Consider the following 49,018-nt stretch of genomic DNA (forward strand, 5'->3'; position numbering starts at 1 on the left):
TGCCCGAAACACAAAGCCCACCACCTACGCGTCATCACCCTGACCGACCACCGAGGCCGACTGCTCTGGGCCTCCGCAGCGCAACCAGCCCGACTCCACGAGGCCACCCACGCCAAACGCCTGCGCCTACCGCCACGACTACGCCACCACCACCTGACGGTCATCTGCGACCGCTTCCACACCCGCCTCGATGATCAACCCACCACCAACCCGAGCGTCATCGTCGGCCGCCGCGCCTGCCGCAACCACAAACTCACCCCCGCCGAAAAAATCACCAACGCGCTCATCGCCCGCGAACGCGTCGCCAACGAACACGCCCACGCCCACCTGAAAAACTGGCGCATCCTGCACCGACTACGCCGCGACTGGCGACGCGACGCCACCGCCCTGGTGCGGGCCCTACTCGTACTCACCCACACCGAGATCACCCGCTGAACCCGCCCCCGGGCAACGACCCACCCTGAAGATCAACAAGCCTTCAACCAGCCCGAAACCACCTCACACCAACACGTCAAGACCCACTGACCAGCACAAACAGGATGCAACTAGCCCAATGAAGTCGAGTGGATCATGGCGAGGGGTGACCCCGACGCCGGGCGATGCGGCGACGCCGGGCAGTGTTGCCGAGGCGGTGGCCGTACAGGAGGGGTTGCGGCCGCTTGTCGACCTGGTCGGGCCGGGGCCGAGCGCGCCGGAGACGGTGGCCGGCCTGGACGTCGCGTACTCCCAGGGTGGTGACCTGCTGGCGGCGGCGGTGACGGTGCTGGATGCCCGGACCTTGGTCGTGGTGGACTCGGCGGTCTGTGTGGGGCGGCCCGCGTTCGATTATGTGCCGGGGTTGTTCGCCTTCCGTGAGTTGCCCGCGTTGCTCAGCGCCTTGGACCGCCTGGCCACGATCCCGGATCTGCTGGTGTGCGACGGGCACGGGCTGGCGCATCCGCGTCGGTTCGGGCTCGCCTGCCACCTCGGCGTGGTCACCGGGTTGCCCGCGATCGGGGTGGGCAAGACGCCGCTGGTCGGGACGTGGGATCCGCCGGCCGCCGGGCGGGGTGCCTGGTCGCCGCTACGGGACGGCGCTGACGTCGTCGGCCGGGTGCTCCGCACCCAGGACGGCGTGAAGCCGGTCTTCGTCAGCGTCGGACATCGAATGAGCCTGGAGAACGCGACCGCGCAGGTGCTCGCGCTGACCCCGCGGTTCCGGCTGCCGGAGAGCACCCGCACCTCCGACCGACTCTGCCGCGACGCCCTCTCCCGGGCGGAGCACCCGCACTGACCCCGGCGTCCTGCCCGGAGTGAAACCACGCGTGAGCAGGGTCGTCGGGCCGGGTCCCAAACCGTAACGCGGCACACGTCCGGGGCGCTCTGTGACCGGCGGGGTGGGTGGGGCGGTAGTAGCCTGGCCCGCGGACCCCACCCGGGGAGACGGCGAGGTGATCATGACGGTGCGTCGACGCGCGGCACGGCTCGCGGCGGTCTGCGGTCTGGTGGGCGGCCTGGTGATGCTCGGCGCGTCGCCCGCGCTGGCCGACGGCGACTCGGTCCGGGTGGGCGCGGCCAGCAGCTTCACCGCCGGCGGTTCCGCGCAGGGGGTGAACGTGGCGGTGCGCAAGCGCACCGACGGCTGCGTCCTGCTGCGTACCGGAGTGGTTCTCAACCTTTCGGGTCTCCAGCCGGACCAGGTGAAGGTCGAGGTCAACGCGGGCAGGCAGTGGCTCCCGGTGGCGGTCAGCGGCGGTGGCGGCAACGTGGGGACCGTGCAGACGACGCCGTTGAAGCCCACCCTGTGCAAGGGCAAGGGGATCACCGTGCGGTACCGGGTGAGCTTCGGTGCGGCTGTCCCGGGTGGCCGGCTCATCGTGATCGGCGTGGGTTCCAACGCGACCGGTCTGGAACTCGGCCGGGGCAGCGACACGGCGAAGGTGAACGGCGCGCGGGTCACCCCCTCGCCGACGCCGTCGAAGAAGGCGACGCCCACCCCGAGTCCGACCGACGTCGCGATCGTCGACGACGCGGTGACACCGGCGGCACTGGGCGGCACCCCCGGTGCGCCGGACACCTCGGCGGCTGCCGCGGCCTCGTCCGGCACATCACCGGTGATGATCTTCGGCATCGTCATGGTGGCGATCGGATTGCTGCTCATCGTGCTGCTGTTCCGTCGCTCGCGCCAGGATCGCCGGCCGTCCGACGAGCCGACCGGCACGCTGCCGGGCAACCCCGGCGGCACCACCTACCGGGCCGGCGGTGGGTCGCCGGCCGCGTCCGGTCGCCCTGGCCAGGTGTACGGCCAGCAGCCGCCGCCCGCCGGTCCGGGCGCCGCGCCACTCCCGCGCCCGGGCGCCATGGCTTTCCCGCGCCCGCCAGCGGGTCCGGGTGCTGTGCCGTCCCCGCACCCGGCCGCCGGTGGCGTCTACGGTGCCCGGCCCGCAGCCGGTGCGCCCCCGGAGGCGACGCAGCCGATGCCGGGAGCGCCGGAAAACCGCCAACTGCCCGGGGATCCGCCCCCCGACGATGGCGGTCGCACCGTGATCATGCCCCGGCTCCCCGGCTGAGCGGGGCTCGACCCGGACCCTCCGTTACGCTCAGGCTCGGTGTCTACCTGCGGCCAAGGAGTGGAACACGTGTCTGATCTGTCCCAGATTGTGAAGGCGTACGACGTCCGAGGGACGGTGCCGGACCAGTGGGACGAACGGGTCGCCGAGGCGCTGGGAGCCGCGTTCACGCAGCTGCTCAACTCCACCGAGGAGCCGGGTGACGCGGTGGTCGTCGGGTACGACATGCGCGCCACCTCGCCCGGACTGGCCGCCGCGTTCGCCACCGGCGTACGGGCCGAGGGCCGTTCGGTGATCGAGATCGGGCTGGCCTCCACCGATCTGCTCTACTTCGCCTCCGGCTCGCTCGACCTGCCCGGCGCGATGTTCACCGCCAGCCACAACCCCGCCCAGTACAACGGCATCAAGATGTGCCGGTCCGGCGCGCGCCCGATCGGGCAGGAGAGCGGTCTGGCGGAGATCCGGGAGCGGGCCCAGGCGCTGCTCGACTCCGGCGAGGCTCGCCCCGCCGGTACGCCCACCCGGCCGGCCGAGCGGCGCGACCTGTTGCCCGACTACGCCGGCTACCTGCGCAAGCTGGTCGACCTCTCGGGCATCCGGCCGCTGAAGGTCGTCGTCGACGCCGGCAACGGGATGGGTGGCTTCACCGTCCCCACCGTGCTGGGCGACGCCGCTCTGTCGCCGTTGCCGCTGGAGATCGTGCCGCTCTACTTCGAGCTGGACGGCACCTTCCCCAACCACGAGGCCAACCCACTGGATCCGGCGAACCTGGTCGACCTCCAGCGCGCGGTGGTGGAGCACGGGGCCGACATCGGGTTGGCCTTCGACGGCGACGCCGACAGGTGCTTCGTGGTGGACGAGCGTGGCGAGCCGGTCTCGCCGTCGGCGATCACCGCCCTCGTTGCCGCGCGGGAGTTGGCCAAGCACCCCGGCTCCACAGTGATCCACGGCCTGATCACCTCCAGCGCGGTCGCGGAGATCATCCGTGAGCACGGTGGGAAGCCGGTCGTCGCCCGGGTCGGGCACTCCTTCATCAAGGCGGAGATGGCCCGGACCAACGCCGTCTTCGGCGGCGAGCACTCCGCGCACTACTACTTCCGGGACTTCTGGTTCGCCGACACCGGGATGCTCGCGGCGATGCACACCCTGGCCGCGCTGGGCGAGCAGTCGCTGCCGCTGTCCGTACTGGCCGGCGAGTACGAGCGCTACATCGCCTCCGGCGAGATCAACTCGACGGTGGCCGACCAGGCGGCGGCGGTGGCCGAGGTGCGGGCCGCGTACCCCGACGCGGTGACCGACGAGATGGACGGCCTCACCCTGCGGTTCCCCGACGGCGCGTGGTTCAACCTGCGCGCCTCCAACACAGAGCCGCTGCTGCGGCTCAACGTCGAGGCGCCTACCCGCGAGCGGATGGTCTCGCTCCGGGACGACGTGCTCGACCGCGTTCGCCGATAAGATCGCCTGCGCCGGTCGGCACCGCCGCCGGTCAAGCCGCACACCCGGTCGGTACCGCCGCCGGTCAAGCCGCACACGTGGAAGGAGCCGTGCCATGGCCCTGGATCCGCAGTTGCTCGAGATTCTCGCCTGTCCGGACACGCACCACGCCCCGCTCACCTACGATGCCGAGGCGCAGACGCTCACCTGCACGGAGTGTGGCCGGATCTTCGAGGTCCGCGACGACGTGCCGGTGCTGCTGCTCGACGAGGCGCGCGGCGGCCCAGGGCAGTCCTCATGATCGACGGTACGGCCGGGGTCAGCGGTCGTCGCGACGCCGACGAGGCCCTGCTCGACAACCCGGAGGCGCTGGCCGAGCACGATCCGGGCGGCATGCTCCGGCACACGGCGTCGGCCGGTGCGCAGGTTCGCGAGAGCGCGGCTCTGGCCGCCGAGGCGAACCTGGCGGTCCTCGCCGACGACGGGCGTCCCCGAGCCGTCGTCATCGCCGGTATCGGCACCGCGGGGCGTACCGGGGATGTGTTGGCCACTGTCGCCGGTCCGCGCTGCCCGGTCCCGATCATCGGGCACCGCAGCGCGGGCGTACCCGGCTGGGTGGGCGCGGCGGACGTGGTGATCGCGGTGAGCGCGTCCGGTCGTAGCCCGGAGGCGCTCGGCGCGGCCGAGGCGGCGCACCGGCGGGGTGCCCGGCTGGTCGCCGTGGGTGCCCCCGACTCGCAGTTGCAGTCGATCGCCGAGCAGGCCCGAGCGCCGTTCATCCCGGTGCCCCGGCGTGCCCCGGCCCGAGCCAGCCTCTGGGCGCTCACCATTCCGGTCCTGCTCGCGGCTCGTTCGCTCGGGCTCGTGAAGGTCAACGAGGCGGATCTGGCGGAGACCGCGGCCCGGCTCGACGCGGACGCCGACCGCTGCCGTTCCGCCGCGGAGTCCTTCGTCAACCCGGCGAAGTCGCTGGCCCTGGGCCTGGCCGGCTCGATCCCGATCGTCTGGGGTTCGTCCCCGCTGGCCACCGTGGCCGCCCGCCGGTTCGGCGACACCCTGTCGGCCAACGCCCGCTACCCGGTGGTCACCGGGGCGCTCGGCGAGGCCGGCCGGGGCCGGGTCGGGCTGCTCGACGGCGTCTTCGGCGGCCTGGCCGAGGGCGAGCGGGACATCTTCGCCGACCGGGCGGAGGACGACGGCGAGGGCACCCGGCTGCGGCTCGTGCTGCTGCGCGACGGCGGGCTCAACGCCGAGGACGACACCGACGAGCCGCTGGCCGTCGAGGAGCGCCGCGCGGACGCGGTGCAGACCCTCGCCGAGCGCCGTGGCGTGCGGTGCGACGTGGTGACCGCCGAGGGCGGCTCCGCCCTGGAGCGGCTGGCCTCGCTGATCGCGGTCCCGGATTTCGCCTCGATCTACCTTGCTCTGGCACACGGGCTGGACCCGATGGCCGTACCGGCCATCACCGAAATGAAGGAGCTGTCGAACCAGTGAACGAACGTAGGGGGCGGCGCGTCATGCGCGGGCCGGTTGGCTTCGTGCGGCGAAGCGGAGCGGTGGCATGAGCGCGAACGGTGGGACGAAGGCGATTGTCGCCGCCCTGCTGGCCAACATCGGCATCGCCGTCACCAAGTTCATCGCCTTCCTGCTCTCCGGGTCGTCGTCGATGCTGGCCGAGGCGGTCCACTCGGTCGCCGACTCCGGCAACCAGGGTCTCCTGCTGCTCGGCGGCAAGCGGGCGAAGCGGGCTGCCACCCCGGAACACCCGTTCGGGTACGGCCGGGAGCGTTACATCTACGCGTTCATCGTGTCCATCGTGCTGTTCAGCATCGGTGGCCTGTTCGCGCTGTACGAGGCGTACCACAAGTGGGACTACAAAGAGGGCATCAAGGAGTGGCACTGGTTGCCGGTGGTCGTGCTGGTGGCGGCGATCATCATGGAGTCGTTCTCCTTCCGGACGGCCATCAAGGAGTCCAATCACATCCGGGGCAACCAGTCCTGGGTGCGTTTCATCCGCCGCGCCAAGGCGCCGGAGCTGCCGGTGGTGCTCCTGGAGGACTTCGGCGCGCTCGTCGGTCTGGTGTTCGCGCTGTTCGGTGTCGGCATGACGCTGATCACCGGCAACGGCCGGTGGGACGCCGCGGGCACCGCGATGATCGGCGTCCTGCTTGTCGTGATCGCCGTGGTCCTGGCCTTCGAGACGAAGAGCCTGCTGCTCGGTGAGGGCGCCGAGGCGTCCGACCTGGCCACCATCGAGCGGGCCGTCACCGACGGCCCCGAGGTGGAGCGGATCATCCACATGAAGACGCTCTACCTGGGCCCGGAAGAGCTGATGGTGGCCGCCAAGATCGCCGTTCCGGAGTGGGAGAGCGCCCACGACCTGGCGCGGGGCATCAACGCCGTGGAGGCGCGGATCCGCGCCGCGGTGCCGATCGCCCGGGTGATCTACCTGGAGCCGGACGTCTACAGTGCCGCTGCCGCCGAGGCCGGCACCGGCGCGGCGGCCGACACGGCCGTGCCGCAGGACGCGTCGGGCGAAGCGGCCGGGCGGCCCGGGGGCTGAGCTGTGGAGCCACTTTACGGACCGATTCGCGACTACGCCTGGGGTTCCCGCTCGGCCCTCGCACTCCTCCAGGGTCGGGTGGTGCCCAGCGCGGGGCCGGAGGCGGAGCTGTGGCTGGGCGCCCACCCGGGCGCTCCGGCCAGCGTAAACCGCGCCGGCCTGCAGGTGAGCCTCTGCGACCTGGTGCGGGACGAGCCGGGGCAGTGGCTCGGTCAGCGGGTGTCCGAGCGGTTCGGCGGCCGACTGCCGTTCCTGCTCAAGGTGCTCGCCGCCGATGCTCCGCTGAGCCTGCAGGCCCACCCGGACGCCGAACAGGCGCGGGCGGGCTACGCGGCCGAGGCCGGGCTTCCCGAGGGCCAGCGCAACTATTCCGACCCGCATCACAAGCCGGAGTTGCTCGTCGCGCTCACGCCGTTCGAGGCGCTGTGCGGTTTTCGGGATCCGGCGGAGTCGGCCGAGGCGCTCGCCGCGTTCGGCGTACCGGAGTTGGCGCCGGTGGTCGCCGCGTTGCGGGCCGGGCCGGCGGGGTTGCGCACGGCGGTGCGGACGCTGCTCGGCTGGCCGGTCGCCGAGCGTCCCGAGCTGCTGGCCTCGGTGGCGGCGGCGCCGGTCGACGGCCCGGACGCGGAGTTGGCCCACCGGCTCGCCACGGCGTATCCGGCGGATCCGGGCGTACTGGTGGCGTTGCTGCTGCACCACCTGCGGCTGGTGCCGGGGGAGGCGATCTGGATGCCCGCCGGCAACCTGCACGCCTACCTGAGCGGCTGTGGCGTGGAGATCATGGCGGCCAGCGACAACGTGCTGCGGGGTGGACTGACCCCGAAGCGGGTGGACGTCGACGAGTTGCTGCGGGTGCTTCGCTTCGAGGTGCTCGACGAGCCGGTGCGAGCCGCGCTGCCGGTGGGTCCAGGTGTCGACTGTTGGCCGGTGCCGGTGGATGATTTCGCGCTGCACCGGGTGCGGGTGGGCGCGGCGGTGCCCTTGGTCACGCTGCCGTTGCCCGGCCCCCGGGTGGTGCTCTGCGCCGGTGGCGCGGTCACCGTGGACGACGGCGCCGGTGCGGTGACGCTGGCGTCCGGCGAGGCGGCGATCGGCACCGCGGCCGGCGAGCCGCTGCGGATCAGCGGCGACGGCGAGGCGTACGTGGCGACCTCCGGATTGCGCTGACCCGTCCGCGTCCAACGACGACACAAGTCCGACTTTTCCGGAATAGCTTGACGGCGAGTTGCCTGAGTGTGACTCTATGGGTACGCAGCGTTATCGCGACGACGGTCCGAGAACGTGCGGGGAACCAAACCGGGGGGATGCACGGGGCGGGCGGGACGTGGGCGGGAAGGTCCGCTCATCACCGACCGCCCCGTGCGCTGTCCGTGGACCGTGCCGGACAGGGAACGGCGGCGCGCGTAAGGTGGAGGGTCGGCGTAGACATCGTTCGACAGGAGCTTTCATGACCAGCACCCTCCCGGCGTCCCCCAGCGGTACGCCGTCCGAGGCCCGGCCAAGCACCCTCGCCGAAGGCGACTTCAAGGTGGCGGATCTGTCGCTCGCCGAGTTCGGGCGTAAGGAGATCCAGCTCGCCGAGCACGAGATGCCCGGCCTGATGGCGATTCGACGGGAGTTCGCCGAGGCGCAGCCGCTTGCCGGCGCGCGGATCACCGGCTCGCTGCACATGACCATCCAGACCGCCGTCCTGATCGAGACGCTGGTCGCGCTCGGCGCACAGGTGCGCTGGGCTTCCTGCAACATCTTCTCCACCCAGGACCACGCCGCCGCGGCGATCGTCGTCGGCCCGAACGGCACCGCCGACGCCCCCGCCGGCGTCCCGGTGTACGCGTGGAAGGGCGAGACCCTCCCGGAATACTGGTGGTGCACCGAAAGAGCTCTTACGTGGCCGGCGGGCTCGCCTGGCGATACCGGCGAAGCCGGCTTGGGCCCCAACATGATCCTGGACGACGGTGGCGATGCCACCCTGCTCGTGCACAAGGGCACCGAGTTCGAGAAGGCCGGGGCCGTCCCGCCGGTCGAGTCCGCCGACTCCGAGGAGTACGCGGTCATCCTGGAGTTGCTGCACCGCTCGCTCGGCGAGGACGGCCAGCGCTGGACCCGGATCTCCGCCGGCATCAAGGGCGTGACCGAGGAGACCACCACCGGCGTGCACCGGCTCTACGAGATGCACCGCGCGGGCACCCTGCTCTTCCCGGCCATCAACGTCAACGACTCGGTGACCAAGAGCAAGTTCGACAACAAGTACGGTTGCCGGCACTCGTTGATCGACGGCATCAACCGGGCCACCGACGTGCTGATCGGCGGCAAGATGGCCGTGGTGATGGGCTACGGCGACGTGGGCAAGGGATGCGCCGAGTCGCTGCGTGGCCAGGGCGCCCGGGTCGTGGTGACCGAGGTCGACCCGATCTGCGCGTTGCAGGCCGCGATGGACGGCTACCAGGTGGCCACCCTGGACGACGTGGTCGAGCAGGCGGACATCTTCATCACCGCCACCGGTTGCTTCGACGTCATCACCAACGAGCACATGGCCCGGATGAAGCACCAGGCCATCGTCGGCAACATCGGCCACTTCGACAACGAGATCGACATGGCCGGTCTGGCCAAGCGTTCCGACGTGGAGCGGATCAACATCAAGCCGCAGGTCGACCTGTGGCGCTTCGCCGACGGGCACGCCATCATCGTGCTCTCCGAGGGTCGCCTGCTGAACCTGGGCAACGCGACCGGGCACCCGAGCTTCGTGATGTCGAACTCGTTCGCCAACCAGACGATCGCCCAGATCGAGCTGTTCACCAAGACCGAGGAATACCCGATCGGCGTCTACGTGCTGCCCAAGCACCTGGACGAGAAGGTGGCCCGGCTGCACCTGGGCGCGCTCGGCGCCAAGCTGAGCACGCTGACCAAGGAGCAGGCCGCGTACCTGGGTGTCTCGACCGAGGGTCCGTTCAAGCCGGACCACTACCGCTACTGATCGACGCGCTTCCGGACCGGGTCGGCTGTTCGCAGCCGGCCCGGTTCGTCGTCTTCCGCCCGGAGTCGGCGGGGTCAGCCCGAACGGGAGTCGCGGCGGGTGGGGCGGAACCACGTCCAGACGCACCAGGCCAGCCAGGCGAGCGACACGACTGTGGCCAGCGCCCGCAGGCGCAGCGCGCTGAGCAGCAGGACCACGGCCAGCACCGCCAGCCACGGCAGGAATCCCTTCACGGCGGGCATCCTGTCACAGCCGAAGGGTGGTGTCCGTCGCCGACCGGCCTGGCCTGCGGCGCAGGGGTCGAGTGAGCTTGTCGTGTACGACTTGACGAGGCTCCTGAGCAGGGAGCAAGGTATGCCTGCCCTAAGTTGGTTGAGGCGCACCTGATGAACTCGGAGCCCGGATGTTCGCCACCTACCTGATCGGCCTGCGGGAGGGTCTGGAAGCCACTCTGGTGGTCAGCATCCTCGTCGCCTTCCTGGTGAAGTCGCAGCGCCGGGACCGGCTGCCGCAGGTCTGGGCGGGCGTCGGCCTGGCCGTGGCGCTGTCGGTGCTCTTCGGCTGGCTGATCGAGTACACGTCGACCTCGCTGTTCTCGCGCTACGAGGACCGGGAGCTGTTCGAGGCGACCACCTCGGTCGCCGCCGTGGTCTTCGTCACCTGGATGATCTTCTGGATGCGCCGGGCGGCCCGGACCATCGCCGGCGAGCTGCGGGGAAAGCTGACCGAGGCGCTTGCCGTCGGCTCGTTCGCGGTCGCCGGCATGGCCTTCCTCGCGGTGATCCGGGAGGGTATGGAAACCGCGCTGATCTTCTACTCGGCCGCCCAGGGCGCGGCCGGTGACAGCGGGCCGCTGCTCGCGTTGATCGGCGGCATCGTCACCGCCGTGGTGCTCGGCGTGCTGCTCTCCGCCAGCGCCCTGCGGATCAACCTCACCAGGTTCTTCACCTGGACCGGCGCGCTGCTGATCCTGGTGGCCGCCGGCATCCTCAAGTACGGCGTCCACGACTTCCAGGAGGCAGGCGTCCTGCCCGGCCTGAACGACCTGGCCTTCGACATCACCGGGGCGCTCGACCCGACCACCTGGTACGCGGCCCTGCTCGCCGGCATGTTCAACGTGACGCCCGCGCCCACCGTGCTGGAGACGATCGCCTGGATCGGGTACGCCGTGCCGGTCCTTCTGCTCTTCCTGCGACCGGCCCGCCGCAAGCCGGCACCCGCCGCGGCAACCACAGTCACCGAGCGCGGAGCCGACACCGGCACCGAGGCCGAGGCCGAGGCGGCCGCCACGCCGCAGCGTGCCTGACCCCCACGAGGAGAGACAGCTCAGATGCGTACCACCCGATTTTTCGCGCTGGCCGCCGTCGGCGTGCTGGCGACGGCCGGTCTGGCCGCCTGCTCCGACTCCGACGAGGGTGACTCGGCCGCGTCCGGCGGACCGATCGTGGTCAAGGCCAGCGACACCGCCTGTGAGGTCGGCTCGACCGACCTGGGCGCCGGCACCGCCACCTTCAAGATCACCAACTCCGGCGCGAAGGTGACCGAGTTCTACGTGTACGCCGACGGCGACCGCGTCATGGGCGAGGTGGAGAACATCGCCCCGGGGCTGAGCCGTGAGCTGCACGTGGAGTTGCCGGCCGGCACCTACCAGACGGCCTGCAAACCCGGGATGAGCGGCAAGGGCATCCGGGGCGCGCTCAAGGTCAGTGGGTCGGCGCAGCCGCTCACCGCCGACGCCGCGTTGGCCGGCGCGGCCGAGAACTACCAGCGCTACGTCAAGAGCCAGACCGACGCGCTGCTGGACAAGACCGAGGAGTTCGTCACCGCGGTCAAGGCCGGCGACGTGGCGAAGTCCAAGACGCTCTACCCGGTCGCCCGCACCTACTGGGAGCGGATCGAGCCGGTGGCCGAGATCTTCGGCGACCTCGACCCCAAGATCGATGGCCGCGAGGAGGTCATCGAGGAGGGGATGGAGTTCACCGGCTTCCACCGGATCGAGAAGGACCTCTGGCAGTCGGGCGACATCAGCAAGGACGGCCCGATCGCCGACCGCCTGCTGGTGGACGTCAAGGAGATCGTGACCAAGGCCAACGCCGAGAAGCTCTCCCCGCTCCAGCTCGCCAACGGTGCCAAGGAACTGCTCGACGAGGTGGCCAGCGGCAAGATCACCGGCGAGGAGGACCGCTACTCGCACACCGACCTGTGGGACTTCGCCGCCAACCTCGAAGGTTCCAAGGCCGCCGTCTCCGCCCTCCGCCCGGCCCTGCAGCAGCGCTCGCCGGAGCTGGTCACGCAGTTGGACACCGAGTTCGCAAACGTGGAGACGCTGCTCGGCAAGCACCGCGACGGCGACGGGTGGAAGCTGCACACCGCGCTGAGCAAGGCCGAGCTCAAGGATCTCTCCGACGGGATCAACGCGCTCACCGAGCCGATCAGCAAGGTCGCCGCAGCCGTCGCGAAGTGACCTTCCGGCAGAAGGAGTCGAGTCGATGAGTGGGAGCAGGTTGACCCGGCGCCGGGCCATCACCCTGGCCGGCGCCGGGGTGGCCGGGGTCGCCGGAGTGGCGGCCGGCGCGGGGGCGCTGTTGAACGGCTCCCACGGTCCGGCCGCGGCGAGCGACCACCCGGCCGGGGCGGTGCCGTTCCACGGCGAGCACCAGGCCGGCATCGTCACCCCGGCCCAGGACCGGCTGCACTTCGTCGCCTTCGACGTGATCACCAAGGACCGGACCCGGCTGGTCGAGCTGCTCGAGGAGTGGTCCGCCGCCGCCGCCCGGATGACCGCGGGGCGGGACGCCGGAATCCTCGGCGCGGTCGGCGGGATGCCGGAGGCTCCGCCGGACGACACCGGCGAGGCGCTCGGCCTGCCCCCGTCGCAGCTCACCCTGACGATCGGCTTCGGGCCGACGTTGTTCCGCGACGCCGACGGGCGGGACCGCTTCGGCATCGCCGACCGGCGGCCCGTCGCCCTGGCCGAGCTGCCGAAGTTCCCCGGCGACGCCCTGCAGGCGCAGCTCTCCAACGGTGACCTCTGCGTGCAGGCGTGCGCCAACGATCCGCAGGTCGCGGTGCACGCGATCCGTAACCTGGCCCGGCTCGGCATGGGCGTGGTGAGCGTTCGCTGGTCACAGCTCGGCTTCGGGCGTACCTCCTCGACCTCCCGTGACCAGGCCACCGCGCGCAACCTGTTCGGGTTCAAGGACGGTACGGCCAACCTCAAGGCCGAGGACACCGAGTTGCTGCGCGACCAGTTGTGGGTGCAGCCGGGTGACGGGCCGGACTGGATGACGGGCGGCTCGTACCTGGTCACCCGCAAGATCCGGATGCTGGTGGAGACCTGGGACCGGACCTCCCTGGCCGAGCAGGAGGAGATCGTCGGCCGGACCAAGGGCAGTGGTGCCCCCCTCGGCCGGACCGACGAGTTCGACGAGCCGGACTTCGCCGCGCGCGGCGCGGACGGCAAGCCGGTGATCGCCGAGCACGCGCACGTGACGCTGGCCCACCCGAGCCGCAACAACGGCGCCCAACTGCTGCGCCGGGGCTACAACTTCGTCGACGGCTCGGACGGCCTGGGCCGGCTCGACGCGGGCCTCTTCTTCATCGCCTACCAGCGCGACCCGCGCCGCCAGTTCGTGCCGATCCAGACCCAGTTGGCGCGGCACGACGTGATGAACGAATACCTGCGGCACGTCTCCAGCGGCGTGTTCGCCTGCCCGCCCGGGGTACGCGACGGCGGGGACCACTGGGGGCGCGCGCTCTTCGGCTGACCCGGGGTCAGGTTGGTGACAGCCGGCCCCGGCCGCGGCCGCGGTGGCGCCGGGTGCCGTCGAAGGGGGATCATGGTGTCAGCCTGGGCCGGAGCTCTCATCCTGCGCCGGGCACCGCAGCCCGTGGCGCCGCCGCCGCGGGTCGCGAGGAGCGCTTCTGCGGCGGCACCCTGCGTTACCGACGGACGCCGGTCCCACCGAACTGAATGAGGATGCAATATTAATCCCATGAGAGCCCGCGTACTGGTGGTCGACGACGACCCCGCGCTCGCCGAGATGCTCGGCATCGTGTTGCGCAGCGAGGGTTTCCAACCCTCGTTCGTGGCGGACGGCGAGCGGGCGTTGGCCGCCTTTCGTGACAGCCGTCCCGATATCGTGCTGCTCGACCTGATGCTGCCTGGTATGAGCGGTATCGACGTCGCCCGGTCGATTCGGGCGGAGTCCGGCGTGCCGATCGTCATGCTGACCGCCAAGAGCGACACCGTGGACGTCGTGCTCGGCCTGGAGTCCGGTGCCGACGACTACGTGGTGAAGCCGTTCAAGCCCAAGGAACTGGTCGCCCGGATGCGGGCCCGCCTGCGTCGAGGCGAGGACGTGGCCCCCGAGATGCTGACGATCGGGCCACCCGACAACCAGATCACCATCGACGTGCCCGCGCACACCGTCAGCCGCAACGACGAGGAGGTGAAGCTGACTCCGCTGGAGTTCGACCTGCTGGTCGCGCTCGCCCGCAAGCCGCGTCAGGTCTTCACCCGTGAGGTGCTGCTGGAGCAGGTCTGGGGCTACCGGCACGCGGCCGACACCCGCCTGGTCAACGTGCATGTCCAGCGACTGCGCGCCAAGATCGAGCCGGACCCGGAGCGACCGGAAATCATCCTCACCGTGCGGGGCGTGGGATACAAGGCGGGGACCGGATAGCCTGGTCGCACTGTGTCGACCTCGCCGCCCCCACACTCCCCGAGCACGGCTGCCCGCCGGCCCAGCGCCGGTGGGGAGATCTGGCGCGCGGTGAGCGGCCGGGTCGCCCGGGTGGTGGGCCGCGTGCACCAGACCTGGCGGCGCTCCCTGCAGGTCCGGGTCGTGACCATCACGCTTGTCGCGTCCAGCCTGCTGGTCGGCGGTTTCGCGTTCGTGATCGCTGACAAGATCACCACCATCCTCCTCGACAACGCCCGCAGCGACGTCCGACAGCGGGTGATCACCGGTGCCAGCTACGCGGCCAAGCAGGTCTCCCTGTACGGCCAGTCGCAGGAGGCGCAGCTCCAGGAGACCATCGACGGCACGGTCAACTACCTGGCCGGCGGCGACCCCCAGCAGACGAGCGGTGTGGTGGTGGCGATCACGGCCGACGGCTACCAGAACGACATCCAGACCCGCACCTCGCCGTCGGTGAACGTCCAGGCGCTGATCAGCCCGGAGCTGCGGGCCACGATCGCGGACGGCAAGGTGGCCAGCCAGATCCGCACCGGGCGGCTCACCGGCGAGTCCACCAAGTATCTGGTCTACGGCTCGCCGGTGCCCACCCGCTTCGGCCAGATCGAGCTCTACTACCTGGTGCCGTTGACCCGGCAGGACGTCACCGCCGCCGACGCCCGAGCCACCGTCGTCGCCACCGGGGTCGCCCTGGTGATCCTGCTCGGGCTGCTCGCGGCGCTCGTCACCCGGTTGGTCGTCAACCCGGTCCGGGTCGCCGCACGGACCGCCCAGCGACTCTCCGCCGGCCTGCTCGACCAACGCATGGTGGTCAACGGTGAGGACGACCTCGCCCTGCTCGCCGCCTCCTTCAACCAGATGGCCACCAACCTGCAACGGCAGATCCTGCGCCTGGAGGAGATGTCCCGACTACAGCGTCGGTTCACCTCCGACGTCTCGCACGAGCTGCGTACCCCGCTGACCACCGTACGGATGGCCGCTGACCTGATCTTCGCCGAGCGTGACGAGTTCGACCCGGCGGTGGCGCGCAGCGCCGAGCTGCTCCAGGCCGAGTTGGACCGCTTCGAGGAGTTGCTCACCGATCTGTTGGAGATCAGCCGCTTCGACGCGGGTTTCGCCATGCTGGACTCCGAGCCGACCGACCTGGTGCCGGTGGTGCACCGGGTGGTCGACCGGCTGGGCGGCCTGGCCGAGCGGGTGGGCGTACCCATCGAACTCGACCTGCCGGGCACTCCGGTGATCGCCGAGGTCGACCCGCGCCGGGTCGAGCGGGTGCTGCGCAACCTGGTCGGCAACGCCGTCGAGCACGGCGAGGCCCGACCGGTGCTGATCACCCTCGGCGCGGACGAGACCGCCGTGGCGATCACCGTGCGCGACCGTGGCGTGGGGCTCAAGGCGGGCGAGGAGAAGTTGGTGTTCAACCGGTTCTGGCGAGCCGACCCGTCCCGGGCACGGCAGACCGGCGGCACCGGGCTGGGCCTGTCGATCAGCCTGGAGGACGCCCGGCTGCACGGCGGCTGGCTGGAGGCGTGGGGTGCACCCGGGCAGGGCGCCCAGTTCCGGCTCACGCTGCCGGCCCGCGCGGGAGACCGGCTGACCACCTCGCCGCTGCGCCTGGTGCCGGCGGACGCCGCGCTGCCGTTCGGCGGTCCCCGCGACGGCGGCCCGCTGGCCATCGGGCCCGGCACCGGCGGGGCACTGGCGATCGGCCCGGCGCCGACCGGGGACGGACAGCGGGCGGAGGTGCGCTCATGAGACGGCCGACCCTGGTCGCGGCGCTCGGCGTGGTGGTGCTGCTGGGCGGTGGCTGCGGCATCCCGGCGGCGTCCGACGTGCGGGTGGACGGCAAGGGCGGGACCGCGACGGAGGCCGGCGCGGTCAACGGTCCCGGCAACGAGCCGCCGACGCGAACGGCCAGCGGCAGCGTCAACGAGGCGTTCGTCCGCAACTTCCTGTCCGCCGCCGCCGGAGAGCCGGATCGGGCGTACGAGCGGGTCAAGGCGTTCATCGCCCCGGAGCACAAGTCCCGCCTGCAGGAAAAGAAGGGCAGCGAGGTCGCGCTGAACGTGGTGCGGCTGCGTGAGGCGGTCTACACCCTCAACAGCGACTCGACCACCACGGTGAAGATCACCGTGCAGCAGATCGGCGTCCTGCGGGCCAACGGCACCCTGGCGCCGCCGGTGGCGACCGAGACGGAGTACGAGTTCGGGATCCGCAGCGCGGCGTTGAACGGCGCCGTGAACGACGAGCGGGCCGGGTTGTACATTTTCGACCCGCCGAACGTGCTGCTGCTCAGCGACGCCGCCCTTCGTCGCTACTACCAGGACGAGTCGATCTACTTCTGGAGTTCGGACCGCACCCGCCTCGTGCCCGACCAGCGCTACCGGCCGCTCGCGGTGCCGGAAGAGCGCCGGGTCAACGAGGTGGTGAAGTGGCTGGTCGGTGGTCCCTCCGACTGGTTGCGCCCGGGTGTCGTCGGGCTGCCCGATCGCACCGAGCTGATCAACAACGCCACCGGCGGCAACGGCCGGTGGGAGGTCAACCTGGACATGTCCGGCGACGACCAGAACGGGATCGACCAGTTGATCACGCAGATCGCCTGGTCGTTGGGGGACCTGCCGGGTCAGCTGGAGCTGAAGATCCGCAACAACTCGCTGCCCGTACAGGACCTGAGCGAGCGACGGAACTCCGCTCAGCTCTACCCGATCGCCGAGAGCCCGCAGCGGTTCGGCCTGTACGAGGGCGCCATCCACCCGCTCGACTTCGGCAGCGAACTCAGCGGCACCGTGCCGTTGGCACCCGAGGCCAACCGCAACATCGTCTCCGCCGACCTGGCCATGGCCAAGGAGCAGCGGGTCCTCGCCGCGTTGGTGGTCACCGGCAGCAGCGACGGCAGGCGCCGCCTCGCGGTGGGTGCGGGTGCCGCGCCGGTCTCCGTCCCCTTCCGCAGCACGTCCGAATACTCCTCGATGAGCCGCCCGGTCTGGTTGCGTTCGGTCGACGCACGCCCCGGCCGCGGCCTGGTCGTCGCCGACGGGCAGCTCTACCGGTTCGACGAGTCGGCGCGGATGTATCGGGTGCCCCTCAACCTGCCCGCCGACGTCAGTGCGGTTGCTGCCGCGCTGGACGGCCAGCGGGTCGCGCTGATCGCCGGTGGCCGGCTCTACGTCGCCGCGGTGAACCTGGACGGCGGCGGCGTCTCCATCGGCCCACCCCGGCAGCTGGCCACCTCGCTGACCGCCCTCACCGCTGTCGACTGGGGCAGCGAGGACCAACTGGTGGTGGCGGGGTCCGTCGGTCAGCCGGCGATCTACGAGATCAGCGTCGACGGCGCACTGGAGACGCCGCTGCGGACCGACCTCGGTGCCAAGGTCAACCACCTGACGGCGTACCCGACCAACCGCATCGTCCGGGTGCCCAGCGGGGCCTACATGTACGAGGCGAACGGGGTGGCCTACCGCAGCAGCCCCTTCGAACGGATCGAGCCCGGCCGCGTACGCGACATCGCCCCGGTTCCGGCAGGTGTCCGCCCGAGCAACCCGTCGGCACCGTTCTTCCTCTACTGACCGGGTGACGTGGTGACCGGGCTCTGGGCGGATCTCGCCGACCTGGTGTTGCCCACCACCTGCGCGGGTTGCCGGGAGCGTCGGTCCGGGCTGCGGCACGGGGTCTGTCCGGACTGCGTGGCAACCCTGGGCGCGCTGCGCCCACGGTCGGTCCGTCCGACACCCGCGCCACCGGGCCTGCCGTCCTGCGTCGCCCTCGGCCCCTACGCCGGTCCGCTGCGCGAGGCTCTGCTGGCGTACAAGGACCACGGCCGGCACGGTCTGGCCCGGCCGCTCGGCGCACTACTCGCCGAGGTTGTCGCGGCGGCGGTCGGCGTGGCTCGTCCCGTGGCGCTGGTCCCGGTCCCGGACACGGCGGCGGCAGCCCGGTCCCGGTACGGGGACCACCTGGACCGGTTGGCCCGGCACTGCGCGGCCCGACTCAACCAGAGCGGCTGGACGGCGCGGGTGCACCGTCCGCTGCGGGCGCTGCCCCGGCCCGACTCGGTAGGCCTGGACAGCGCGGAGCGCGCGGCGGCGGCCGAGGCCGCCTTCCGGCCGCACGCCACCGCGAGCGGGGGGCGTGCGGCAGACGCGCCGGTCGTGGTGCTGCTGGACGACATCGTCACCACAGGCGTGACCCTGGCCGCCGCAGCCCGGGTGCTGAGCGCGACCGGATGGGTGCCGAGTGTCGCCGCGGTACTCGCGGCGACCCAGAAAAGACACCTCTCGTAACCGTCTGTGTTTCCGTTTCACCCGTTGGTGTATCAGCTGCGAAAATCCTGGGAGTCTCGGCAACTTGGGGTGACTGCCGGGCCAACAGGAGTTAGCGTTTCGCTGTCGGGGGTAGGAGGTCGTTCCACCACCCTCGGCGGTGAGAGGAGGCGTAGCCGTACCAGCCGGTCGACGCCAGCGGGTCCCCCCACGGCGCGCGACCGGGTTGCCGGATCGAAGACCGTCCGAACAAGGGAGGTCACGTGGACATCGTGGTCAAGGGCCGAAACGTCGAAGTGCCGGACCATTACCGGGTACACGTAGCCGAGAAACTCGCAAAGATCGAACGCTACGACCACAAACTGATTCGCGTCGATGTCGAGTTGTTTCACGAGCGCAATCCGCGCCAGGCCGAACACTGCCAGCGGGTGGAGATCACCTGCGTTTCCAAGGGCCCGGTGATGCGGGCCGAGGCCTGCACGAACGACTTCTACAGCGCACTCGACGCGGCCATCGCGAAGCTCGACACCCGACTGCGTCGTGCGGCCGACCGCCGTCGCGTACACCGGGGGCGGCACGCACCGATCTCCGTCGCCGAGGCCACCGCGGGCCTGCCGGTCGCCGACCTGGGGACCAGCACGCTGAGCGCGTCGCTCGACGGTGCCCGCGCCGGCACCGCCGTCGCGGAGCGGGTCGAGGAGGAGCACGACGACCAGCCGTGGCACATCGCCCGGGAGAAGGTGCACCCGGCGGAGCCGATGACGATCGACGACGCGCTGTTCGAGATGGAACTTGTCGGCCACGACTTCTACCTGTTCCAGGACAAGGAGTCCGGCCGCCCGAGCGTCGTCTACCGCCGCCACGCCTACGACTACGGCATCATCTCCCTCGCCACCTGACCACCAGCCGATCCGCGGTCACGGGGTTGTGCCGGGGGAGCCCAGCACAACCCCGTGAACCACGGCGGCGTCAGCGCCGCTCCGCTGGCAGCAGCGCGAAGGTCAGATCGTCCAGGCGGGTGCCCGCCAACCCGGGCAGCCGCCCACGCTGCAGTGCCTCGCGCCGGAATCCGACCCGCTCCAACACGCGGTGCGACGCGGTGTTGTCCGGCACCGTGCCAGCGGTCAGCCGGGCGATACCAGCCGGCCCGAACGCCCAGTCCGCCAGCAGCCGGACCGTCCGGGTCGCGTACCCCCGGCCGCGCCAGGCGGGCAGCAACGCGTAGCCGACCGACGCCTCGCCGGCCGCCACGTCGGTGTACGACAGCCCGCAACTGCCCACCGGCTCCCCGCCGGCCACGTCCGTGATCAACAGTCGGGCGATGTCCCCGGTCAGCCACCCGCTCTCCGCGAGACGACACCGTCGCTCGATCGCCTCCCGTGTCGGCGGCACGGGTGGCGCCTGGTTCGCCACCACCTCGGGTCGGCTGTGCAGCCGGTACATCAGCTCGGCGTCGTCCGGCGCGAGCCGGCGCAGACTCACCACCTGGTCGGTGAGCACCCCGCCAGGCAGGTCGGGCAGCAGCCGGGCGACCGGTCCGGGCGGGTCGTCGGCGAGGCGTACCCAGGCCAGCAGGTCGTGTCGACCTCCGTCGCGGCCCGAACCGGCCGACCGCCGCGAACCCTCGTAGCGGAAACCGGCGGCCAGCGCGGCCCGCTGGCTCGGGCCGTTCTCCGGATCGGTGAGCAGTTCCAGTCGAGCCGTTCCGGTGGCGAACGCGTGCTCGCTGAGCGCGCGGGTGGCCGCGACGGCCAGTCCGCGCCCGCGCGCCGCCGGTCGCAGCCAGTAGCCGATCTCGGCCTGGCCCCGCGCGGGCACCGGGTTGCTCAGCACCACCGCGCCGAGCAGCCGGTCGGTGGCCGGGTCCGCGACGGCGTACGCCGCGCCGCCGCCGGTCCAGACCGCCGGGGCGCCGACGTCGATCCACCACCGGGCATCGGTCCGGCTGTACGGCGTGGGCAGGCTCGAGACGAAGCGTTGGGTCAGCGGGTCCGCGCAGCCGTCGACCACGTCGGCGGCGTCCTCGGCCCGAAAGGGACGCAGCCGCACGCCGTGCGCCTCGACGACCTGCCGCAGGGCCATCAGACCAGGTCCCTGGCGAGCAGCGCGCCCACCCACGCGTCGACCCGTTCGCCCCGGTGCTGCACCCCGCCCCGGGCGGTCCCCTCGATCGTGAAGCCCGCCTTCTCCGCCACTCGGCGGGAGGCGGTGTTGCCCACGTTCGCCTTCCACTCGATGCGGGCCAGGCCCAGCGTGGCGCAGCCCCAGGTGCTGAGCGCGACGAGCGCGGCCGGCATGTACCCCCGGCCGCGGGCCGCCGGGGCGGTCATGAAGCCGACGTCGGCGAGGAGTGCGTCGGTGGGGGAGAGCCGCAGGGCGATCGTGCCCACGTATGTGTCGTCCGGGTCGGCGACCACGAAGCAGGCGGCCTCGCCCCGAGCCCAGGTGTCCTGGCCGTAGACCTGGAACCCCTGCGCGTCGGCCCGCTCGTACGGGTCCGGCACGGTCGTCCAGCGGATGGACTCCGGGTCCCGGCAGGTGTCCACCACGGCATCCAGGTCCTGCTCCTCCATCGGCCGCAGACGCAGCTCACCGGCCCCGGCGGTGGCGAACAGGGTGGGCTGTGGGCGGCCGAAGACCGCGGCCCGCCGGGTGGCGAGGGTACCGGGACCGGCCGGCCCGGTCGCCCCGGGGGCGGGCACCTCGCCGGGCAGCAGCGAGCCGATCCAGCCGTCCGCGTCGGACCGCGTCGGCGGGTTGGCCAGCCGCAGCCGGCCGTCGATCCGGAATCCGGCCCGGAGGGCGACCAGCCGGGAGGCGTGGTTGCCCACCTCGGCGTGCCAGATCAGCCGGCGCAGCCCGAGGGTGTCGAAGGACCAGCGGGCCACCGCCCGGGTGGCCCGGACCATCACGCCCCGGCCGCGTGCCCAGGGGGCGGTCCAGAAACCCACCTCGCCGGTGCCGTCCCGCTCGATGGAGACCAAGCCGCACGAGCCGAGCAGTTCGCCTGTCGCCGGGTCGCAGACCGCGAACGGCGCCTTGGTACCCCCCGCCCAGGCCGTCTCGCTCATGTCGGTGACGAAGCCGAGGGCGTGTTCGGGCCGATATGGGCGTGGCACAGTTGTCCAGTACTGAATGTCCGGATCCTGGCACGCCCGATATACCGCGTCGGCGTCGGTGCCGCGCCAGGGCCGCAGCAACACGCCGTCCTCGATGATCTCCACGGGCTCCACCCGTGCATCGTGCCGCACCGTTCGCCGACGGCGTAACCGGATAACGTTCGAGGGTGCGCAGGACGCGAATTATGTCGGGTTCGGCGGAGTCGAGCACCGCCACCGGTGACCATCGCGCCGATGGAGCGCCTACGATGGTTCGAGACTGTCTAGGGGAGCGTTGATCCGTGTCGATTCTGGAAAAGGTCCTTAACGCGGGCGAGGGCCGCATGGTGCGCCGGCTCAAGGCCATCGCCGCCGCCGTCACCTCGATCGAGGACGACTACGTCAACCTCACCGACGAGGAGCTGGCCGGCATGACCGACCAGTTCCGGGAGCGGCTGGCCGACGGGGAAACCCTCGACGACCTGCTGCCGGAGGCGTTCGCGGTGGCCCGCGAGGCGGCCGCCCGGGTGCTCGGCCAGCGTCCGTACGACGTCCAGGTGATGGGCGGCGCGGCGCTGCACTTCGGCAACATCGCCGAGATGAAGACCGGTGAGGGCAAGACGCTGACCTCGGTCATGGCCGTCTACCTCAACGCGCTGTCCGGCAAGGGCGTGCACGTGATCACGGTCAACGACTACCTCGCCCAGCGTGACGCGGCGTGGATGGGTCGGGTGCACGAGTTCCTCGGGCTGACCGTCGGCGTGGTGCTGCCCAACCGGCCGGCCACCGAGCACAAGGCCGCCTACGAGTGCGACATCACCTACGGCACCAACAACGAGTTCGGCTTCGACTACCTGCGCGACAACATGGCCTGGTCGAAGGACGAGTTGGTGCAGCGCGGCCACAACTTCGCCGTGGTCGACGAGGTCGACTCCATCCTGATCGACGAGGCCCGCACCCCGCTGATCATCTCCGGCCCGGCCGAGCACTCGGCCCGCTGGTACGGCGAGTTCGCCGGAGTGGTGGCCCGGCTCCAGCCCGGCACCGACGGCGAGGGCGACTACGAGGTCGACCACTCCAAGCGCACCATCGCGGTGACCGAGCGGGGTGTCGCCAAGGTCGAGGACCGGCTCGGCATCGACAACCTCTACGAGTCGGTGAACACGCCGCTGGTCGGCTACCTCAACAACGCCATCAAGGCCAAGGAGCTCTACAAGCGCGACAAGGACTACATCGTCAGCGACGGTGAGGTCCTGATCGTCGACGAGTTCACCGGTCGCATCCTGCACGGCCGTCGCTACAACGAGGGCATGCACCAGGCGATCGAGGCCAAGGAGGGGGTGGAGATCAAGCAGGAGAACCAGACTCTTGCCACGATCACCCTCCAGAACTACTTCCGCCTCTACGAGAAGCTGTCCGGGATGACCGGTACGGCGCAGACCGAGGCGAGCGAGTTCAACAAGGTCTACAAGGTCGGCGTCGTGACGATCCCGACCCACCGCCCCATGGTTCGCGAGGACCGGCCGGACGTCATCTACAAGACGGAGAAGGCCAAGTTCAACGCGGTCATCGAGGACATCGCCGAGCGGCACCAGCTCGGCCAGCCGGTGCTCGTCGGCACCGTCTCGGTGGAAAACTCCGAGATCCTCTCCCAGTTGCTGCGCCGACGCGGCATCCCGCACAACGTGCTGAACGCCAAGTTCCACGCCCGGGAGGCCGAGATCGTCGCCCAGGCCGGGCGTAAGGGCGCGGTCACCGTGGCCACCAACATGGCCGGCCGCGGCACCGACATCCTGCTCGGCGGCAACCCCGAGTTCCTCGCCGCCAACGAGCTGCGCCAGCGCGGTCTCGACCCGCTGGAAAACGAGGAAGAGTACGCCAAGGCGATGGAGGAGGTCCTTCCCACGTGGAAGCAGGCCTGTGACGTCGAGGCGGAGGAGGTCTCCGCCGCCGGTGGCCTCTACGTGCTGGGCACCGAGCGGCACGAGTCCCGGCGGATCGACAACCAGCTGCGCGGTCGCGCCGGCCGGCAGGGTGACCCGGGCGAGTCCCGTTTCTACCTGTCCCTGCAGGACGAGCTGATGCGGCGGTTCCGGGCCGGGGCGGTCGAGGCGGTGATGGAGCGCTTCAACATCCCGGAGGACGTGCCCATCGAGTCGAAGATGGTCACCCGGCAGATCAAGAGCGCCCAGGCTCAGATCGAGGGCCAGAACGCCGAGATCCGCAAGAACGTGCTGAAGTACGACGAGGTGCTCAACAAGCAGCGCCAGGTCGTCTACGCCGAGCGTCTTCGGGTGCTCAACGGTGAGGACCTCTCCGACCAGGTCCGCAACATGATCGACGACACCGTCGAGGCGTACGTGCGGGGGGCCACCTCCGATGGCTACGGCGAGGACTGGGACCTCGAACAGCTCTGGTCCAGCCTGAAGCAGCTCTACCCGGTCGGCGTGACGATCGAGGAGTTGGAGGAGGAGGCCGGCGGCTCGCGGGCCGGTATGGACGCCGACTTCCTGGTCGCCCGCCTCAAGGACGACGCCAACGCCGCGTACGACAGGCGCGAGGAGGAGGTCGGCACCGAGGGTGTGCGTCAGCTCGAGCGGATGGTGCTGCTCCAGGTCATCGACCGGAAGTGGCGCGAGCACCTCTACGAGATGGACTACCTCCAGGAGGGCATCAACCTCCGGGCGTACGCCCAGCGCGACCCGGTGGTGGAATACCAGCGCGAGGGCTTCGACATGTTCGCCACGATGATGGACGGCATCAAGGAAGAGACGGTCGGCTTCCTCTACAACATCGACGTCCAGGTGACCGAACCGGAGCCGGACGCGGGCTCGGAAGAGGTCGCGCTGCTCGACAAGCCGGTGGAGATCCGGGCCAAGGGCCTCAACCAGGCACCGCGGCGGCAGGGCCTGCAATACTCGGCTCCCACCATCGACGGTGAGGCCAGCCCCGGCGCTCCCGTCATCGAGCAGGCCGAGCAGCAGGCTCCGGCGCTCGGTGTGGGTCGCCCCGCCCCGGGCGCTCCGGCGGCACCGGGCCGGACCGCCCCGTCCGCCCCGCAACGTCCGGCCGCCGGTCTCCGCGGCCCGGCGGTTCCGTCGGTCGCCTCCCGTCGGCCGGCAGCCAACCAGGCGGAGGCGAGCAACGGCCCGTCCCGCAACGCGCCGTGCCCGTGTGGCTCGGGCCGCAAGTACAAGCGCTGCCACGGCGCCCCCAACGGCGGCAACTGACCAACAGCACCTGACGAACGGGTCCCGGCCAGACAGGCCGGGACCCGTTCGTCGTCTCCAGCCCGCACGCACCCGGTCACACCGCGCGCCGCGGCACCGCAGGCCCCCGGGCCGCCCGTGGGTCTGCCCCGCGCGCCGATGATCGACTCGACGTCACGGAAGTTGGGGTGTCAGCGACCGGCTGATGGCCCGACTACCTGAAACGCGAGTCGATCAAGCCGGTCCCGCCCGGGTCCCGGATGGGTTGCGGTCAGAGGACGTGCAGGGTGGTGCAGAGCCAGCGCCCCCGACGGTGCTCCAGGCGGAGTGCCATGGCCCAGCTCCGACCGCCCGCGCCGGTGAGGACGGCCGCCGCCTCGACCGCTGCGTCCCGGGGCTCGCAGAACCGCATGCGGAGCAACCGGACCAGGGGCCGACCGGCCCGCCGGCGAGGTGACCCGGGCCGCCCGGACGCGCGGGCGGAACCGGTCAGCAGCTGACCTGCTCGGGCCAGCTCGGTCAGCAGGTCGGTCGCTTGGGCCGGGTCGAGCAACGCCCGCACCTGTGCCGGGGACCGGTAGCCGTTGATCACCTCCAGGCAGGTGCCGACGAAGCGATGCGCGGCTCGGGTGGCTTCCGGGGCGGTCGCCGGTGGTAGCGGCGTCGCCGGGTGGGTGGTGGACCGGCTCGGCACCGGGCGGAGGGCACTCCGGCGCTCCGGTGGCCGGACCGGGTCTGGCCGGGTCGAGGCGAACAGGTCCAGGGCGAGCTGGCCGTGGACGGGTGCCGGCCAGTACGACCCGTCGGCCTCGTCGGCGTACGGCGGGTCGATGGGCGGGACGGGGCGCAGCCGCACGGGCGGTCGGAATGGGCCGGGTCGCGCCTCGCTCATCATGGACCCCTTCGATCTTGCGTTTGCCTTCGTTTGCCTCCGACAGCCCAATTCTCGGCGACAAAGTGGCCTCCGTCAATGGTCCGACGACCATCGCGTCCTTCGCCGGCATGATCCACTCGGTTTCGCCAAAGGCGCGGTATCAAGGCGGGCTGAACACCCCGCCTTTCAGAAACCGGAGTGGATCAAGCGCGGTGCGGTAGGTGTCGGGCTGGGTCGTGGAGGAGGGGCGACTACTCCTGGTCCCGGTCGACCAGCGGGTTGCTCTGCACCCACTCGGCGGTCTCGGAATACTTGCGCGCTATGTACTCCTCCAGCCGTGCGCGCTCGACGCGCCACTGGCCCCGTCCACCGATCTTGATCGCCGGCAGTTCACCGCTGCGCACCATGTGGTAGACCTGCGAGTCCGACACGTTCAGCTCGGTGGCCACGTCGGAGAGCAACAGGAACCTTGGCTCCACACGAACTCCCGGGGTTGATGTCGTTTGGCTCAGTTTGCCATCGACAGCCCAGCCCGCCCAGCACCTGGCCGCTCCGCGCGGGACCCCACCGCGCGGACCCACCGCGCGGACCCACCGCGCGGACCCACCGCGCGGACCCACCGCGCGGACCCACCCCGCGGGACACACCGCGCGGGACACACCGCGCGGGACACACCGCGCGGGACACACCGCGCGGGACACACCGCGCGGGACACACCGCGCGGGACACACCGCGCGGAAACTTTCGCCGGGCCGGAGTCGCGGTGTATGACGGTCACGGCGTGCGGCATGATCTGCGCCCGTGCCGGCGGACGCCGGCGCAGGACCAAGCGGGGGAGACGACCGGTGACCGATGACCGAGTCCGGGTGTACGTGCCGGCGACCGTACCGATGGTGGCCCGACTGCGCGCGGAAGGGCTGGCCGCCGACCAGGCCCACGCGGTGACCCCGGCGCTGCGCGAGTGGTACGCCGAAGGCGACGAGGAGGAGTTGGAGTACGTAGCGTTCACCCGGGCCGCCCAGGAGGCGCTGCACCTGCTGCGGGCCGACCCGACCGCTCCCCGCCGCCGCGTCGTCGTGTCGGTCGACCTGCCGGCGAGCGCGCTCGGACGGGGCGACGGTGAGCTGGGGTCCAGCACGGTGACGTTGGCCGAGGCCGTGCCGGTGGCTGCCGTCGCGGCCCTGCACGTGGACGGCACGGACGCGGTCGAGGATGTCGCCGCGGCGGCCGACGTGGTGGCCGAGGCGGCTGCCGGCGATCCCGACGCCCAGTTCACCGTCGACGGCGCGGAGGACCACGAACTGGAGTGGTACGACGTGACGGAGCTGGACCTGCTGCTACACGCGGCCAGCTGAGCCGGCCAACGGGAGGTCGCGCAACATCCTTGTTGTAGTGGCATCCCCCTGGACCCGACACCACTAGAACAAGGATCGAGCACGATCCTGGGGCGAGGCCGTGACAGGTGACGCCCTCCCGGGCGACCGTCAGCGGGCCGGGTCCGCCTTGGCCGAGTCCGCCTTGGCCGGGTCCGCCTTGGCCGGGTCCGCGTCGAACGCCTCGGCCGGGTCCGGCTCGTCGTCCTCCGGGTCGACCTGCTTCGCGACGGCGGCCGGGCTGCCGGCCGGGTCGTCGTCGTCGGTCTGGGCCGGGCCGAGCGTGCGGCCGAACGCGATAAGCGCGGTCAGCGCCCCCACGAAGAGCACCCAGATCCCGTTGTCCACCCGCGAGGTGCCCAGCGAGGTCTGCGCCACCGCGTCCGCCTCGCTGAGCGCGCTGGCCAGGTCGAGCAGCGACCGCCCACCGACCCGGATGATCACCTCGGCGAGCAGCAGGAGCAGCCCCGGCCCGGCACCGGCGAGCAGGTACGCCGGCCAGCGCAGCGCCCGAGCGGCAGGGTCGCGGCGGACCGCCCGGCGTCGCGCCCAGGTCAGGTAACCGAAGGCGAGCAGCCCGGCGAGCAACCCCGCGACGAGCGACTCGGTGCGGGACACCCACTTGGCCGCATCGACCACCGACTGTTGGCTGTCGCCGGCCCCGAAGAGGTCGAACAGCGGGTCCCGGGCCTGGCTGAACGCGACCACGAAGACAAGCGTGCCCAGCGCGGCGGTCACGATCGCACCGACCGCCGGAGCGGTCCGTGCGGCGGCCACCGCGCCACCGATGATCGCCGCGGCCGCCGTGGTGCCGGCGATCACGTTCGTCGTCGAGGTGTCGAAGTAGGTGAGGTTGATGGCGACCGCGGCCGCCAGCCCGACAAGCATTCCGCCGCCGATCGCCCCGGCGAAGCGCAGGGTGGCCCAGTCGCCGTACCGGCGGGCCAGCAGGTTGCCGCCGGCCAGCGCGACGGCCGCTCCGCCGACCAGCGCGGCGGAGATCACGCCGGGCAGGGCGAACGCGGAGAGACTGATCGCGGTCACCCCGGCCGCCGCCGAGGTGATCGCCTCCCGGGTGGACCAGAGCATGGCGGCCAGCCAACCGAGCGCCAGCAGTGCGAGCACCGCCGCGCCGGGCGCGGGCAGCGGCCGGCTGCTCGGGCTTGCCGCTTCGGCCGCCGGCTCGTGCGACTCCGCGGCCGGGACGCGGCCGGGCTGCTTGGTCATCGTCTCCCCTTCGAGGCGGCAGGTCACCGACCACTCAGGGTACGCGGCTCGGCTGGGCGCTCCGCCGCCGCGGACGACCGCGACACCTGCGGCTCACCGGTCCTGCCGCGGCCCGGCACCGCCCGGCGCGGCCCGGCGCGGCCCGGCACCGCCCGGCGCGGCCCGGCGCGGCCCGGCACCGCCCGGCGCGGTCCGGCGCGGCCCGGCACCGCCCGGCGCGGCCCGGCACCGCCCGGCGCGGTCCGGCACCGCCCGGCGCGGTCCGGCACCGCCCGGCGCGGTCCGGCACCGCCCGGCGCGGTCCGGCGCGGTCCGGCGCGGAGAGTGCGGCGGCGCACGGAACGCGGACCGGGTGCCGGATCGAACCCGGTCGGTAAGGAGAGGAGGGGTGGGCCGGTCCTTGGTCGAGGGCGATGGCGGAGGCAGCGTGCGCAGGCCTTCATGGGAGAATTACGGGAGGTCCCGCCGCTGCTCGGCCCTCCCGTGCGGCGACCGGTGTCCGACCGCCCGGTCGGTGCCCGCGGGTCCGGTTTCGCCACTGCTGTCGAGATCGCCAGGAGCCTTGATGGATGCCGTGTTCTCCGTTCCCGAGCCGCGCAACGAGCCGGTTCGTAACTACGAGCCGGGCAGCCCCGACCGGGACCGGCTCCAGCGGCGGCTGACCGAGCTCGCCGCCGAGCGCATCGACCTGCCGATGACCATCGGCGGTGAGCAGCGGATGGCCGGCGGTGAGTCGATCGACGTGGTGCAGCCGCACCGGCACGCGCACGTGCTGGGCGTGACCGGGCACGCCACCCACGACGACGCGCGCTCCGCGATCAAGGCGGCCAAGGATGCCGCTCCGATGTGGCGGGCGCTGCCCTTCGAGGAGCGGGCGGCGATCTTCCTGCGCGCCGCAGAGCTGCTCGCCGGCCCTTGGCGCGACACCCTCAACGCCGCCACCATGCTCGGCCAGTCGAAGACCGCGATCCAGGCGGAGATCGACTCGGCGTGTGAGTTCATCGACTTCCTCCGGTTCAACGTGCACTTCGCCCGGCGTTTGCTGGAGGAGCAGCCGGCATCCTCCCCCGGCGTCTGGAACCGCTTCGACCACCGCCCGTTGGAGGGCTTCGTCTACGCGGTCACCCCGTTCAACTTCACCGCCATCGCCGGCAACCTGCCGTCGGCGCCGGCCCTGCTGGGCAACACGGTGATCTGGAAGCCGGGTCCGACCCAGCAGTTCGCCGCGCACTTCACCATGCGGCTGTTCGAGGCCGCCGGCCTCCCGCCCGGTGTGATCAACATGGTCACCGGCCGGGGCGAGGAGGTCTCCGACGTGGTGCTCGCCGACCCGGACCTGGCCGGCATCCACTTCACCGGCTCGACGAAGGTCTTCCAGCAGTTGTGGCGGACCGTCGGCGACAACATCGCCCGTTACCGGGGCTACCCGCGCCTCGTCGGCGAGACCGGCGGCAAGGACTTCGTGGTCGCGCACACCAGTGCCGACGTCGACGCCCTGCACACCGCGCTGATCCGCGGCGCGTACGAGTACCAGGGGCAGAAGTGCTCGGCGGCCTCGCGGGCGTACGTGCCGCGCTCGATCTGGGAGGGTGGGCTGCGTGACCGGCTGGCCGCCACCGCCGACTCGCTGACCTACGGCGACGTGGCCGACTTCGGCAACTTCGGTGGCGCGGTGATCGACGACAAGGCGTTCGCCCGGCACACCGCCGCGCTGGAGCTGATCGCCGGTGACGACTCCTGCCGGGTGCTGGCCGGTGGCACCGCCGACGACTCGGTCGGCTACTTCGTCCGGCCGACGCTCTTCGAGTGCGGCGACGCCGCCCACGAGACCTTCACCACCGAGTACTTCGGGCCGATCCTGGGCGTGCACGTGTTCGACGACGCCCGCTTCGACGACGTGGTGGCGCAGGCCGAGTCGATCGCCCCGTACGCGCTGACCGGCTCGGTGTTCGCCACCGACCGTCGGGTGGTCGACGCGGTCGCCGAGCGCATGCGGTACGCGGCCGGCAACTTCTACATCAACGACAAGCCGACCGGCGCGGTGGTCGGGCAGCAGCCCTTCGGCGGCGCGCGGGCCAGCGGCACCAACGACAAGGCGGGCTCCTGGCTCAATCTGGTCCGCTGGGTGTCGCCGCGCACGATCAAGGAGACCTTCGTGCCGCCGACCGACCACACGTACCCCCACATGGGCTGACCTGCGGCGACGACCCGCCGGGGCACGCGGTGCCCCCGGCGGGTCGGCCGAGGGTCGTGATCCATCGACGGTCCTCAACGGACAGTCTGCCGCCGACAGTGCACTTAGGAAGTCCTGTTGGGTGGCAAACCGGCAAATCCTGGACGCCGGGTGCGCAAAGTGGCAGCGTAGGGGGCATGGCGGATTCCGGAGTCAACCCTACGGCGGCGGCCCTGCTCGGCCTCCTCCACGAGGGCCCGATGACAGGCGGTCAGTTGATGGCCGCCGCTGAGCGCCGTCTGGCGCCGTACTGGTCGATGACGCGCAGTCAGGTCTACCGCGAGTTGCCGGTGCTGGCCGAGCGCGGTTTCGTGCGGCTCGGGAAGCCGGGGCCGCGGATGAGCCAGCCGTACGCGCTCACCGCCAGCGGAAAACGGACATTTTCCCGCTGGTTGGCCGAGAACCCGGGGCGGGACACCATCCGCAACCCGATCGCACTGCGGATGGCCTTCGGCAACCTGCACTCCGCCAGCCAGCTCAAGGGCCTGTACGCCTCGGCCAACGAATACCACACCGAGGCCCTCGCCCAGGTCCGGGAGCAGGTGAAGAACGCCAAACGGGATGGGGAGACGTACGACGCCAGCGCGCTGGAGTTCGCCGTCGCCTATCACCGGGCTGCCCTGTCCTGGTTGAAGTCCGCGCCGGTCGGGTGATCTGCGGCGGGTTCGCCCGGCGGGTAGGAGCTGCTCAGCGTGGGGTGGCGGAGTGCCGCTTTCGCGCCGGACCGCGGGGCTCGCAAGCTCAATCGTCGTCCGCGCAGTACGCTTACCTGTCGTGACCGCTGCCGATTACGCCGAACAGCTCAAGGAACTCGACGCGACCCTGCGAAACATCGAGGCCGTCCTCAACCTCGACCGACTCCACGAGGACAAGGCCCGCCTCGAGCAGGAGGCTTCCGCCCCCGATCTGTGGGACGACCAGGCCAAGGCTCAGCAGGTGACCTCGCAGCTGTCGTACGTCAACGGCGAGATCAGCAAGCTGGGCAGCCTCCGGTCCAGCCTCGACGACGCCCAGGTCCTGTTGGAGCTGGCCGAGGCCGAGGTCGACCCGGGCGTGCTGCTCGAGGTCGAGTCGGAGATCACCGGGCTGACCAAGGCCATCCAGGAGATGGAGGTCCGCACCCTGCTCTCCGGCGAGTACGACTCCCGGGAGGCGCTGATCGCCATCCGCGCGGGCGCCGGTGGCGTGGACGCCGCGGACTTCGCCGAGATGCTGCTGCGCATGTACCTGCGCTGGGCGGAGCGGCACGGCTACCCGACCGAGGTCTACGAGACCTCCTACGCCGAGGAGGCGGGTCTGAAGTCGGCCACCTTCGCGGTCAAGGTGCCCTACGCCTACGGCACGCTCAGCGTCGAGTCGGGCACGCACCGGTTGGTCCGGATCAGCCCGTTCGACAACCAGGGCCGCCGGCAGACCAGCTTCGCGGGCGTCGAGGTCCTGCCGGTCACCGAGCAGACCGACCACATCGACATCCCGGAGAACGAGGTACGCGTCGACGTCTACCGCTCCTCCGGCCCTGGTGGGCAGAGCGTCAACACCACCGACTCGGCGGTCCGGTTGACCCACATCCCGACCGGCATCGTGGTCACGTGTCAGAACGAGAAGTCCCAGCTGCAGAACAAGGCCTCCGCGCTGCGGGTGCTCCAGGCCCGGCTGCTGGAGCGCAAGCGCCAGGAGGAACAGGCCAAGCTGGAGGGGCTCAAGGAGAACGCCGCCGGTTCGTGGGGCGACCAGATGCGCTCCTACGTCCTGCACCCGTATCAGATGGTGAAGGATCTCCGAACCGAGCAGGAGACCGGCAATCCGAGCGCGGTGTTCGACGGCGATCTGGACGGTTTCATCGAGGCGGGCATCCGTTGGCGTAAGCAGCGGCAACTCGCCGGCGACGGAGCGTAACGACACGCGGGCGGAACGCGTCGTCGATCTCCAGGTAGAGGCCTGATTCGACGACTCGTGCCGGATCGGCGGGGCGTGGGGCTTGGCTCAGTTGTTACACCGCGTAGACTCACCACCCGTGATTCAGCTTGAGCAAGTGACGAAGACGTACCCGAAGGCGTCCCGGCCTTCGCTCGACAACGTGTCCGTCTCGATCGAGAAGGGCGAGTTCGTCTTCTTCATCGGTCCATCCGGCTCCGGCAAGTCCACAATCATCAAGATGCTGCTGCACGAGGTCGCCCCCAACAAGGGCCGCGTCGTCGTCAACGGCAAGGACGTCACGTCGATGCGCTCGTGGAAGCGACCCCACTTCCGGCGCTCGATCGGCTGTGTCTTCCAGGACTTCCGGCTGCTGCCGAACCGCACCGCGTACGAGAACGTGGCGTTCGCCCTCGAGGTGATCGGCAAGACCAAGGCGGTTGCCCGCCGGGTCGTGCCGGAGGTGCTGGAGCTGGTCGGGCTCGGTGGCAAGGAGCACCGTTACCCGCACGAGCTCTCCGGTGGTGAGCAGCAGCGCGTCGCCGTCGCCCGGGCGTTCGTTAACCGTCCGCTGATCCTGCTGGCGGACGAGCCCACCGGAAACCTGGACCCGGACACCTCGATCGAGATCATGCGCCTGCTGGACCGGATCAACCGCACCGGCACGACCGTCGTGATGGTCACCCACGACTCCAACATCGTCAACCAGATGCGCCGCCGCGTCGTCGAGATCGAGAGCGGTCGTATCGTGCGTGACCAGGCCCGCGGCGTCTACGGGTGAGCCGGCTCTCCACCCCTGCGCAGCCTGACGACGAACACTTCATGCCGGAGACCCGGAGGAAATCCCGATGCGCGTGAAATACGTCCTGTCCGAGGTACTGGTCGGACTGTGGCGCAACGTGACCATGTCCATCGCGATGATCATCACGATGGCGGTCTCGCTGACCATGCTCGGCGCCAGCGGTCTCATGTACCGCCAGGTCGACGACATGAAGGTCACCTACTACAAGAACATCGAAGTTTCGATCTTCTTGAAGCAGGAGGTGAGCGAGCAGGAGCGCACCGACCTGAACGCCAAGCTCGACAGCGACCCCCTGGTCAAGGAGGTCTTCTACGTCAACAAGGACGAGGCGTACAAGAAGTTCAAGGTCATGTACCAGGACGCGCCCGACCTGGTGAACGTGGTCAAGCCCGACCAGTTGCCCGAGTCGTTCCGGCTCAAGCTGAACAACCCGGAGCAGTACAAGGACATCTACGAGCAGTACAAGAACAGCGCCGGTGTCGACGAGATCATCGACCAGAGTCGCCTGCTCGACAAGATCTTCAACATCCTCACCTCGATCCAGAACATCGCCCTGGCCGCCGCCACCGTGATGGCGATCGCCGCCCTGCTGCTGGTCGCGAACACCATCCAGGTCGCCGCGTACAGCAAGCGGCGTGAGGTGGCGGTCATGAAGCTGGTCGGCGCGTCCAACTGGTTCATCCAGGCGCCGTTCGTGCTGGAGGCCGTGGTGGCCGGCCTGATCGGTTCACTGCTGGGGCTGGTGGCCCTGGTCGCGGCCAAGTACCTGCTCTTCGACGGGTCGTTGAGCGCGTTGCAGGGTCTGCTCTCCCCGATCGGCTGGGGTGACATCCTGGTCGTCTTCCCGCTGATGGCTGGCGTCGGTGGCCTGATCAGTGCGGGCACCGCCTGGATCACCCTGCGCTTCTACCTGCGGGTCTAGCCCCCGGGTCGTCCCGTCGTCTCCCGGGGACCCTTCCGCAGCCGGAAATAAACGGCGCGGGAGGGTCCTTGTGGTTCCGGTAGCATGATCGGTTGTCCGGCCGAGGTGCGCTCGGCCCACGGGCAGCGGAGAGAGGGGGTGGCACCGATGCCACGGGAAAAGGGGCGCAAGGTGGTCGCCTCCAACAAGAAGGCGCGCCACGACTACGCCATTCTCGACACGTACGAGGCAGGCATGGCGTTGACCGGCACCGAGGTCAAGTCGCTGCGAGCCGGGCGGGCGTCACTTGTCGACGCGTTCGCCCAGGAGCGGGACGGCGAGCTGTTTCTGCACGCCATGCACATCCCGGAGTACACGCAGGGCACCTGGACCAACCACGAGCCCCGGCGTACCCGCAAGCTGCTGCTCAACCGGGCCGAGATCGACAAGCTCGTCGGCAAGACCCGCGAGGGCGGTCTGACGATCGTTCCGTTGCAGGTCTACTTCTCCGACGGCTGGGCCAAGGTCGAGATCGCCCTGGCCAAGGGCAAGAAGTCGTACGACAAGCGTCAGGACCTCGCCAAGCGCGACGCGGACCGGGAGATCGCCCGGGTGTCGGGTCGGCGCGGCAAGGGAATGGACGACTAGCTCGTCCGGTTTGCCCGGGTCGGCGCGCCGGCCCGGGGCTCGGGATGAAAGCCGTTGCGTCAGGCGTTAGGCTTGTCAGTGCCACCACATCGGTGGCCTGTCGAGGGGGTGACTGGTTTCGACTTCGTACGCAGCGACAGGGGAAGCGAGCCGAGGAAGCCGACGTCGTCTCGAGAATCGGTCGTCGGAACTTTATAAGCGCCAATAACCAACGCGCTGACTTCGCTCTCGCCGCCTGAGGCGAGTAGCTAAGTCTGTCGGTCTGGGAACGCCTTCGTCCCAGTAGCCGGCATCAGCTAGGAGGCTGGCCAACCGGACCCGGTCGCGGGGTCCGTGCGGCGAGATTAATCAGCGACTGGGCCCGTCACACCAACTTGCTCGCGTGAGCGGTGGGGCCGAGTAGAGGCACAGCGAGCTGCGCTCGGAGAAGCCCTGACAAACCGGCGAAGGACCCGGGTTCGATTCCCGGCACCTCCACCACCTCGAGCGAAGCGCCCCGGCCCACCAGCCGGGGCGCTTCGTCGTGTACGCGGCTCGCCTACGCTGCCCCCTGTGACGAACCAGGAGCTCCGCCTGTCGGTCGGCGCCTCACCCGCACAGCGCACGTGGGCGGTGGTGGTGGGCGTGTTCATCGCCGTCGTCGCGACGGCATTCATGGTGTTGCCGCTGATCGCCCGCGGGGTGCTGGGGCGACTGTCCGGCCCGGGTGACCCGTTCTCCTCCTACGAGGAGGCTCGCGACGTGCCGCCGGGGATGCTGCCACCCGCGCTGCGCGACGCCGACGGTGGCGCCGAACACGCCGGGCTGAGCCCGTTCATCGGACTCTGCGGGTTGCCGTTCGTCCTGCTCAGCATCTACCTGGTGCTGCGGGTGCTCCGCACGGCCGCCTGGCTGGAGGGCAGCCACGTCCGGGTCCGGGGCGCGTTCCGGACGCGCGACGTCGACCTCGCCACCGCCCGGATCGACGCCGCCTCGCTGTCGTACGCCGAGCCGGCGGACGACTTTCCGGCGGATCGGCGGCCAACACCCGCCATCATCGCGACCGACCACGCGGATGGGCGGCGAGTCACCGTCGCGTTGCAGGGCATGGGGCTGACCAGCCTGCCCCCGTCCGAGTTGCGCGCGTTGGCCGACGCGATCACGACGGGCCGACCCGTCGACGGTCGGGACGGCGACGCGCACGCCGTCGCCCGCCAACTATGCCGCCTGGCGGATCACCCCCGGCTCGGCTGAGCGCCTGTGGGTCCGTTGCCCCTGCGACTGGCGGGACTGCCGGGACCAACGGGGCAGATGAGGAGGCTCCTGGCCTTTACAGGCCCGGTCGGGCGGGCTCACCATCGCGTTATGGGGTAGCAGCGCAGCGCGGGAGGTGCCATGGTCACCGGTCCGGTCCAGCAGTCGTCACTCGTCGCCCGGTTGTCCGCCGTACCGCCGCATCCCGTCGAACTGCCCGGTGAGCCACGCCCGGCCGGTCTGGCCGGAGACGTGCACGCGTTCGGCCGGGCTGTCACCGTGCCTCCCACCGAGCCGCGCTGGCGGGAGGAGGTCCTGCTCCGGCTGGGTCCGGTGGGACAGGGGTTCGCGGAGCACGTCCGGGCCACCGAGGGTCCGGCCGGCCTCTACCGGGAGTTGCTCACCCAGTCGCCACGACTGGAGCACGGGGTGCGGATGCTGACCCGGGAGCACGCGGGGATCATCGCGGCGATCCTCGCCGTGCAGCGGATCGCCGAGCGGCCCGAGGTCGAACCCGCCGAACTGCGGCACCGCGCCGGGCACCTGCTGCGGAGGTTGGCCCGGCATCGGCGGCGCGGCGCCGACCTGCTCTGGGAGGCGTACCAGACGGACCTGGGTGGCGAGACCTGAGCGGTCGGCCGGGAACCGCGGGGTCGGCGGCGGCGTCGAACCGTACATGCGTCGACCGGCCCTGCTGCTCGTACTCCCGTTGCTGCTCACCGCGGGCTGCGCCACGCCCGTCGCGGATCCGCCCGTCGGGACGCCCCGCAGCCCGTCGCCGCGCGGCGAGGCGTTCGACAAGCGGGCCGCCGAGGTCGCCGAGGCGTGGCGACCCGACCCCGCCTGGAGCACGGGGTACGTCCCGCTGGAGGGACCCACGGTGCTCACCGGTGACCCGCGCTTCAACTCCGACACGAAGGTCGCGTTCGAGGCCGGGTGGTACCGGGCGGAGGTCGCGATACCGCCCACCCGGGTCGGCGGGGAGATCCGCTTCCCGGACGGCCGGCTGACGCTGCCGCTGGTCAGTGCCGCCGAGGCGTACCGGCAGTTGGACCAGGGTGATCCGCTGCCCTGCCCGGGGCGGCCGAAGCGGCCCGGCCTGCCGAGCCCGGGCGGCCCGCGCGTCGAACCAGGGCCGGACGGGTGGGCCACCAGCGCGACGCAGACGGCCTGTCTCTCGCTCACCGTCACCGCTGTCACGTTCGGTGCCGTGCCGGTCCGCACGAGCCGGGGCACGGCGCAGGTGCCGGCCTGGCTGTTCACCATCGAGGAACTGGCCACCCCGGTGGCCCGGCTCGCCATCGCGCCGACCGCGGTCACGCCCGTCCCCCAACCCTCCGCGCCGGCCCGTCCGCTGGCCGACGGTCTGGTGGGCGCCCAGAACCTGACGGCGGTCGACGATGTCCGGTTGACCGTGGGTCTCGGCGTCGGCGCCTGCGACACCGCCATCACGCCGCTGGTGTGGGAACGGCCCGACGTCGTCGTGGTCGGCGGCAGCGTCACCCGGGCCACCGGCGAGTGCCCCGCCGTACTGAAGCTGGCACCGGTCGCCGTCACCCTCGCGGCGCCGCTGGGCGCCCGGCCGGTCCTGGACGTCGCCACCGGCGCCCCCCTGTCGATCGCCCCACGCTGAACGGGCGACACCGGAGCCGACCGGCTGCCCTCAGAGGATGCTGGGCACGTCGGTGCTGATCGGCACCGGCAACACGGTCGGCCGGTCGGCACGCAGCCCGGTGGCGAGCGCCGCGCCGAGCTGGTCGGGCGTCTCGACGACCTCGGTGGCGCAGCCGTAGCCGGCCGCGATGGCGACGATGTCCAACCCCGGCAGGTCCAGGCCGGGCACCCCGGGGGTGTCCTTCAGCTCGGCGAACGCCTTGAGGATCGCGTACTGCTGATTCACCGGGACGACGACCACCAGCGGCAGTGCGAGACGCGCGGCGGTCCACAGCGCCTGCACCGAGTAGTGGAACGAGCCGTCGCCGATGACCCCCACCACCGGACGGCCGCGCCCGGTGTCCCGTTCGGCGAGCGCCACCCCGATCGCGGCCGGCAGACCGTAGCCGAGGCCGCCGCTGGCCATCGTGAAGTACGACGCCGGGCGCGTGATCCGCAACTGCCGGCGCAGCGCGGACAGATTGGACGGTGACTCCTGCACCAGCACCCCATCCGCCGGCCAGTGGGCGGCCAGCCCGGCGAACAGGGCGTCGGCGCTCAGCGGGGCGGTGATCTCCGGCGGGGCCGGTGCCTCGCGGGGTGCGGGCGGTGGCCGGTCGGCCGGCGGCACCCGGTCCACGAGCGCGGTCAGGGTCAGCCCCGGGTCGCCGAGCAGGCTGTCCCCGACCGGGGCGCGCGCGGCCTCGTCGGGGTCGTCCGTGACGTGCAGCAGCCGGGCGCCGTCCGGTAGGTGCCCGCCCGGCACGTACGGGTAGTAGCGGAACACCGGAGCGCCGACGACGAGCACCGTGTCGTGGCCGCGCAGCGCCTCGGCGAGGGGACCGATCGCGTACGGGAGCACCCCGCGGAAGTGCGGGTGGTCCTCCGGGAACACGGCGCGTTCGGGAGCGGGGGCCGACCAGACCGGTGCGGCCAGCCGTTCGGCGAGCGCGACAGCTGTCGGCCAGCTACCGGAGCGGTCGACCCCCGGGCCGTACACCAGCACGGGGTTGTCGCTGCCGGCCAGGATCCGGGCGAACTCGTCCAGCCGTTGTGGGTCCGGCGCGAACCGGGTGGCCACCGTTCGCGGTGCGGGCGGCGGGTCGGCCGGCTGGGCCCAGTCGTCCATCGGCAGGGAGAGGAAGACCGGCCCGGCTGGTGGCTGCACCGCCGTCGCGTACGCCCGCAGCACCGCCGCCGGGATGTCCTGTGCCCGGGCCGGCTCGTAGGCCCACTTGACGTACGGCTGGGGGAGTTCGGTGGGCCGCCGGCTGGCCAGCCGAGGCTCGAGCAGCAGCATCTCCCGGGTCTGCTGGCCGGCTGTGACGATAAGCGGGGTCTTGTTGTGCCAGGCGGTGACCAGGTTGCCCATGCCGTTGCCGGTGCCCGGGGCGGTGTGCAGGTTGACGTGGGCGGCTGTCCCGCTGGCCTGGGCGTAGCCGTCGGCCATCGCGACCGCCGCCGCCTCCTGGAGCGCGTGGACGTAGTGGAAGTCGGTGGGGAAGTCCCGCAGGAAGGGCTCCTCCGTCGAGCCGGGGTTACCGAAGACGGTGGTCATGCCGAGGGTGCGGAGCACGTCGTACGTCGCGTCCCGGACCGTTGCCATCGCCACCGCCTTCGTGTCGCGGGAGGGACGACAGCAGTCGCCCCTCCCGATCAGCCGAATCTATCGGGATGTGACGGACCTTTCGGGTGTTTCCCGCGGGCTCATCCAGCCGGCCGCGCCCGTTCCTGGTCAGGGGCATCGGGGTGAACAGGGAGCTGTCTTAACTGTCTGATCACCTGCCGGTCAGCCCTTAGCCAGCACCCGGGACGCAGGCTATGGTGCCAGGCATGGCGTTGACAGCACGGCTGATCTCGATGCACCGGGCGGATCCGGCAGATGACCGATCCACAGCGCGGGCTCACGGTTGACGGGTGTGTGGGATGCAGGGAGAGGGTCAGGCGATCGGCGGACGAGCGATGGAGTCGATGACCGGGCGGCTACTGGTCGCGACTCCGGCGCTCAAGGACCCGAACTTCGACCGTACGGTGGTGCTGCTTGTCGCCCACGAGCCGGGCGGTGCGCTCGGCGTGGTGTTGAACCGGGCCACCGAGGTGCCGGTGGCCGAGGTGCTCGGCGACTGGAGCGATCTGGCCCGTTACCCGGCGGTGCTCTTCGAGGGTGGGCCGGTGCAGCCTGACTCGGCCATCTGTCTGGCCCGGATGCGGCACCCGATGCGCCGACTCAAGGGCTTCCACCAGGTCTCCGGAGCGGTCGGCACGATCGACCTCTCGGTCGACCCGGAGCGGCTGCGGGAGAGCATCGGTGGCATCCGGGTCTTCGCCGGCTACTCCGGCTGGGGCAGCGGCCAGTTGGAGCAGGAGATCGCCGACGGCTCCTGGTTCGTGCTGGACGGGCTGCCCGGTGACGCGTTCGTCGACCGGCCCGACGATCTGTGGCCGATGGTGCTGCGCCGCCAGGGCGGGATGATGGCTGCGGTGGCCCACTTCCCGCCGGACGTCGCGCTCAACTGACCCGCCCCGGGCGGGGGACCCCGCGAGATGACCATGCGGGCCGGTCTGTGTATAGTTTCCCAGTGCCCGGGCGACCGGGACGACAGCAAGGGGCCGTGGCGCAGCTGGTAGCGCACCACACTGGCAGTGTGGGGGTCAGGGGTTCGAGTCCCCTCGGCTCCACCTTGAAGTCGCAGATCAAGGGCTTGCTCGCCGATCGTGGCGAGCAAGCCCTTGATCTTTTGTCCTCCATTCGAACTCGCACGGTCCCCCATGGCCCGGCAGAACGAATTATGTGACGGCCGTCACTCCGCTGGCCCTGAATGAAGCGTGGGGCGGACGGGATGGCTGGGCTCGTCAGTCGAGCCAAAGTCCGCGATAGGGCATCGCAGAGGCGAGCACCGGAGGAACACATTGATCCGCTGTCCGGCCGGTTGGAGGTAGGAGTTCGGGCAATGGCTAACGCCGCCCGCGCCCACTCAACCTGTCCCGACGGCGAAGATGTGCTGCTGTCCAAGGGTCTTCTTAGGCAACGTCAATGACTTCACCGTCTTGCCCGCGAGAAGAGGGAAGGTGCTGGCGAAAACGTACGTCTTGAGTGCTTGCCTGCCGAAACGAGCACTGTTGCGGTATGGGAGTGCGGCGGCGACGGTGTTGCCGTGGCTGACAGTGCGGCCTCCTCCGGCAAGGGTCCAGTCGCTGAAGCCAAGGGTGATCTGCTGGTTGGTGCCGTCGGTGTAGGTGATGGTGGCCAGACCGGAGGTCCCGTCGACCCAGCCGGTGGCCGCGCCGAGGAAGCCGATCTTCGTGGCGCCGGAGACGGGCGTCACCGGGATCTGTTGGCCTTCGGAGTGGTAGTTGTCGCGGTCTCCGGCGGCGAGGTTGGGCCAGGTGTAGGTGACGGCGTTGTGTGTGAAGGTGGAGCCGGCGTTCAGGCCGGCTGCGGCAAGGGCTTGGCGGGAGTAGCTGTAGGTGGCGCCGTCGAGGTCAGCGCCTCCCGGGTAGGCGTCGTCGCTGATGCCGGCGCTGTCCCGGTGGCCGCCGAAGCCGATGTCGAAGACGTGCAGCCGGCCCGCCGACACAGTCGCAGGCAGGGTCACCCCGACCACGGTCTGTCGCGGATCGATGGCGAAGGAAGCCGAATACAGGTACGTGGGGATGGTCTCCTTACCACCCGCGAGGGCCTGGTTCCGGTAGGGCATGGCTGCCGCGATGGTGGTGCCGGGGCGGGTGGTTGCCTGGCCGGCGGCGAGCGTCCAGTCGCTGAAGGCGAGGGTGACCTGTCGGCTCGTCCCGTCGGAGAAGTGGATGCTCGCCAGACCGGCCGCGCCGTCGACGTGGCCCTCGGCGCTGCCGAGGACCCCGATCGTGGTGGCCCCGGGTGGGCTGTGCACCGTGAGCCTCTGGCCCTGGGCGATGACGTTGTCGGGTTGGCCGGGGCGGACATTGGGCCAGGTGTAGGTGGTGCCCTCGGTGGTCAAGCGGCTTCCCGGGACGATGCCGACGGCGGCGAGCGCCTCGGCCGAGTAGCTCGACGTCCACTGGTCGTAGTTGCTGGATCCGGGAGAGCCGTCGGCGCTGCTGCCGGCGTTGTTCGCCGCGGCGACGGCGTTGGCGCCGTAGGAGGGCGGAGCGGCGTCCGCCCCTGCCGCCCACGTCGTGTTCGGGGTGGCGGCCAGGTCCAGGTCGAAGGTTCCCCCGGCGGTCAGCGCCGCCGGCGGCAGGTAGGCCTTGTTCCAGCCGGATCCGTTGTACTGCATGGATTGGATGTACGGCGTCGAGGCCTGGGCGGCGGGTGCGTTGATCGTCCACGTCGCGCCACTGGGCAGCGTTACGACGGCCTGCGGGAACAGCGGGCTGCCGAGGACGAGGTCAGCGGTGCCCGGTACCGCCGGGTACATCCCGAGCGCAGCCCAGACGTACCAGGAGGACATGGATCCGAGGTCGTCGTTGCCGGGGAGGCCGTCGGGGGCGTTCCGGAACAGTTCGTTCTGCACCCGACGTACGACCTGTTGGGTCTTGTAGGGGCGGCCGGTGTACGCGTAGAGCCACGGAGCGCCGAAGCTCGGCTCGTTGCCCATCCACGCCCCGGTTCCGAGGACGTCGTTCAGGGTCGCGAAGTGGGTGTCCAGGTACTGGTTGAGGGCGGGGCCACCGCCCTTGGCGGCGGCAAGGCCACGGACGTCGAACGGCACCGCGAGCGTGTACCGCCAGGAGTTACCCTCGGCCCAGTCGTCGTAGGAGATGTCCGTGGGGTTGAATCCGGGCCGCCACTCGCCGGATTGCCGACGCGGTTGCACGAACCCGCTGGCAGGATTGAGCAGGTACTGCCAGCCCTGCGCCCGTGACGCGAACCGGGCATGGGTCCTGGTGTCACCGAGCTGACGCGCGAAGGCGGCGAGAGCGAAGTCAGCCGCGTGGTACTCCAACGAGGTGGAGGTCGTCGCGTTGTGGTTGCAACAGCCGTATCCGCCGTCCTCGGGCAGGTAGCCGAGGCTGTCCAGGTAGACGGTGCCCGGACGAGCGTTGCCGGGCCGCGTCGACTGCGCGACCATAGCCGCGAGGGCCTTGCCGGTGTCGAAGTCACGTGCCCCGAAAGCATGGACCGACGCGATCGTCGGAATCGCCGGATCACCGACCATCATGTACGACTCGTCGTTTGCGACCGACCACTTCGGCAGCCGTCCGCTGTGCTCGTGGTCGTTGAGCAGTGAGCGCACCAGGTCACTGGCACGATCAGGCGCCAGCAGCGCCATGAGCTGCACCTGGGACCGGTAGACGTCCCACCCGGAGAAGTTCGCGTACTGGTCGTCCTGCCCGGTTGGTAGCGTGCGGACCTGGCCGTCGAACCCCCGGTACTGACGATTGGCGTCGCTGTACACGTTCGGGTGCAGCAGCGAGTGGTACAACGCCGTGTAGAAGGTCTTCTGCTCGTCGGTGGTGCCGCCACCGATCCGCATCCGGCCCAGCAGTTGATTCCACGCGGCCCGTGCCGCTGTCCGGACGGTCGTGACATCCCAACTGCTCAAGGTGTCACGGTTCGCCCGCGCGTTCGCGACACTGACGAAGGAGATACCAACCTTCGCCTGCACGACGGATCCGCTCGGGAACGTCAGGGCGACACCGCCGTCGCCGGTGACGAAGGGCCTCGGCGCCCACTTCTGGTTGCTGGTGAAGGCGCGGTCGAAGCTGACGGCGTAGTGCATCGTGTAGTCGTTGTCCTTGGTACAGAACCGTCCGTCGGTCACTGTCCCGGTGATCTCGGTCGAGCTCGGCACCGACACGGTCGCGTTCGACGTCCCGGCGCCCGCACTCGCCTTCACCAGAAGGGACGCCGCCGGACCGGCCGGGAAGGCGATCCGACCGAGCGCTGAACGGACGGACGTCGTCAGCTCGACGCGAACGCTGTTGGCCAGGTTCACCGAGTAGAAGCCCGCCGACGCCGACTCGCCCGTGTGCGAGAAGCCGACCGTCGCGTTGTCCTTGTCGCTGGGCAGCGCGCCGGTCACGGGCAGGAACGGCAGGTTGCCGTAGGCGAAACACCCGGCCCCGCTCATCCGGTTGACGCCGAAGCCGGAGATCGCGGTAGCGGCGTAGTCGTAGCCCCCACCCGGCACCCGGGGCGCCGTGTCCGGTGCCCACTGCAGCATCCCAAAGGGCATACTCGGTCCCGGCGACGTATTGCCGGAATCCTTTCCCGCGGCCGCCCGGGTGCCGATCATTGGATTGACCAGCGCCGCCGGATCCGACACGAGCGAAACGGCCGCGTGCGCCGGCCTAATTGACGCCGGCAGGACAAGCGTCGCCGCAACAAGGGCAGCCGCAAGCAAACCCGCGGGCATCCGCTTCATGGCGCACCTTCTCATCCGTCGTCGTCAGACCGAGCCGTGATCGACGAGACTCTAACCGCGCGATTGCTCTCGTGCTGCCCCCTCTCGACGCGACGACGCACGGCGCCCGGTCCTGGGAGATCGTGCTGGCGTCTGTCACTCGCAAAGCACGGTGATCTCGTCCCGAAAACCGTGAACTGTCAGATGTGAGCGATTGAGTGAAGTGCAGGGTTCGACCCGGTCTAATCCGGTTTTGTGCGATCCGCCTTCATCTGGGCTACCGCGATACCGCCAGTTCGAGGCTTCCTTGAACGGAGATCTTGACAACCGTCATGACGTAGCTCAAGGTTCCGCTCACGTCTGCTGCGCTGTCGGCTGACGCCGACGTCAATACGTCAATACGGGGAGCCCGGATGAGGACCATTGACCGTTCAAGACCGACGACGCAGGCTAGAGGCTGGCAGGCGGCAGCGATAGCAATTCTTATGATGCTCGGCTTTGTGTATTGGGCTGAGCCGGCACGGGCGGCGGTCTCGACGATGACGGCAGCACAGCTGAACGCAATGTTCAAGGCCTATGGGGACGCCGGCAACCACTGGACCGGAGGTGACGGCACAACCTCGGTCGCCTTGCCGGACGGTCGGGTCGTCTGGCTCTTCTCGGACACCTTCTTGGGAACTGTCAACGCCGACGGCAGCCGGTCGGCCGAGTCACCGATGATCAACAATTCTGCTGTCGTGCAGACGGGTACCGCTCTCGGCGCGACACTGCACAGCGGCACCGCGCTCTTGCCGGACGCGCTGGTCGTGCCGAGCCAACCCGGCGAGTTCTTCTGGGTGGGCGACGCAGTGGTCGAGTCGGGCGAGCTGCGGGTGATCTACAACCGCTACCGGCGCAGCGGCCAGGCACCCCTTGACTTCGCCCTGACCGGGGTGTCGCTGGCCAGGTTCGCGCTGCCGTCGCTGACCTTGAGCTCGGTGCAGGAGTTGCCGGTCGGCAAAACCGTGAACTGGGGCGCCGCAATCACGCCGGACGGCAGCTATACCTATATCTATGGGACATCGACCGCCCCGGGGCGGATGAAGTTCGCCCATGTCGCCCGTGTCGCCACCGGGAATCTTGATAGCCCATGGCAGTTCTGGACCGGATCAGCGTGGTCGTCCGATCACACGGCGGCGGGCCGGCTTCTCAGTGGAGTCGGCACCAGCTACTCCGTGCAGAAAGTTGGCTCGGAATATCTCTTAGTCACGCACGAGAACAACCTGGTCTTCGATCCGCAGATCGTGGCATACAGATCCACCTCGCCGACCGGGCCCTTCACCGGCCCCATCCAGCTCTACACTGCCCCGGAAATAACCCCCGGTTCATCCAAAGTCGTTTACGACGCTCGACTTCATCCGGAGCTGACGACCTCCGGCAAGCTGCTGATGTCCTACAACGTCAACAGTCTGAAGTTCGCTGACACGATCGCTGATGCACGCCTCTACCGTCCACGTTTCGTGGACATCGCCTGGCCACCGCCGGCGCCGGGCACCGGGCTTCCGGCCGCGCCCACAGGGCTGAGCGTGACAGGGCAGGACGACTTCGCTGACCTGAAGTGGTCGGCGGTGAGTGGCGTCTCCTCCTACCGCTTGTACCAGCGGGACGTCACCGGAGGCCAGACGCACTTCGCCCGGCTGCCGGTCGCCTCGACCACCACGAGCGGGCGGGCGGGCCTGCTGATCCCCGGCCACCAGTACGAGTTCAAGGTGACTGCGGTCAACAGCTCCGGTGAAGGGGCGTACAGCACGACCGTCTCGATCACACCACGGAGCACCAAGCTGGCGGCCGACGTGATCGGAAATGCCAACATCGCGGACGCGATCCCCGGCAGCTACATCGTCCGGCTCAAGGAAGAGGCAGCGCTGCCGGAGCGGCTGACCAGCTACGCGACGCAGCTCGTCGCCCAGGCCGGCGGCACTCTCGGCCCGGTACTGCCCAAGGCGATGCGAGGCTTCGGGGCAACTCTCACCGAGGCTCAGGCAGTCAACCTTGCCGCGCATCCGGACGTGCTCGACGTCGAACAGGACGCCATGGCCGACGTCTTCGGCGAACAGGCCGACCCGCCATGGCACCTCGATCGTGACGACCAGCGAGACCTTCCGCTCGATCAGAAGTATCAGTACCCGAACGACGGTCCGGTACGGACGTACGTCGTCGACTCCGGCATTCGGGCCACGCACAACGAATTCGGTGGCCGCGTGACCACCGGGTTCAACGTACTCGACGGCAGTACCAATACCCCTGACTGCAATAACAGCCACGGCACCCCGGTCGCGGGAGCGCTCGGCAGCGCGACCTATGGCGTGGCGAAAGACTCGAAGATCGTTCCAGTCAAGGTGTTCGCCTGCACGGGTGAGGGGAAGGTCGGGCGGGCACCCATCCTGAACGTTGTCGAGGGGATCGAATGGGCTATCGATGATGCGGAGGGGAAGAAGCCCGCGGTGCTGAACCTGAGCCTGGGGGCGTTACCCAGCGACGTGCTCGACGATGCGGCCCGGCTTGCCACCGACAACGGACTCACGGTGGTCGCCGCCGCTGGCAACCATGGTGGGGACGCGTGCGGTAAGTCACCAGCGCGAGCGTCAAAGGACAGCGCGGTCATCACGGTCGGTGCCACCGATTCCACCGATAGAGTGGCGGACTTCAGTGGAAAGGGCACCTGTGTGACGCTGTTCGCGCCGGGCGTCGGCATTAAGAGCACGGGATCTCTCAGTGACACCGAAGTTGTGACGAAAAATGGTACGTCCTTTGCCGTGCCGCAGGTTTCGGGTACCGCTGCCATGCTGCTCTCGGCTCACCCGGGCCACAGCCCCAGCGACGTCAAGAAGGCGCTTGTCGGAGCGGCGAGCAAGGACAAGTTGGCCGGCGCCGGCACCGGATCCCCAAACCTTCTGCTGTACGTCGAACGGCCACCGGCCACCGCACCTGCTAACTTGACGGCAACGGCGATGGACGATGGAACAATCGCGTTGAAGTGGGATCCGGTGGCTGAGGAGAACGCGCACTACTTGGTTTCGTCAAGGGATGTGACCACGGGTGAGGCCAACTTCGTGCGCTGGCCCTCTCCGGTCTTCGACGGGACCACCGCCGTCGCGCAGAACCTGCTGGAAGGCCACCTGTACGAATTCAGAGTAGCCGCGGCCAACAGCGCCGGCACCGGCCCGGAGTCCAACATCGCCCGTGCGACGACCGATCGTGTCGGACCGCCGGCGCCGACGGGTCTGACGGCAACCTCAAAATCCGATGGGTCGATCGCTTTGGCCTGGAACTCCCTTGGCACCGACATCTCGTACTGGATCTACCAGCGCGACGTCACGACAGGCGAGACCGACTTCACCCGGCTGGAAATTCCGATCAGCACCTGCTGCACGTTCAACGCTGGCCTACTGCTCCACGGGCACGAGTACGAGTTCAAGGTCAGTGGTAGCCACCAGGGCGGCGAGGGCCAGGCATCTGCACCGGCCCGAGCAACCTCGACCTATCCAAAACCAGCACCACCGACCAATCTCCGCGCCGCAGCGGAGGACGGACGAGTGGTGCTGAACTGGACAGCGAGCGCCACCGCCAACGTCTGGTACCTGATCCACCAGCGAGACGTGACCCTCGGCGAAACCGAGTTCACCACACTGGAACTGCCGGTCACCACCTGTTGCACCTTCACGGCTGGTTACCTGGCCAACGGGCACACGTACGAGTTCATGGTGACGACAACCAGCCAAGGCGGGGAGTCCGTACCGTCGAATCGGGTGACCGCCAAGCCGATGCCGGCGCTGCCCGGCCAGGTCACCGGACTCGCAGCCACGGCTTTGTCCAATGGCGACATCAAGCTCAACTGGACGTCGCCGCCCGGTGACAGCCTCTGGTTCGACGTCTACCAGCGGGACGTCAGCCTCGGGCAGGGTTTCACCAAGCTGCCGGTGCCGATCACCAGCTGCTGTACGTGGACCGCCAGCCTGCTCAGTCACAACCACGTCTATGAGTTCAAGTTGGCGGCGACGAATGCGGCAGGTGCCGGCGCGCAATCCGCTGTCGCCTCCGCCACCTCGCGCTACAGCCCGCCACGCGCTCCGTCAAACCTGCGCGGTGCTACCGCCGGCGACGGCACCATCGATCTCGACTGGGACGCGCCAGGACCGGAGGGCTACCTCTACTGGATCTACCGTCGGGATGTGACGGCCGGTGAGGCATTCAGCAAGCTCCCCTACCCGACAGAGGAGACCAAAGCTTCTGTCGGCCTGCTGGTCCACAACCACGCCTACGAGTTCAAGGTGACAGCCGAGAACCAGGGGGGTCAGGGACCAGCCTCGAACGCGGTGACGGTTACGGCACGTGGTGGACTGCCCGGGGCTCCGACCGGACTCTCCGCCACCGCGGGCGACGGCCGGGTAACGCTGAGATGGACGGCTAGTCCGACCACAGGGGCTATCTACAACATCTACCAGCGGGACAAGACCGCCAATCAGTCGTGGCAGAAACTCTCGCTACCCGTCTCTGGGACCAACGTGACCACGAGCTACCTGAGCAACGGGCACACCTATGAGTTCAAGGTCACCGCCTCGAACTTCGCCGGTGACTCGGCGGCCTCGAACGTGGCGTCGGCGCGGCCGATGCCACCATTCCCGCAGGCACCGACGAGCTTGAGCGCTTCGGCGGGCGACGGCAGGGTGACCCTGAGGTGGTCGGCCAGCTCGACGCCGAACGTGTCCTACTGGATCGAGTCGCGGGCCAAGGGCGGCAGTTGGTCCAGGTTGCCGGTGTCGATTGGCTGCTGTTCGGACACGATGAATCTGCTTTTCAATGGGACGACGTACGAGTTCCGGATCCGGGCGACGAACCTCAGCGGTGACTCGGCGCCCACGAACGTGGCATCGGCGCGGCCGATGCCACCATTCCCGCAGGCACCGACGAACTTGAGCGCTTCGGCGGGCGACGGCAGGGTGACCCTGAGGTGGTCGGCCAGCTCGACGCCGAACGTGTCCTACTGGATCGAGTCGCGGGCCAAGGGC

Annotated in this window: 38 protein-coding genes, 1 tRNA gene and 1 other RNA gene; 32 read left to right on the plus strand and 8 right to left on the minus strand. The window is 70.2% G+C overall.

All coding sequences use genetic code 11. The features are described from left to right. The 9 genes from AB0C25_RS23405 to ahcY all read left to right on the plus strand — a co-directional run. Nucleotides 1–435 (plus strand): transposase family protein (locus tag AB0C25_RS23405; protein WP_357376377.1); only part of this gene is annotated, 435 nt, incomplete at its 5' end. Between the two features lie 145 nt (nt 436–580). After that, complete coding sequence (locus tag AB0C25_RS23410; RefSeq protein WP_357376378.1) at nt 581–1,273, plus strand: endonuclease V; 693 nt, start codon at nt 581–583, stop codon at nt 1,271–1,273. 157 nt (nt 1,274–1,430) lie between these two features. Beyond that, a complete protein-coding gene (locus tag AB0C25_RS23415; RefSeq protein ID WP_357376379.1) occupies nt 1,431–2,549 on the plus strand; it encodes a hypothetical protein in 1,119 nt (372 codons plus the stop codon). Nucleotides 2,550–2,618: 69 nt separating this feature from the next. Next, the gene (locus tag AB0C25_RS23420) at nt 2,619–4,004 is read left to right on the plus strand and encodes a phosphomannomutase/phosphoglucomutase (protein WP_357376380.1); all 1,386 of its coding nucleotides are present in this window, start codon (nt 2,619–2,621) and stop codon (nt 4,002–4,004) included. 94 nt (nt 4,005–4,098) lie between these two features. Beyond that, complete coding sequence (locus tag AB0C25_RS23425) at nt 4,099–4,284, plus strand: Trm112 family protein (RefSeq protein ID WP_091394023.1); 186 nt, start codon at nt 4,099–4,101, stop codon at nt 4,282–4,284. Next, nucleotides 4,281–5,477 (plus strand): SIS domain-containing protein, encoded by a 1,197-nt coding sequence (locus tag AB0C25_RS23430; protein ID WP_357241990.1) that lies wholly within the window; start codon nt 4,281–4,283, stop codon nt 5,475–5,477. Before AB0C25_RS23425 ends, AB0C25_RS23430 begins: the two co-directional genes overlap by 4 nt. Before the next feature lie 67 nt (nt 5,478–5,544). Then, complete coding sequence (locus AB0C25_RS23435; RefSeq protein WP_357376381.1) at nt 5,545–6,546, plus strand: cation diffusion facilitator family transporter; 1,002 nt, start codon at nt 5,545–5,547, stop codon at nt 6,544–6,546. A 3-nt stretch (nt 6,547–6,549) separates the two neighbouring features. Continuing rightward, nucleotides 6,550–7,713 carry a mannose-6-phosphate isomerase, class I gene (gene manA, locus AB0C25_RS23440; protein WP_357376382.1) on the plus strand — a complete coding sequence of 388 codons (1,164 nt, stop codon included), beginning with the start codon at nt 6,550–6,552 and terminating at the stop codon, nt 7,711–7,713. 280 nt (nt 7,714–7,993) lie between these two features. Then, nucleotides 7,994–9,520 (plus strand): adenosylhomocysteinase, encoded by a 1,527-nt coding sequence (gene ahcY / locus AB0C25_RS23445; RefSeq protein WP_357376383.1) that lies wholly within the window; start codon nt 7,994–7,996, stop codon nt 9,518–9,520. Between the two features lie 74 nt (nt 9,521–9,594). Here ahcY and AB0C25_RS23450 read toward each other — a convergent pair whose 3' ends face one another. Continuing rightward, complete coding sequence (locus AB0C25_RS23450) at nt 9,595–9,753, minus strand: hypothetical protein (protein WP_357376384.1); 159 nt, start codon at nt 9,751–9,753, stop codon at nt 9,595–9,597. 170 nt (nt 9,754–9,923) lie between these two features. On the opposite strand from AB0C25_RS23450, the gene efeU reads away from it, so the two are divergent. From efeU to raiA, 8 genes are all read left to right on the plus strand, one after another. Continuing rightward, nucleotides 9,924–10,826, plus strand: coding sequence for an iron uptake transporter permease EfeU (gene efeU, locus AB0C25_RS23455; RefSeq protein ID WP_357376385.1), 903 nt, complete (start codon nt 9,924–9,926; stop codon nt 10,824–10,826). A gap of 24 nt (nt 10,827–10,850) precedes the next feature. Next, nucleotides 10,851–11,984: an iron uptake system protein EfeO gene (gene efeO / locus AB0C25_RS23460; RefSeq protein WP_357376386.1), complete on the plus strand. Its 1,134-nt coding sequence runs from the start codon at nt 10,851–10,853 to the stop codon at nt 11,982–11,984. Between the two features lie 25 nt (nt 11,985–12,009). Beyond that, nucleotides 12,010–13,287, plus strand: a complete 1,278-nt coding sequence (gene efeB / locus AB0C25_RS23465) for an iron uptake transporter deferrochelatase/peroxidase subunit (RefSeq protein ID WP_357376387.1) — start codon at nt 12,010–12,012, stop codon at nt 13,285–13,287. Nucleotides 13,288–13,515: 228 nt separating this feature from the next. Next, entirely contained in the window at nt 13,516–14,205 is a 690-nt protein-coding gene (gene mtrA / locus AB0C25_RS23470; RefSeq protein ID WP_110564421.1) for an MtrAB system response regulator MtrA, read from the plus strand. 12 nt (nt 14,206–14,217) lie between these two features. Next, a complete protein-coding gene (mtrB, locus tag AB0C25_RS23475) occupies nt 14,218–15,975 on the plus strand; it encodes an MtrAB system histidine kinase MtrB (RefSeq protein ID WP_357376388.1) in 1,758 nt (585 codons plus the stop codon). Beyond that, on the plus strand, nt 15,972–17,786 hold the full coding sequence (locus tag AB0C25_RS23480) for an LpqB family beta-propeller domain-containing protein (protein WP_357376389.1): 1,815 nt from the start codon (nt 15,972–15,974) through the stop codon (nt 17,784–17,786). The genes mtrB and AB0C25_RS23480 overlap by 4 nt, the downstream gene beginning before the upstream one ends. 12 nt (nt 17,787–17,798) lie before the next feature. After that, the gene (locus AB0C25_RS23485; protein ID WP_357376390.1) at nt 17,799–18,500 is read left to right on the plus strand and encodes a ComF family protein; all 702 of its coding nucleotides are present in this window, start codon (nt 17,799–17,801) and stop codon (nt 18,498–18,500) included. Nucleotides 18,501–18,742: 242 nt separating this feature from the next. Next, complete coding sequence (raiA, locus tag AB0C25_RS23490) at nt 18,743–19,378, plus strand: ribosome-associated translation inhibitor RaiA (RefSeq protein WP_357242022.1); 636 nt, start codon at nt 18,743–18,745, stop codon at nt 19,376–19,378. A gap of 70 nt (nt 19,379–19,448) precedes the next feature. Here raiA and AB0C25_RS23495 read toward each other — a convergent pair whose 3' ends face one another. Then, a complete protein-coding gene (locus AB0C25_RS23495) occupies nt 19,449–20,561 on the minus strand; it encodes a GNAT family N-acetyltransferase (RefSeq protein ID WP_357376391.1) in 1,113 nt (370 codons plus the stop codon). After that, nucleotides 20,561–21,712, minus strand: a complete 1,152-nt coding sequence (locus tag AB0C25_RS23500) for a GNAT family N-acetyltransferase (protein ID WP_357376392.1) — start codon at nt 21,710–21,712, stop codon at nt 20,561–20,563. Before AB0C25_RS23500 ends, AB0C25_RS23495 begins: the two co-directional genes overlap by 1 nt. 167 nt (nt 21,713–21,879) lie before the next feature. On the opposite strand from AB0C25_RS23500, the gene secA reads away from it, so the two are divergent. Continuing rightward, nucleotides 21,880–24,807: a preprotein translocase subunit SecA gene (secA, locus tag AB0C25_RS23505; protein WP_357376393.1), complete on the plus strand. Its 2,928-nt coding sequence runs from the start codon at nt 21,880–21,882 to the stop codon at nt 24,805–24,807. Nucleotides 24,808–25,057: 250 nt separating this feature from the next. Here secA and AB0C25_RS23510 read toward each other — a convergent pair whose 3' ends face one another. Together AB0C25_RS23510 and AB0C25_RS23515 are read right to left on the minus strand one after the other, a co-directional pair. Next, nucleotides 25,058–25,681, minus strand: coding sequence for an Rv3235 family protein (locus AB0C25_RS23510; RefSeq protein WP_357376394.1), 624 nt, complete (start codon nt 25,679–25,681; stop codon nt 25,058–25,060). Between the two features lie 230 nt (nt 25,682–25,911). Continuing rightward, nucleotides 25,912–26,139 carry a helix-turn-helix domain-containing protein gene (locus AB0C25_RS23515; protein ID WP_357376395.1) on the minus strand — a complete coding sequence of 76 codons (228 nt, stop codon included), beginning with the start codon at nt 26,137–26,139 and terminating at the stop codon, nt 25,912–25,914. Between the two features lie 366 nt (nt 26,140–26,505). Between AB0C25_RS23515 and AB0C25_RS23520 the strand changes: the two genes are divergently transcribed. Next, nucleotides 26,506–27,015: a hypothetical protein gene (locus AB0C25_RS23520; RefSeq protein ID WP_357376396.1), complete on the plus strand. Its 510-nt coding sequence runs from the start codon at nt 26,506–26,508 to the stop codon at nt 27,013–27,015. Nucleotides 27,016–27,144: 129 nt separating this feature from the next. Here AB0C25_RS23520 and AB0C25_RS23525 read toward each other — a convergent pair whose 3' ends face one another. Next, nucleotides 27,145–28,260 (minus strand): hypothetical protein, encoded by a 1,116-nt coding sequence (locus AB0C25_RS23525; protein ID WP_357376397.1) that lies wholly within the window; start codon nt 28,258–28,260, stop codon nt 27,145–27,147. Nucleotides 28,261–28,825: 565 nt separating this feature from the next. Here AB0C25_RS23525 and pruA point away from each other — a divergent pair. From pruA to AB0C25_RS23575, 10 genes are all read left to right on the plus strand, one after another. After that, the gene (gene pruA / locus AB0C25_RS23530) at nt 28,826–30,454 is read left to right on the plus strand and encodes an L-glutamate gamma-semialdehyde dehydrogenase (protein WP_357376398.1); all 1,629 of its coding nucleotides are present in this window, start codon (nt 28,826–28,828) and stop codon (nt 30,452–30,454) included. A 176-nt stretch (nt 30,455–30,630) separates the two neighbouring features. Beyond that, nucleotides 30,631–31,146: a PadR family transcriptional regulator gene (locus AB0C25_RS23535; RefSeq protein ID WP_091393967.1), complete on the plus strand. Its 516-nt coding sequence runs from the start codon at nt 30,631–30,633 to the stop codon at nt 31,144–31,146. A gap of 121 nt (nt 31,147–31,267) precedes the next feature. Then, nucleotides 31,268–32,389 (plus strand): peptide chain release factor 2, encoded by a 1,122-nt coding sequence (prfB, locus tag AB0C25_RS23540; RefSeq protein ID WP_357242050.1) that lies wholly within the window; start codon nt 31,268–31,270, stop codon nt 32,387–32,389. Between the two features lie 118 nt (nt 32,390–32,507). After that, entirely contained in the window at nt 32,508–33,188 is a 681-nt protein-coding gene (gene ftsE, locus AB0C25_RS23545) for a cell division ATP-binding protein FtsE (protein ID WP_030331491.1), read from the plus strand. 67 nt (nt 33,189–33,255) lie between these two features. Further along, nucleotides 33,256–34,131 (plus strand): permease-like cell division protein FtsX, encoded by an 876-nt coding sequence (gene ftsX, locus AB0C25_RS23550; protein WP_357242054.1) that lies wholly within the window; start codon nt 33,256–33,258, stop codon nt 34,129–34,131. A 147-nt stretch (nt 34,132–34,278) separates the two neighbouring features. Then, nucleotides 34,279–34,758 carry an SsrA-binding protein SmpB gene (gene smpB / locus AB0C25_RS23555; RefSeq protein WP_357376399.1) on the plus strand — a complete coding sequence of 160 codons (480 nt, stop codon included), beginning with the start codon at nt 34,279–34,281 and terminating at the stop codon, nt 34,756–34,758. Between the two features lie 104 nt (nt 34,759–34,862). Further along, nucleotides 34,863–35,238: a transfer-messenger RNA gene (gene ssrA / locus AB0C25_RS23560) on the plus strand. Between the two features lie 72 nt (nt 35,239–35,310). Beyond that, complete coding sequence (locus AB0C25_RS23565) at nt 35,311–35,991, plus strand: hypothetical protein (RefSeq protein WP_357376400.1); 681 nt, start codon at nt 35,311–35,313, stop codon at nt 35,989–35,991. Between the two features lie 141 nt (nt 35,992–36,132). Next, a complete protein-coding gene (locus tag AB0C25_RS23570) occupies nt 36,133–36,621 on the plus strand; it encodes a hypothetical protein (RefSeq protein WP_357376401.1) in 489 nt (162 codons plus the stop codon). Nucleotides 36,622–36,667: 46 nt separating this feature from the next. Then, nucleotides 36,668–37,624 (plus strand): hypothetical protein, encoded by a 957-nt coding sequence (locus AB0C25_RS23575; RefSeq protein WP_357376402.1) that lies wholly within the window; start codon nt 36,668–36,670, stop codon nt 37,622–37,624. Nucleotides 37,625–37,654: 30 nt separating this feature from the next. Here AB0C25_RS23575 and mdlC read toward each other — a convergent pair whose 3' ends face one another. Continuing rightward, complete coding sequence (mdlC, locus tag AB0C25_RS23580) at nt 37,655–39,250, minus strand: benzoylformate decarboxylase (RefSeq protein ID WP_357376403.1); 1,596 nt, start codon at nt 39,248–39,250, stop codon at nt 37,655–37,657. A 320-nt stretch (nt 39,251–39,570) separates the two neighbouring features. Here mdlC and AB0C25_RS23585 point away from each other — a divergent pair, with 320 nt between their 5' ends. Both AB0C25_RS23585 and AB0C25_RS23590 read left to right on the plus strand, forming a co-directional pair. Continuing rightward, entirely contained in the window at nt 39,571–40,161 is a 591-nt protein-coding gene (locus AB0C25_RS23585; RefSeq protein ID WP_357098712.1) for a YqgE/AlgH family protein, read from the plus strand. An 89-nt stretch (nt 40,162–40,250) separates the two neighbouring features. Beyond that, nucleotides 40,251–40,323: transfer RNA gene (locus AB0C25_RS23590), tRNA-Ala, on the plus strand. A gap of 296 nt (nt 40,324–40,619) precedes the next feature. Here the strand turns inward: AB0C25_RS23590 and AB0C25_RS23595 are convergent. Further along, nucleotides 40,620–43,991, minus strand: coding sequence for a GH92 family glycosyl hydrolase (locus AB0C25_RS23595; protein ID WP_357376404.1), 3,372 nt, complete (start codon nt 43,989–43,991; stop codon nt 40,620–40,622). Between the two features lie 518 nt (nt 43,992–44,509). Between AB0C25_RS23595 and AB0C25_RS23600 the strand changes: the two genes are divergently transcribed. Next, a partial coding sequence (locus AB0C25_RS23600) for a fibronectin type III domain-containing protein (RefSeq protein WP_357376405.1) occupies nt 44,510–49,018 on the plus strand: 4,509 nt, incomplete at its 3' end.

It is taken from the genome of Micromonospora sp. NPDC048839, assembly GCF_040649915.1.
In the GTDB taxonomy this organism is placed as follows: Bacteria; Actinomycetota; Actinomycetes; order Mycobacteriales; family Micromonosporaceae; genus Micromonospora.

What these genes read in the sequence shown, in the direction of transcription:
- AB0C25_RS23425 (WP_091394023.1), top strand. Translation starts at nt 4,099, where the DNA reads ATGGCCCTGGATCCGCAGTTGCTCGAGATTCTCGCCTGTCCGGACACG.
- AB0C25_RS23430 (WP_357241990.1), top strand. Translation starts at nt 4,281, where the DNA reads ATGATCGACGGTACGGCCGGGGTCAGCGGTCGTCGCGACGCCGACGAG.
- AB0C25_RS23435 (WP_357376381.1), top strand. Translation starts at nt 5,545, where the DNA reads ATGAGCGCGAACGGTGGGACGAAGGCGATTGTCGCCGCCCTGCTGGCC.
- ahcY (WP_357376383.1), top strand. Translation starts at nt 7,994, where the DNA reads ATGACCAGCACCCTCCCGGCGTCCCCCAGCGGTACGCCGTCCGAGGCC.
- efeU (WP_357376385.1), top strand. Translation starts at nt 9,924, where the DNA reads ATGTTCGCCACCTACCTGATCGGCCTGCGGGAGGGTCTGGAAGCCACT.
- efeO (WP_357376386.1), top strand. Translation starts at nt 10,851, where the DNA reads ATGCGTACCACCCGATTTTTCGCGCTGGCCGCCGTCGGCGTGCTGGCG.
- efeB (WP_357376387.1), top strand. Translation starts at nt 12,010, where the DNA reads ATGAGTGGGAGCAGGTTGACCCGGCGCCGGGCCATCACCCTGGCCGGC.
- mtrA (WP_110564421.1), top strand. Translation starts at nt 13,516, where the DNA reads ATGAGAGCCCGCGTACTGGTGGTCGACGACGACCCCGCGCTCGCCGAG.
- AB0C25_RS23480 (WP_357376389.1), top strand. Translation starts at nt 15,972, where the DNA reads ATGAGACGGCCGACCCTGGTCGCGGCGCTCGGCGTGGTGGTGCTGCTG.
- AB0C25_RS23495 (WP_357376391.1), bottom strand. Translation starts at nt 20,561, where the DNA reads ATGGCCCTGCGGCAGGTCGTCGAGGCGCACGGCGTGCGGCTGCGTCCC.
- AB0C25_RS23510 (WP_357376394.1), bottom strand. Translation starts at nt 25,681, where the DNA reads ATGATGAGCGAGGCGCGACCCGGCCCATTCCGACCGCCCGTGCGGCTG.
- AB0C25_RS23525 (WP_357376397.1), bottom strand. Translation starts at nt 28,260, where the DNA reads ATGACCAAGCAGCCCGGCCGCGTCCCGGCCGCGGAGTCGCACGAGCCG.
- pruA (WP_357376398.1), top strand. Translation starts at nt 28,826, where the DNA reads ATGGATGCCGTGTTCTCCGTTCCCGAGCCGCGCAACGAGCCGGTTCGT.
- AB0C25_RS23535 (WP_091393967.1), top strand. Translation starts at nt 30,631, where the DNA reads ATGGCGGATTCCGGAGTCAACCCTACGGCGGCGGCCCTGCTCGGCCTC.
- ftsX (WP_357242054.1), top strand. Translation starts at nt 33,256, where the DNA reads ATGCGCGTGAAATACGTCCTGTCCGAGGTACTGGTCGGACTGTGGCGC.
- smpB (WP_357376399.1), top strand. Translation starts at nt 34,279, where the DNA reads ATGCCACGGGAAAAGGGGCGCAAGGTGGTCGCCTCCAACAAGAAGGCG.
- AB0C25_RS23570 (WP_357376401.1), top strand. Translation starts at nt 36,133, where the DNA reads ATGGTCACCGGTCCGGTCCAGCAGTCGTCACTCGTCGCCCGGTTGTCC.
- AB0C25_RS23575 (WP_357376402.1), top strand. Translation starts at nt 36,668, where the DNA reads ATGCGTCGACCGGCCCTGCTGCTCGTACTCCCGTTGCTGCTCACCGCG.
- mdlC (WP_357376403.1), bottom strand. Translation starts at nt 39,250, where the DNA reads ATGGCAACGGTCCGGGACGCGACGTACGACGTGCTCCGCACCCTCGGC.
- AB0C25_RS23585 (WP_357098712.1), top strand. Translation starts at nt 39,571, where the DNA reads ATGCAGGGAGAGGGTCAGGCGATCGGCGGACGAGCGATGGAGTCGATG.
- AB0C25_RS23595 (WP_357376404.1), bottom strand. Translation starts at nt 43,991, where the DNA reads ATGAAGCGGATGCCCGCGGGTTTGCTTGCGGCTGCCCTTGTTGCGGCG.